The sequence below is a fragment of the Pseudomonas sp. G1002 genome, assembly GCF_013385455.1.
Lineage (GTDB): Bacteria > Pseudomonadota > Gammaproteobacteria > Pseudomonadales > Pseudomonadaceae > Aquipseudomonas.
The window spans coordinates 57,382-113,075 of sequence record NZ_JACAPY010000052.1; the positions used below are offsets into that span (position 1 = coordinate 57,382).

The 55,694-nt window shown below is 61.5% G+C and carries 55 protein-coding genes and 2 pseudogenes (1 of these 57 running past the window's edge); 30 read left to right on the forward strand and 27 right to left on the reverse strand.

Annotated elements, in window-relative coordinates:
* From nuoI to HX801_RS29435, 8 genes are all read left to right on the forward strand, one after another.
* Positions 1-182, forward strand: the end of a protein-coding gene (gene nuoI, locus HX801_RS29400; protein ID WP_003174725.1) for an NADH-quinone oxidoreductase subunit NuoI. Its footprint begins 367 nt before the window's first position; the window shows 182 of its 549 coding nt (coding positions 368-549); the start codon falls outside the window, past its left edge; its stop codon occupies positions 180-182.
* Positions 183-191: 9 nt separating this feature from the next.
* The gene (gene nuoJ, locus HX801_RS29405; RefSeq protein ID WP_017476146.1) at positions 192-695 is read left to right on the forward strand and encodes an NADH-quinone oxidoreductase subunit J; all 504 of its coding nucleotides are present in this window, start codon (positions 192-194) and stop codon (positions 693-695) included.
* A 2-nt stretch (positions 696-697) separates the two neighbouring features.
* Complete coding sequence (nuoK, locus tag HX801_RS29410; RefSeq protein WP_003219560.1) at positions 698-1,006, forward strand: NADH-quinone oxidoreductase subunit NuoK; 309 nt, start codon at positions 698-700, stop codon at positions 1,004-1,006.
* Positions 1,003-2,856, forward strand: coding sequence for an NADH-quinone oxidoreductase subunit L (gene nuoL, locus HX801_RS29415; RefSeq protein WP_003219559.1), 1,854 nt, complete (start codon positions 1,003-1,005; stop codon positions 2,854-2,856). The genes nuoK and nuoL overlap by 4 nt, the downstream gene beginning before the upstream one ends.
* Positions 2,857-2,905: 49 nt before the next feature.
* Complete coding sequence (gene nuoM, locus HX801_RS29420) at positions 2,906-4,438, forward strand: NADH-quinone oxidoreductase subunit M (protein ID WP_003219558.1); 1,533 nt, start codon at positions 2,906-2,908, stop codon at positions 4,436-4,438.
* Positions 4,439-4,445: 7 nt separating this feature from the next.
* A complete protein-coding gene (gene nuoN, locus HX801_RS29425; protein ID WP_003219557.1) occupies positions 4,446-5,909 on the forward strand; it encodes an NADH-quinone oxidoreductase subunit NuoN in 1,464 nt (487 codons plus the stop codon).
* A gap of 238 nt (positions 5,910-6,147) precedes the next feature.
* Positions 6,148-6,498, forward strand: coding sequence for a toxin (locus HX801_RS29430; protein ID WP_032899042.1), 351 nt, complete (start codon positions 6,148-6,150; stop codon positions 6,496-6,498).
* Entirely contained in the window at positions 6,488-6,802 is a 315-nt protein-coding gene (locus HX801_RS29435) for a DNA-binding transcriptional regulator (RefSeq protein ID WP_003219555.1), read from the forward strand. The genes HX801_RS29430 and HX801_RS29435 overlap by 11 nt, the downstream gene beginning before the upstream one ends.
* Before the next feature lie 59 nt (positions 6,803-6,861).
* Here HX801_RS29435 and HX801_RS32350 read toward each other — a convergent pair whose 3' ends face one another.
* From HX801_RS32350 to HX801_RS29445, 3 genes and pseudogenes are all read right to left on the reverse strand, one after another.
* Positions 6,862-7,683 (reverse strand): methyl-accepting chemotaxis protein, encoded by an 822-nt coding sequence (locus tag HX801_RS32350; RefSeq protein ID WP_371316601.1) that lies wholly within the window; start codon positions 7,681-7,683, stop codon positions 6,862-6,864.
* Positions 7,684-7,719: 36 nt separating this feature from the next.
* Positions 7,720-8,541, reverse strand: a pseudogene (locus HX801_RS32355) (cache domain-containing protein); the annotation flags it as partial.
* 70 nt (positions 8,542-8,611) lie between these two features.
* Complete coding sequence (locus HX801_RS29445; protein ID WP_161635727.1) at positions 8,612-9,931, reverse strand: Na+/H+ antiporter family protein; 1,320 nt, start codon at positions 9,929-9,931, stop codon at positions 8,612-8,614.
* Between the two features lie 1,517 nt (positions 9,932-11,448).
* On the opposite strand from HX801_RS29445, the pseudogene HX801_RS32360 reads away from it, so the two are divergent.
* Positions 11,449-11,595 (forward strand): annotated as a pseudogene (locus HX801_RS32360) (HAMP domain-containing protein); the annotation flags it as partial.
* Positions 11,596-11,697: 102 nt separating this feature from the next.
* Positions 11,698-12,453 (forward strand): methyl-accepting chemotaxis protein, encoded by a 756-nt coding sequence (locus tag HX801_RS32365; RefSeq protein ID WP_371132963.1) that lies wholly within the window; start codon positions 11,698-11,700, stop codon positions 12,451-12,453.
* A gap of 89 nt (positions 12,454-12,542) precedes the next feature.
* Here HX801_RS32365 and HX801_RS29455 read toward each other — a convergent pair whose 3' ends face one another.
* From HX801_RS29455 to HX801_RS29470, 4 genes are read right to left on the reverse strand one after another with little or no spacing between them, the layout of a single operon-like run.
* A complete protein-coding gene (locus HX801_RS29455; RefSeq protein WP_008432791.1) occupies positions 12,543-13,859 on the reverse strand; it encodes a sensor histidine kinase in 1,317 nt (438 codons plus the stop codon).
* Complete coding sequence (locus HX801_RS29460) at positions 13,856-14,524, reverse strand: response regulator transcription factor (RefSeq protein WP_177023237.1); 669 nt, start codon at positions 14,522-14,524, stop codon at positions 13,856-13,858. Before HX801_RS29460 ends, HX801_RS29455 begins: the two co-directional genes overlap by 4 nt.
* Positions 14,524-14,847, reverse strand: a complete 324-nt coding sequence (locus tag HX801_RS29465) for a PepSY domain-containing protein (RefSeq protein WP_008432790.1) — start codon at positions 14,845-14,847, stop codon at positions 14,524-14,526. Before HX801_RS29465 ends, HX801_RS29460 begins: the two co-directional genes overlap by 1 nt.
* Positions 14,847-15,155: a PepSY domain-containing protein gene (locus tag HX801_RS29470; RefSeq protein WP_003219548.1), complete on the reverse strand. Its 309-nt coding sequence runs from the start codon at positions 15,153-15,155 to the stop codon at positions 14,847-14,849. The genes HX801_RS29465 and HX801_RS29470 overlap by 1 nt, the downstream gene beginning before the upstream one ends.
* A 159-nt stretch (positions 15,156-15,314) precedes the next feature.
* On the opposite strand from HX801_RS29470, the gene HX801_RS29475 reads away from it, so the two are divergent.
* From HX801_RS29475 to codA, 7 genes are all read left to right on the forward strand, one after another.
* Positions 15,315-16,394 (forward strand): patatin-like phospholipase family protein, encoded by a 1,080-nt coding sequence (locus HX801_RS29475; RefSeq protein ID WP_177023238.1) that lies wholly within the window; start codon positions 15,315-15,317, stop codon positions 16,392-16,394.
* 180 nt (positions 16,395-16,574) lie between these two features.
* Positions 16,575-16,931, forward strand: coding sequence for a 6-carboxytetrahydropterin synthase QueD (queD, locus tag HX801_RS29480; protein WP_003190259.1), 357 nt, complete (start codon positions 16,575-16,577; stop codon positions 16,929-16,931).
* An 89-nt stretch (positions 16,932-17,020) separates the two neighbouring features.
* Positions 17,021-17,473 carry a GNAT family N-acetyltransferase gene (locus tag HX801_RS29485; protein ID WP_177023239.1) on the forward strand — a complete coding sequence of 151 codons (453 nt, stop codon included), beginning with the start codon at positions 17,021-17,023 and terminating at the stop codon, positions 17,471-17,473.
* A gap of 10 nt (positions 17,474-17,483) precedes the next feature.
* Positions 17,484-18,107 (forward strand): NUDIX hydrolase, encoded by a 624-nt coding sequence (locus tag HX801_RS29490; RefSeq protein WP_008432778.1) that lies wholly within the window; start codon positions 17,484-17,486, stop codon positions 18,105-18,107.
* A 201-nt stretch (positions 18,108-18,308) separates the two neighbouring features.
* Complete coding sequence (gene codB / locus HX801_RS29495; RefSeq protein ID WP_003219542.1) at positions 18,309-19,577, forward strand: cytosine permease; 1,269 nt, start codon at positions 18,309-18,311, stop codon at positions 19,575-19,577.
* Positions 19,574-20,791, forward strand: a complete 1,218-nt coding sequence (locus HX801_RS29500; RefSeq protein WP_177023240.1) for a PucR family transcriptional regulator — start codon at positions 19,574-19,576, stop codon at positions 20,789-20,791. Before codB ends, HX801_RS29500 begins: the two co-directional genes overlap by 4 nt.
* Positions 20,792-20,818: 27 nt before the next feature.
* Positions 20,819-22,054 (forward strand): cytosine deaminase, encoded by a 1,236-nt coding sequence (codA, locus tag HX801_RS29505; RefSeq protein ID WP_177023241.1) that lies wholly within the window; start codon positions 20,819-20,821, stop codon positions 22,052-22,054.
* 2 nt (positions 22,055-22,056) lie between these two features.
* Here codA and HX801_RS29510 read toward each other — a convergent pair whose 3' ends face one another.
* From HX801_RS29510 to HX801_RS29535, 6 genes are all read right to left on the reverse strand, one after another.
* Positions 22,057-24,207 carry a lipase family protein gene (locus HX801_RS29510; protein ID WP_177023242.1) on the reverse strand — a complete coding sequence of 717 codons (2,151 nt, stop codon included), beginning with the start codon at positions 24,205-24,207 and terminating at the stop codon, positions 22,057-22,059.
* 48 nt (positions 24,208-24,255) lie between these two features.
* Entirely contained in the window at positions 24,256-24,798 is a 543-nt protein-coding gene (locus tag HX801_RS29515; RefSeq protein ID WP_158660302.1) for a hypothetical protein, read from the reverse strand.
* 67 nt (positions 24,799-24,865) lie between these two features.
* Positions 24,866-25,708 carry a DUF4123 domain-containing protein gene (locus tag HX801_RS29520; RefSeq protein WP_177023243.1) on the reverse strand — a complete coding sequence of 281 codons (843 nt, stop codon included), beginning with the start codon at positions 25,706-25,708 and terminating at the stop codon, positions 24,866-24,868.
* Positions 25,708-27,750, reverse strand: coding sequence for a type VI secretion system tip protein VgrG (locus tag HX801_RS29525; RefSeq protein ID WP_177023244.1), 2,043 nt, complete (start codon positions 27,748-27,750; stop codon positions 25,708-25,710). Before HX801_RS29525 ends, HX801_RS29520 begins: the two co-directional genes overlap by 1 nt.
* A 311-nt stretch (positions 27,751-28,061) precedes the next feature.
* A complete protein-coding gene (locus tag HX801_RS29530; protein WP_177023245.1) occupies positions 28,062-29,051 on the reverse strand; it encodes a diaminopimelate epimerase in 990 nt (329 codons plus the stop codon).
* Positions 29,048-29,809, reverse strand: coding sequence for a FadR/GntR family transcriptional regulator (locus HX801_RS29535; RefSeq protein WP_008432767.1), 762 nt, complete (start codon positions 29,807-29,809; stop codon positions 29,048-29,050). Before HX801_RS29535 ends, HX801_RS29530 begins: the two co-directional genes overlap by 4 nt.
* A gap of 234 nt (positions 29,810-30,043) precedes the next feature.
* On the opposite strand from HX801_RS29535, the gene HX801_RS29540 reads away from it, so the two are divergent.
* Genes HX801_RS29540 through HX801_RS29570 form a run of 7 tightly spaced genes read left to right on the forward strand, consistent with a single transcriptional unit; the run spans position 30,044 to position 36,240 of the window.
* Positions 30,044-30,784: an SDR family oxidoreductase gene (locus HX801_RS29540; RefSeq protein WP_008432765.1), complete on the forward strand. Its 741-nt coding sequence runs from the start codon at positions 30,044-30,046 to the stop codon at positions 30,782-30,784.
* A 28-nt stretch (positions 30,785-30,812) separates the two neighbouring features.
* The gene (locus HX801_RS29545) at positions 30,813-31,658 is read left to right on the forward strand and encodes an ureidoglycolate lyase (RefSeq protein WP_102369452.1); all 846 of its coding nucleotides are present in this window, start codon (positions 30,813-30,815) and stop codon (positions 31,656-31,658) included.
* Positions 31,659-31,678: 20 nt separating this feature from the next.
* Positions 31,679-32,956, forward strand: a complete 1,278-nt coding sequence (locus HX801_RS29550) for an L-fuconate dehydratase (protein WP_177023246.1) — start codon at positions 31,679-31,681, stop codon at positions 32,954-32,956.
* A gap of 37 nt (positions 32,957-32,993) precedes the next feature.
* Complete coding sequence (locus HX801_RS29555) at positions 32,994-33,854, forward strand: amidohydrolase (RefSeq protein WP_177023247.1); 861 nt, start codon at positions 32,994-32,996, stop codon at positions 33,852-33,854.
* Positions 33,851-34,624: an SDR family oxidoreductase gene (locus tag HX801_RS29560; protein WP_003219518.1), complete on the forward strand. Its 774-nt coding sequence runs from the start codon at positions 33,851-33,853 to the stop codon at positions 34,622-34,624. The genes HX801_RS29555 and HX801_RS29560 overlap by 4 nt, the downstream gene beginning before the upstream one ends.
* A complete protein-coding gene (locus tag HX801_RS29565) occupies positions 34,621-34,968 on the forward strand; it encodes an L-rhamnose mutarotase (RefSeq protein ID WP_003219515.1) in 348 nt (115 codons plus the stop codon). The genes HX801_RS29560 and HX801_RS29565 overlap by 4 nt, the downstream gene beginning before the upstream one ends.
* A 51-nt stretch (positions 34,969-35,019) precedes the next feature.
* Positions 35,020-36,240 (forward strand): sugar MFS transporter, encoded by a 1,221-nt coding sequence (locus tag HX801_RS29570; protein WP_177023248.1) that lies wholly within the window; start codon positions 35,020-35,022, stop codon positions 36,238-36,240.
* Here the strand turns inward: HX801_RS29570 and HX801_RS29575 are convergent.
* The gene (locus HX801_RS29575; protein WP_177023249.1) at positions 36,182-37,003 is read right to left on the reverse strand and encodes a helix-turn-helix domain-containing protein; all 822 of its coding nucleotides are present in this window, start codon (positions 37,001-37,003) and stop codon (positions 36,182-36,184) included. The two genes, HX801_RS29570 and HX801_RS29575, sit on opposite strands and share 59 nt — an antisense overlap.
* A gap of 92 nt (positions 37,004-37,095) precedes the next feature.
* On the opposite strand from HX801_RS29575, the gene HX801_RS29580 reads away from it, so the two are divergent.
* Positions 37,096-37,341, forward strand: a complete 246-nt coding sequence (locus HX801_RS29580; RefSeq protein ID WP_008432748.1) for a hypothetical protein — start codon at positions 37,096-37,098, stop codon at positions 37,339-37,341.
* Between the two features lie 278 nt (positions 37,342-37,619).
* Positions 37,620-38,771: an MFS transporter gene (locus HX801_RS29585; protein ID WP_177023250.1), complete on the forward strand. Its 1,152-nt coding sequence runs from the start codon at positions 37,620-37,622 to the stop codon at positions 38,769-38,771.
* 46 nt (positions 38,772-38,817) lie between these two features.
* Here the strand turns inward: HX801_RS29585 and HX801_RS29590 are convergent, their stop codons facing one another.
* The 6 genes from HX801_RS29590 to HX801_RS29615 all read right to left on the reverse strand — a co-directional run bounded on the left by HX801_RS29590 (position 38,818) and on the right by HX801_RS29615 (position 45,562).
* Entirely contained in the window at positions 38,818-39,432 is a 615-nt protein-coding gene (locus HX801_RS29590; RefSeq protein WP_008432744.1) for a hypothetical protein, read from the reverse strand.
* A gap of 497 nt (positions 39,433-39,929) precedes the next feature.
* Complete coding sequence (locus HX801_RS31910) at positions 39,930-40,274, reverse strand: hypothetical protein (RefSeq protein ID WP_256344310.1); 345 nt, start codon at positions 40,272-40,274, stop codon at positions 39,930-39,932.
* An 84-nt stretch (positions 40,275-40,358) separates the two neighbouring features.
* Positions 40,359-41,330 (reverse strand): type III secretion protein, encoded by a 972-nt coding sequence (locus tag HX801_RS29600; protein ID WP_177023251.1) that lies wholly within the window; start codon positions 41,328-41,330, stop codon positions 40,359-40,361.
* A gap of 222 nt (positions 41,331-41,552) precedes the next feature.
* Positions 41,553-43,958 (reverse strand): TonB-dependent receptor, encoded by a 2,406-nt coding sequence (locus HX801_RS29605; protein ID WP_177023252.1) that lies wholly within the window; start codon positions 43,956-43,958, stop codon positions 41,553-41,555.
* Positions 43,959-44,054: 96 nt separating this feature from the next.
* Positions 44,055-45,029, reverse strand: coding sequence for a FecR family protein (locus tag HX801_RS29610; RefSeq protein WP_177023262.1), 975 nt, complete (start codon positions 45,027-45,029; stop codon positions 44,055-44,057).
* A 32-nt stretch (positions 45,030-45,061) separates the two neighbouring features.
* Positions 45,062-45,562: a sigma-70 family RNA polymerase sigma factor gene (locus HX801_RS29615; protein WP_003219490.1), complete on the reverse strand. Its 501-nt coding sequence runs from the start codon at positions 45,560-45,562 to the stop codon at positions 45,062-45,064.
* 147 nt (positions 45,563-45,709) lie between these two features.
* On the opposite strand from HX801_RS29615, the gene HX801_RS29620 reads away from it, so the two are divergent.
* Positions 45,710-46,267, forward strand: coding sequence for a GNAT family N-acetyltransferase (locus HX801_RS29620; RefSeq protein WP_177023253.1), 558 nt, complete (start codon positions 45,710-45,712; stop codon positions 46,265-46,267).
* Here the strand turns inward: HX801_RS29620 and HX801_RS29625 are convergent.
* On the reverse strand, positions 46,245-47,129 hold the full coding sequence (locus HX801_RS29625) for an EamA family transporter (protein ID WP_177023254.1): 885 nt from the start codon (positions 47,127-47,129) through the stop codon (positions 46,245-46,247). The genes HX801_RS29620 and HX801_RS29625 overlap by 23 nt on opposite strands.
* A gap of 115 nt (positions 47,130-47,244) precedes the next feature.
* Here HX801_RS29625 and HX801_RS29630 point away from each other — a divergent pair, with 115 nt between their 5' ends.
* The 3 genes from HX801_RS29630 (at position 47,245) to HX801_RS29640 (ending at position 49,695) form a co-directional block, all read left to right on the forward strand.
* Positions 47,245-48,024 carry a helix-turn-helix transcriptional regulator gene (locus tag HX801_RS29630; protein ID WP_177023255.1) on the forward strand — a complete coding sequence of 260 codons (780 nt, stop codon included), beginning with the start codon at positions 47,245-47,247 and terminating at the stop codon, positions 48,022-48,024.
* A gap of 165 nt (positions 48,025-48,189) precedes the next feature.
* The gene (locus HX801_RS29635; protein ID WP_008432734.1) at positions 48,190-49,161 is read left to right on the forward strand and encodes a GlxA family transcriptional regulator; all 972 of its coding nucleotides are present in this window, start codon (positions 48,190-48,192) and stop codon (positions 49,159-49,161) included.
* 72 nt (positions 49,162-49,233) lie between these two features.
* Positions 49,234-49,695, forward strand: a complete 462-nt coding sequence (locus tag HX801_RS29640) for a DUF4440 domain-containing protein (protein ID WP_008432732.1) — start codon at positions 49,234-49,236, stop codon at positions 49,693-49,695.
* A 124-nt stretch (positions 49,696-49,819) separates the two neighbouring features.
* Here HX801_RS29640 and HX801_RS29645 read toward each other — a convergent pair whose 3' ends face one another.
* The 6 genes from HX801_RS29645 to fmdA are packed head-to-tail and all read right to left on the reverse strand — an operon-like array spanning position 49,820 to position 55,410.
* Positions 49,820-51,175 (reverse strand): MATE family efflux transporter, encoded by a 1,356-nt coding sequence (locus HX801_RS29645; protein ID WP_177023256.1) that lies wholly within the window; start codon positions 51,173-51,175, stop codon positions 49,820-49,822.
* Between the two features lie 22 nt (positions 51,176-51,197).
* The gene (locus tag HX801_RS29650; RefSeq protein WP_177023257.1) at positions 51,198-51,761 is read right to left on the reverse strand and encodes a DUF2239 family protein; all 564 of its coding nucleotides are present in this window, start codon (positions 51,759-51,761) and stop codon (positions 51,198-51,200) included.
* Positions 51,762-51,811: 50 nt separating this feature from the next.
* The gene (locus tag HX801_RS29655) at positions 51,812-52,768 is read right to left on the reverse strand and encodes an AAA family ATPase (RefSeq protein ID WP_177023258.1); all 957 of its coding nucleotides are present in this window, start codon (positions 52,766-52,768) and stop codon (positions 51,812-51,814) included.
* Positions 52,769-52,771: 3 nt separating this feature from the next.
* Positions 52,772-53,815 carry an aliphatic amidase gene (locus HX801_RS29660; RefSeq protein WP_177023259.1) on the reverse strand — a complete coding sequence of 348 codons (1,044 nt, stop codon included), beginning with the start codon at positions 53,813-53,815 and terminating at the stop codon, positions 52,772-52,774.
* A 15-nt stretch (positions 53,816-53,830) separates the two neighbouring features.
* A complete protein-coding gene (locus HX801_RS29665) occupies positions 53,831-54,178 on the reverse strand; it encodes a zinc ribbon domain-containing protein (RefSeq protein ID WP_008432727.1) in 348 nt (115 codons plus the stop codon).
* 2 nt (positions 54,179-54,180) lie between these two features.
* Complete coding sequence (fmdA, locus tag HX801_RS29670) at positions 54,181-55,410, reverse strand: formamidase (protein WP_076016701.1); 1,230 nt, start codon at positions 55,408-55,410, stop codon at positions 54,181-54,183.
* Positions 55,411-55,694: the final 284 nt, after the last annotated feature.

A 55,694-nucleotide genomic window follows, 5' to 3' on the forward strand; every position in this document is an offset into this window, starting at 1 on the left:
AGATGGCCGAGTTCAAACGTCAGGACCTGGTGTACGAGAAAGAAGATCTGCTGATCTCTGGTCCCGGTAAAAACCCTGATTACAACTTCTATCGTGTTGCAGGTATGGCCGTTGCCGGTAAGCCGAAAGGCGCCGCACAAAACGAAGCCGAGCCGATCAACGTGAAGAGCTTGCTGCCTTAAGGAAGAAAGATGGAATTCGCTTTCTATTTCGCATCGGGTATTGCAGTGGTGTCCACGCTTCGCGTGATCACCAACACTAACCCCGTGCACGCCCTGCTCTACCTGATCATTTCGCTGATCGCCGTGGCCATGACCTTCTTCAGCCTCGGCGCACCGTTCGCCGGTGTGCTGGAAGTGATCGCCTACGCCGGCGCCATCATGGTGCTGTTCGTGTTTGTGGTGATGATGCTCAACCTGGGGCCGGCGTCTGTCGCCCAGGAACGCGTCTGGCTCAAGCCCGGCATCTGGCTCGGCCCGGTGATCCTGGCAGCCCTGCTGCTGGCTGAACTGCTGTATGTGCTGTTCGCTCACCAGAGCGGCCAGGCCATCGGCCACACCACCGTAGACGCGAAAGCCGTGGGCATCAGCCTGTTCGGCCCGTACCTGCTGGTGGTCGAACTGGCTTCGATGCTGCTGCTCGCTGCAGCCATCACCGCCTTCCACTTGGGCCGCAACGAAGCCAAGGAGCAATGACGATGCCTGCTATCCCTTTGGAGCATGGTCTGGCGGTCGCCGGCATCCTGTTCTGCCTTGGCCTGGTCGGCCTGATGGTTCGCCGCAACATTCTGTTCGTGTTGATGAGCCTGGAAATCATGATGAACGCCGCGGCACTCGCGTTCATCGTGGCCGGTAGCCGTTGGGGCCAGCCGGATGGACAAGTGATGTTCATCCTGGTGATCAGCCTGGCAGCCGCCGAGGCCAGTATTGGCCTGGCGATCCTGCTGCAACTGTATCGTCGCTTCCACACGCTTGATATCGACGCTGCCAGTGAGATGCGCGGATGAACATGATCTTTCTGACTTTCGTATTTCCCCTGATCGGTTTCCTGCTGCTGTCGTTCTCCCGTGGACGCTGGTCGGAAAACCTCTCGGCCCTGGTCGGTGTGGGTTCCATTGGCCTGTCGGCGATTGTCGCCGCCTACGTCATCTGGCAATTCAACGTCGCACCGCCTGAAGGCGGTCACTACACCCTGGTGTTGTGGCAGTGGATGTCGGTGGAGGGCTTCAAGCCCAACTTCGCCCTCTACGTCGACGGCTTGTCGATCACCATGCTCGGCGTGGTGGTGGGTGTGGGCTTCCTGATCCACCTGTTCGCGTCCTGGTACATGCGCGGTGAAGCCGGTTACTCGCGCTTCTTCGCCTACACCAACCTGTTTATCGCCAGCATGCTGTTCCTGGTGCTGGGCGATAACCTGTTGTTCCTGTACTTCGGCTGGGAAGGCGTGGGCCTGTGCTCGTACCTGTTGATCGGTTTCTACTACAGCAACCGCAACAACGGTAACGCCGCACTCAAAGCCTTTATCGTGACCCGGATCGGTGACGTGTTCATGGCCATCGGCCTGTTCATCCTGTTCCAACAGGTGGGCACGCTGAACATCCAGGAACTGCTGGTGCTGGCACCGCAGAAATTCCAGGTCGGCGACTTCTGGATCACCCTGGCGACCCTGATGCTGCTGGGTGGCGCTGTCGGTAAATCCGCACAACTGCCGCTGCAAACCTGGCTGGCGGATGCGATGGCCGGCCCTACCCCGGTTTCGGCACTGATCCACGCCGCGACCATGGTAACCGCCGGTGTCTACCTGATTGCCCGTACCCACGGCCTGTTCACCCTGGCGCCGGAGATTCTGCACCTCGTGGGCCTGGTGGGTGGCGTGACCCTGGTACTGGCAGGTTTTGCTGCCCTGGTTCAAACCGACATCAAGCGTATCCTCGCCTACTCGACCATGAGCCAGATCGGCTACATGTTCCTGGCCCTGGGCGTTGGCGCCTGGGACGGCGCGATCTTCCACCTGATGACCCACGCCTTCTTCAAGGCCCTGCTGTTCCTTGCTTCCGGTGCGGTGATCGTTGCCTGCCACCACGAGCAGAACATCTTCAAGATGGGCGGCCTGTGGAAGAAACTGCCGTTGGCCTACGCCAGCTTCATCGTCGGCGGCGCGGCCTTGTCGGCCCTGCCACTGGTGACCGCAGGTTTCTACTCGAAAGACGAAATCCTCTGGGAAGCCTTTGCCAGCGGTAACCACGGCCTGCTGTACGCCGGCCTGGTAGGTGCGTTCATGACCTCGCTGTACACCTTCCGCCTGATCTTCATCACGTTCCACGGTGAAGCCAAGACTGAAGCCCACGCAGGCCATGGCATTTCCCACTGGCTGCCACTGTCGGTGCTGATCATCCTGTCGACCTTCGTCGGCGCCATGATCACCCCGCCACTGGCCGGTGTTTTGCCGGAAAGCGCCGGCCATGCCGGTGGTGCAGCCAAGCACAGCCTGGAAATCGCCTCGGGCGCCATCGCCATCGCGGGTATCCTGCTGGCGGCCCTGCTGTTCCTCGGCAAGCGCCGCTTCGTCACCGCCATCGCCAACAGTGGCATTGGCCGCTTCCTTTCGGCCTGGTGGTTCGCTGCCTGGGGCTTCGACTGGATCTACGACAAACTGTTCGTCAAGCCGTACCTTGCGATCAGCCACGTACTGCGCAAAGACCCGCTCGACCAGACCATCGGTTTGATCCCGCGTGCCGCCAAGGCCGGTCACACCGCCCTGAGCCGCAGCGAGACCGGCCAATTGCGCTGGTATGCAGCTTCCATGGCGGCCGGTGCCGTCCTGGTAATCGGCGCCATCATCGTGGTCGCGGTCTGACTATGCACATTGCGAACTTTGCGAACTTGCGAAAGGAAACGAGCCCGTCATGATTCTGCCCTGGCTAATCCTGATCCCCTTTATCGGCGGCCTGCTCTGCTGGATGGGTGAACGCTTCGGCGCCACCCTCCCCCGCTGGATTGCGTTGCTGACCATGTCCCTGGAACTCGCGCTCGGCCTCTGGCTGTGGGCCCACGGTGACTATTCATTTGCTCCGGCACCGGGTGTCGATCCCACCTTCGCGCTTGAATTCAAGCACGTGTGGATCCAGCGCTTCGGCATCAACGTGCACCTGGCCCTCGACGGCCTGTCGCTGTTGATGATCCTGCTGACCGGCCTGCTGGGTATCCTCTCGGTACTCTGCTCCTGGAAAGAGATCCAGCGTCACGTGGGCTTCTTCCACCTGAACCTGATGTGGATCCTGGGCGGCGTTGTCGGCGTGTTCCTCGCCCTCGACCTGTTCATGTTCTTCTTCTTCTGGGAAATGATGCTGGTGCCGATGTACTTCCTCATCGCGCTCTGGGGTCACAGTTCTTCGGACGGCAAGAAAACCCGGATCTACGCGGCGACCAAGTTCTTCATCTTCACCCAGGCTTCCGGCCTGATCATGTTGGTGGCGATCCTGGGCCTGGTACTGGTCAACTTCAACAGCACGGGCGTGATCACGTTCAACTACGCCGACCTGTTGAAAACCAAGATGTCCCTGACCACCGAGTACATCCTGATGCTGGGCTTCTTCATCGCGTTCGCGGTGAAGCTGCCGGTGGTGCCATTCCACTCCTGGTTGCCTGACGCTCACGCACAGGCGCCGACTGCAGGTTCCGTAGACCTGGCCGGTATCCTGTTGAAGACGGCGGCCTACGGCCTGCTGCGTTTCGCCCTGCCGCTGTTCCCGAATGCCTCGGCCGAGTTCGCGCCGATCGCCATGACCCTCGGTCTGATCGGGATCTTCTACGGTGCGTTCCTGGCCTTCGCCCAAACCGACATCAAGCGTCTGATTGCCTTCTCGTCCGTTTCCCACATGGGCTTCGTACTGATCGGCATCTACTCCGGCAGCCAACTGGCGCTGCAAGGCGCAGTGATCCAGATGCTGGCTCACGGTGTGTCGGCTGCGGCACTGTTTATCCTCAGCGGCCAACTGTACGAGCGCCTGCACACTCGTGACATGCGTGAGATGGGTGGCGTGTGGTCACGTATCGCCTACCTGCCGGCCATCAGCCTGTTCTTCGCCGCCGCATCCCTGGGCTTGCCGGGTACCGGCAACTTCATCGGCGAGTTCCTGATCCTGATGGGTGCCTTCGTGCATACGCCGTGGGTCAGTGCGATCGCTACGTCTGGCCTGGTGTTCGGTTCGGTCTACTCGCTGATCATGATCCACCGCGCATACTTCGGTCCGGCCAAGTCCGACACCGTGTTGCACGGCATGGACGGTCGCGAACTGATCATGGTGCTCGGCCTTGCGGTACTGCTGGTGTTTATCGGCGTGTACCCGCAACCGTTCCTGGATACTTCTGCCGCAACGATGCATGGCGTGCAGCAGTGGTTCGGCACCGCCTTCTCTCAACTCGCTTCGGCCCGGTAAGAGCGCTATGGAATTCACGATCCAACACTTTATCGCGCTTGCGCCGCTGCTGATCACCAGCCTCACCATCGTGGTGGTGATGCTGGCGATCGCCTGGCGCCGCAATCACTCGCAAACGTTCCTGCTGTCCTGTGCGGGCTTGAACCTGGCCCTGCTGTCGATTATCCCGGCACTCAAGGTCGCGCCACTGGCCGTGACCCCGCTGATGATGGTCGATGACTTCGCGCTGCTGTATATCGCGCTGATCCTGGTTGCTACCCTGGCCTGCGTCACGCTTGCCCACGCCTACCTCGGCGAAGGCGGCACCGGCTACCCGGGCAACCGCGAAGAGCTGTACCTGCTGATCCTGCTGGCTGCGGCCGGTGGTATCGTGCTGGTCAGCGCGCAGCACCTGGCCGGCTTGTTCATCGGCCTGGAACTGCTGTCGATCCCGGTCTACGGCCTGGTAGCGTATGCCTTCTTCAACAAGCGCTCCCTGGAAGCCGGCATCAAGTACATGGTGCTGTCGGCTGCCGGTTCGGCATTCCTGTTGTTCGGTATGGCCCTGCTCTACGCAGAAGCCGGCAGCCTGAGCTTCAGCGGTATCGGTCACGCCCTGGCAGCCTCCGGCAGCCCAGCGCCAATCGCCCAACTGGGCCTGGCCATGATGCTGATCGGCCTGGCGTTCAAGCTGTCGCTGGTGCCGTTCCACCTGTGGACCCCGGACGTGTACGAAGGCGCCCCGGCGCCGGTGGCTGCTTTCCTGGCTACCGCGTCGAAAGTCGCCGTGTTTGCCGTGATGGTGCGTCTGTTCCAGATCTCCCCTGCGGCCAACACCGGTGTACTCAGCAACGTGCTGACCATCATCGCCATCGCTTCGATCCTGTTCGGCAACCTGCTGGCGCTGACCCAGAACAACCTCAAGCGTCTGCTGGGTTATTCGTCCATCGCGCACTTCGGTTACCTGCTGATCGCCCTGGTGGCGAGCAAGGGCCTGGCGATGGAAGCCATCGGCGTGTACCTGGTCACCTACGTGATCACAAGCCTGGGTGCATTCGGTGTGATCACGCTGATGTCCTCGCCTTACAAAGGCCGCGACGCCGACGCCCTGTACGAATACCGCGGGCTGTTCTGGCGCCGTCCGTACCTGACCGCCGTACTGACCGTGATGATGCTGTCCCTGGCGGGTATCCCGCTGACTGCGGGCTTCATCGGCAAGTTCTACATCGTGGCCACCGGTGTTGAAGCGCACGAATGGTGGTTGGTTGCTTCCCTGGTACTGGGCAGCGCCATCGGCGTTTTCTACTACCTGCGCGTGATGGTGACCTTGTACCTGATCGAGCCAAACCTGCGCCGTGTGGACGCCGAGTTGCACTGGGAACAGAAAGCAGGCGGCGTGATGCTGCTGGCAATCGCCCTGCTGGCGTTCTTCCTGGGTGTGTACCCACAACCGTTGCTCACCCTGGTGCAGCATGCGGTGATGGCGGGTTGATCGCTTAGTTAAACGCAGCAAGCAAAACGGCGCCTTCGGGCGCCGTTTTGCGTTTCTGGCGTATTAATTTGTTGTCTGACACACAAAGGGAATTTTCCTCGTCGAGATGCCTCCCCTTCCGGCATCACCCTGCCTGGGTCGCTCGTATCGTGGTTGCGTTTTAGGAAACATCCCACAGCAGGGTCACTTGACCCACCGCAGATGGGCCACCAAACTATACGCAGGCTACGTACAGAACATGGATGCTCTATTTATCGAATTGCCGGCCTTTGAGCGGCACCGCAGGGATTATCTGAGTGATGAGTTATTTCACGGCTTTCAACAAGAGTTGATGAGAAACCCGCAAGCGGGCAACGTGATAGAGGGAACCGGCGGGTTACGCAAGGTGCGCTTTGTCGACGAGCGACGCAACAAGGGCAAACGGGGTGGCCTGCGAGTCATCTATTACTGGTGGTCGGGCGGTACGCAGTTCTGGCTGTTCACCCTTTATGGCAAACACGAACAGGACGACCTGAGCGCTCAACACAAAACGGCGCTCAAACACCTGCTGGACAGGGAAATCAAAGCGAGAAAATCTTATGAAACGTGACATCTTTTCCGAACTGGTCGAAGGCTTCGACGCGCTGGCAGATGAACGAGAAGGCAAGGTAACGCTGCGCAGCCACAAGGTGCAGTTGAGCAAGCTGGCACCGCTCACTGCCGACGAAGTAGTCGCTGTGCGTCAACAACTCAATCTGTCGCGCTCGGTGTTTGCGATGTACCTGCGCACCAACACCCGGACCCTGGAAAATTGGGAGCAAGGCCGGGCCACACCCAATGCTCAGGCGGCAACCTTGATTCGGCTGGTGTCGAAGTTTCCGGAGACGGTGGAACGTTTGGCGCTGTTGACCTGATCGATCAATCCAGCCAAGCCCGTCGGCAACGGGACGTTGCCGATGGCTCAAGCCTGCAATCAAATCCTGAACTGCCCCACCAACTGACCCAACCGCTGCCCCAGGTCCGCCAGGCTGCGAGAGGTCTCGGCACCCTGTTGGGTTTCATCGGCCACGCTGTCAACCGCCACCGCGATCTGATGCACGCTGCGGTTGATCTCTTCGGCCACGGCGGTTTGTTCTTCCGCCGCGCTGGCGATCTGCGCGTTCATCGAGTTGATGGTGCCGATCAGTTGCGCCATGGTGTCCAGGGACGCTCCGGCTTCGTTGGCCTGGGCGGACGTGCCGTCGCCGGCATCGCTGGAGCGGCGCATGGATTCCACGGCGGCCTCGGTGCCTTTTTGCAGGCGGTCGATCATGCCCTGGATTTCCTGGGTGCTTTGCTGGGTGCGGCTGGCCAGCGCCCGTACTTCGTCGGCGACCACGGCAAACCCACGGCCTGCCTCCCCTGCCCGCGCGGCTTCAATGGCGGCGTTGAGGGCGAGCAAGTTGGTCTGCTCGGCAATCGAGCGGATCACGCCAAGCACGCTGACAATCGACGACACATCCTGCTGCAAGCTGTCCAGGGACACGCCGCTGCTGCGGATGTCGTTCACCAGCGCGTGAATCTGCGCGATGCTGCCATCCACGACTTTTTTCGCGGCCTGGCCTTCGGCGTCGGTTTGCTGCGCAGCGACGGCTGCGCCTTGGGCACTGCGCGCCACTTCATGGGCCGCGGAGGACATTTCGTTGATCGCGGTAGCCACCTGGTCGGTCTCGTGACGCTGGCGCTCCATGGCCTTTTCCGAGCGGTTGGCTTGCTCGGCGACCTGGCTCACCAGGCCGGTAAGCTGGGAGGTCATCTCGGTGATCTGGCGTACCAGGCTGTGGATCTTGTCGACAAAGCGGTTGAAAGAGCCTGCCAGTTCGCCAAGCTCGTCCTGGCTGGTGATGGCCAGGCGGCGGGTCAGGTCACCCTCACCGGCGGCGATGTCGTCGAGGTTGATCTTCATCAGGTGCAACGGCCGCAGGATGGTATTGGCCACCAGCATGCCCACGGCGGCAATCACCAACAGCACCACCACGGCAATGCCGATGATGCTCAGCACCACGCCTTCCATGCGTTTCTCCACCTTGGCCTGAACCTCGGCAACCTGGGCGTCGATGCCATCCAGGTTCACCGAGGTACCGATCACCATGTCCCACTTGGGCAAGTATTCGGTGTAGCCAAGCTTGGGCACCAGCTCGGTCTGGCCGGGCTGCGTCGAGCTGTATTGCAGGTAGTGGGTGCCGTCCTTGCCGACTTTCACCAGGTCGCGGTTGACGTAGACGCCGTTCGGGTCGCGGTTGTCCTTGAAGCTTTTGCCGACGCCGTCCGGGCTGTTGCCCTTGAACAGGCGAATGGTCTCGGAGTCGTAGCCGAAGAAATAACCGTCCTTGCCATAGCTGATGTTGGACAGCAGCTTGACCACTTGCGCCCGTGCGGCCGTATCGCCTTGGGTGGCAGCGTCGTACAGCGGCTTGATGGTGGTCATCGCCACCTCGACGTAGCCGCGCAAGGTGGTCTTGGCGTCGTTGAGCAGGTTCTGACGGGTTTCTTCGACCTCGTTGCGGGCCTGCTCCCGAAGGATCCACACCGTGGTCAGGCTGATGATCACGGCAAACAACAACACGGGCAGGACAGCAAGGGACAGTACTTTGGCCTTTAGACTCAGACGCATGGCTCTTCTCTCTTGAGGGACAACTCAAGAGGTTAACGGCTAGTTACAATAAATCTGTAGGACAATCCCGTCAGAGCGTCATCGCGGCAAACCAGCCAAACGCCAGCAGCGGAATGTTGTAGTGCAGGAAGGTCGGCACCACGGTGTCCCAGATATGGTGGTGCTGGCCATCGATGTTCAAACCGGAAGTCGGGCCCAGGGTGGAGTCCGACGCAGGCGAGCCGGCATCACCCAATGCCCCGGCCGTGCCGACGATGCACACGATCGCCAGCGGGCTGAAGCCCAGCTGCACGCACAGCGGCACAAAGATCGCCGCCAGGATCGGCACCGTGGAAAACGACGAGCCGATGCCCATGGTCACCAGCAAGCCCACCAGCAGCATCAGCAGCGCGCCCACACCGCGGCTATGGCCGATAAACGCCGCGGAGGCTTGCACGAGTGTCTGCACTTCACCGGTGGCCTTGAGCACTTCGGCAAAGCCTGACGAGGCGATCATGATGAAGCCGATCATCGCCATCATCTTCATGCCTTCGGTGAACAGGTCATCGGTGTCGCGCCAGCGCACGATGCCCGACACCGAAAAGATCAGGAACCCGGCCAGGGCGCCAATGATCATCGAGTCCAGCCACAGCTGGATAATGAACGCCGCCGCAATCGCCAGGCCGGCCACCAGCAGGGTCAGCGGGTTGTAGTGCACCGCCACCTGCTCGACTCGCTCGATCTTCTCCAGGTCGTACACACGCTTCTTGCGGTAGCTGACAAACACCGCCACCAGCAAACCGACCACCATGCCCAGCGCTGGGAGGCCCATGGCATGGGTGACATTGACCTGGCTGATGTCGACACCGCTCTTGGCCACGTTGGCCAGCAGGATCTGATTCAGGAAGATGTTGCCGAAGCCCACCGGCAGAAACATGTAGGGCGTGATCAGGCCGAAGGTCATGACGCAGGCGATGAGACGGCGGTCCAGCTGCAGTTTGGTCAGCACGTATAAAAGCGGCGGTACCAGCAGCGGGATAAACGCGATGTGGATCGGCAGGATGTTCTGCGAGGCGATGGCCACCACCCAGAGCAGACCGATCAGCAGCCATTTGACGTGACTGCCGCCCGTGGCTTCCTGGCGATCCACCAGCAGCAGGGCTTTATCGGCCAGCGCATGAGCCAGGCCGGATTTGGCAATCGCCACGGCGAACGCGCCGAGCAGCGCGTAGGACAACGCCACCGTCGCACCGCCACCCAGGCCGCTGTTGAACGCCTTGAGCGTCGCGTCGATACCCAGGCCGCCGGTCAGGCCACCCACCAGGGCGCCGACAATGATCGCGATCACCACATGCACGCGGGACAAGCTGAGCACCAGCATGGTGCCGACCGCGGCGATTACTGCATTAATCATCGTTACCTCAAGACAGAAAACATGAAAACAGCACGCACCTGCCCGGGCTGCTGTCGGGAACGGCTGCCGCAAACCAGGTTTTAAGGGAGTTTTATTAGAGGGCGCGCACTTTGCAGCACCCGGCCTGCCTTGTCAAAAAAGTGGGGAGAAGGTTTGTCAGTGGTTAGGGGATTTGTCTGTGGCGAGGGGGCTTGTCCCCCGTTGGAGTGCGCAGCGCTCCCGCTTTTCTTGGGGCCGCTAAGCAGCCCAACGGGGGACAAGCCCCCTCGCCACACAAACAGCTTTAAATTGATCGTTTGAATAAAGAAAATTTCCGAGCGGCCGATACAGGCAGATCGTCTCTGTCGTATCGAAAGGTTAAGGAAGGCTCCATGTCGCTCAGACAGCTGTCCATTCAATGGAAAATTACCCTGCTGGCCGGTCTTTGCCTGCTGGGCATCGTGACCTTGCTGGTAGGTCTCTCGCTGTACCGCATGGCGCAGAGCTCCGACCTGGTCAAGGCTTCCAGTATGGAAATGCTCGACGAAGCCGCCCAGGCGCGCATCGAAGCCCAGGGTGAGGTCCAGGCCTTGGGCATTCGCCAGCAGTTCATGGACGCCTATCAATACGGCCACGGTTTTTCCCGGCAGGTGTTGTTCCTGCGCGAACAGGCCGAGAAACGCTTCCTGGATGCCTTCGACCTGCGCGAAGACCTGACCCGCCAGGTCAAGGCTGCGCTGCAGGCCAACCCTGACCTGCTGGGCCTGTCCCTGGTATTCGAGGCCAACGCACTGGATGGCAAGGACGAACTGTTCGCCAACCAGCAAGAGCTGGGCAGCAACGACAAGGGCCGCTTTGCGCTGTACTGGTCCCAGCCGACTGCGGGCAAGCTGACTTCAATGTCGCTGCCCGAAAGCGACATGTCCGACACCAGCGTCGGACCCAGCGGCGAAAAAGCCAACGCCTGGTTCACCTGCCCGCGCACCACACTCAAGCCCTGCGTGATCGAGCCGTACTTCTATGTGATCGATGGGCAAAAGGTGCTGATGACCAGCATCGTCTTCCCGCTGATGGTCAACGGCAAAGTCATCGCCTCGCTGTCGGTGGACATCAACCTCAACAGCCTGCAAGCCGTCAGCCAGGGCGCCAGCCAGAAACTCTACGACGGCCAGACCAGCGTCAGCATCATCAGCCCGGTGGGCCTGCTGGCCGGCTACAGTCCGGACGCCGGCAAACTCAGCCAGCGCCTGGATGCCGTCGACACCGCCAACGGCGCGCAATTGATCAGTTCGCTTTCCACCAGCACCCAGACCCGCAGCGTGCGCACCGACCACCAACTCAAGGTGCTCGCGCCGTTCCAGCCGATCCCCGATGGCAAGCCGTGGGGCGTGTTGCTGGATGTTCCGGAAAAAGTCCTGGTGGCTCCGGCTGAAGCCCTGAAGTCCAAACTGGACGCCGATAACGCCAAGGGCACCCTGCTGGAACTGAGCCTGGGCCTGCTGGCAGCAATCGTCGGCCTGTTGCTGGTGTGGCTGATGGCCCGCAGCGTGACCCGGCCGATCCTCGGCGTGGCACGCATGCTGGAAGACATTGCCAGTGGCGAAGGTGACCTGACCCGCCGCCTGGCCTACGACAAACACGACGAACTCGGCGAATTGGCCGGCTGGTTCAACCGCTTCCTCGACAAGCTGCAGCCGATCATTGCCCAGGTCAAACGCTCAGTGCAGGACGCCCGTGGCACCGCCGACCAGTCGGCCGCCATCGCCACTGAAACCAGTGCCGGCATGGAGCAGCAATACCGTCAGGTCGACCAGGTGGCCACCGCCTCCCACGAGATGAGCGCCACCGCCCAGGACGTCGCCCGCAGTGCCGCGCAAGCCGCCCAGGCTGCCCGCGATGCCGATCAGGCGACGCGTGAAGGTTTGACCGTGATCGACCGCACCACCACCAGCATCGGCCACCTGGCGGCGGATATGAGCACCGCGATGACCCAGGTTGAAGGACTGGCGGCCAACAGCGAGAAGATCGGTTCGGTACTGGAAGTGATCCGTGCGATCGCCGAGCAGACCAACCTGCTGGCACTGAACGCCGCCATCGAAGCTGCCCGTGCGGGTGAAGCCGGTCGCGGTTTTGCGGTGGTCGCCGATGAAGTGCGCAACCTGGCCCGACGTACCCAGGAGTCGGTAGAAGAAACCCGCCTGGTGATCGAGCAATTGCAAAGCGGTACCCAGGAGGTGGTCGGTTCCATGAGCAACAGCCATCGCCAGGCCCAGGGCAGCGTCGAACAAGTGGGCCAGGCCGTGACCGCCTTGCGCCAGATCGGCGATGCGGTAACGGTAATCAGCGACATGAACCTGCAGATCGCCAGCGCCGCCGAAGAGCAAAGTGCGGTGGCCGAGGAGATCAACAACAACGTGGCGACGATTCGGGATGTGACGGAGTCGTTGTCCGAACAGGCGAATGAATCGGCGCGGGTCAGCCAGGCGTTGAACAGCCTGGCGAATCAGCAGCAGGGCCTGATGGATCAGTTCAGGGTTTGATGAGTTGCGGGATACTCCGGCAATCAGCCCGAGTATCTCGTAGCAGCTGTCGAGCCTTGGCGAGGCTCGACAGCTGCTACGGTTTGTTTTCAATGGCGGCGTGGCAGGTCGATGATGACCTTTAACCCGCCCAGCTCGCTCTCCTGCAACAGAAGCACCCCGCCCCACACCTCGACAATATCCCGCACGATCCCCAGCCCCAGACCATGCCCGTCAGTCTGCTCATCCAACCGCGTGCCTCGGCTGAACACCTGATCACGCTGGCTCTCGGGAATCCCCGGCCCGTCATCTTCGACAGCCAACCGAAAGCCTTCCGGGGTTTCGCCGATGCTCAACACAATCTCCGCATCCGCCCATTTGCACGCGTTGTCCAGCAGGTTGCCCAACAGTTCCAGCAGGTCTTCGCGGTCCCACGGCAATTGCAAACCGGGCGGCACGCGGTAACTCAAATCCAGGTGTTCGCCATGGATCATGTTCAGGGTCGCAAGCAACCCCGGTAATTCGCCGTCGCAATCGAACAAGGCACCCGGCAGTGTCTCTCCGGCCAGGCGGGCACGATTGAGTTCACGATTAAGCCGTTGCTGCACCTGCTCCAACTGTTCCCGCAGCAGCTTGCTCAGTTGCGGATGGTCCTTGAGCTGTTCACTGGATGCCACGCTCAACAACACCGCCAACGGGGTTTTCAAGGCATGGCCGAGATTGCCCAGGGCATTGCGCGAGCGCTTGAGGCTGTCTTCGGTGTGGGCCAGCAGATGGTTGATCTGCGCCACCAGCGGCTCCAGCTCCACCGGCACCTGGGTGTCCAGTTGCGAGCGCTGGCCCTGCTGCAGTTGGGCGATCTGGTTGCGCGCGGTCTCCAGCGGGCGCAAGGCGCGGCGCACGGTGACCCGTTGCAGAATCAGGATCAGCAACAGCGCCGCCAGCCCCAGCACCAGGCCGATCTGGCGCATCAGCCGAAAGCTTTCTCTGACGGGTGTGTAGTCCTGGGCCACGCTGATGGAAATCGACTGGCCAAACCGTTTGTAGTCCGAACGCAGTACCAGCAACTGCTGGCCTTCCGGCCCCAACTGCAGGTTGCCCTTCAGCCCGGCGTGGGGCAACTGCGGCAGTTCCTGGTCCCACAGCGAGCGGGAACGCCAATGGGTGTCGGCAAAATCGATACGGAAATAGTGCCCGGAAAACGGACGCTGGTACGCAGGAGACAACCGCTGCTCATCCAGTTGCACACCCGCCGGCCCGCGCACCAGCGCCACCAGCAGGTTCTCGCTGTCGTTGCGCAAGCCGGACTCCAAGTAACGTTGCAGGCCCATTTCGAACAGCCACAGGCTGGTCTGCGCCAGCACCAGGCCGACGATCACCATCACACTGATCAGCCCCAGGCTCAGGCGCCGCTGGATCGACTTCATGCCGGGCTGGCGCCAAACCGATAACCCTGGCCGCGCCGGGTCTCGATCACGCTGCGGCCCAACTTGCGGCGCAGGTGGTTGACGTGGACCTCCAACACATTGGAGTCACGCTCGGTCTCGCCATCGTACAAATGTTCGGCCAGGTGACTTTTTGAAAGGATTTGCTCGGGGTGCAGCATGAAGTAACGCAGCAGCCGAAACTCGGCCGCGGTCAGCTGGATCTCCTCGCCATCACGCATCACACACTGGCGACCCTCATCCAGGTGCAAGCCGGCAGCCTGCAAGGTGGGCTGATTGGCGTGGCCATGGGAACGACGCAGCAAGGCCTGGATACGCAGGTGCAGCTCTTCGGGATGGAACGGTTTGCTGAGGTAGTCGTCGGCCCCGGCCTTGAGCCCTTCGATGCGATCGGCCCAGGAGTCGCGGGCAGTGAGGATCAGCACCGGCGTGGCCAGGCCGGCGGCACGCCATTGCGTCAACACCTCAAGCCCGGGCAAACCCGGCAGGCCGAGGTCAAGGATGATCAGGTCGTAGGGTTCGCTGCGCCCCTGATACACCGCATCGCGCCCGTCCGCCAGCCAGTCGACGGCATAGCCCTGGCGATTGAGCCCGGCCATCAACTCATCGGCCAGGGGTACGTGGTCTTCCACCAGCAGCAGGCGCATCAGTCGTCTTCCTTGTCTTTGAGCAGTTGACCGGTGTTGGCATCGAGTTCGATCTCGCGCACTACGCCTTCCACCGTCAATAGTTCGATTTCATAGATATAGCGCACAGGGCGATCCTTGTGCTCTTCAAGCTCGGCGTCCAGCAGCTTGGCGCCCGGGTAGCGCTCGAAAGCCGGGCCCAGCAGATGCTCAAGCGGCGCGATCACACCCTCCTGGCGCAGGCGCAGCGCCTCGTCCTGGCCCAGGTCACGAGCGGCCAGGCCTGAGCAAAATGCCAGGAGCACCAGCGCCACTTGAACGCTGGTGCGTAGATTTACCTTCATTACGTGTCCTGATGATCCTTGAGGACGGCGCCGGTGACAGCGTCCAATTCCAGGTCCCACTCGACGCCCTGGGCGTCGCGCAGTTCAACCTGATAAAGGTACTTGCCGTATTCCTCTTCAAGCTCGGTTTCATGCACGGTGGCGCCGGGATGTTTGGCCAACGCCGTGGCGTTGAGCTTCTCGAAAGACACAATGGTACCAGCGTCGCGCAACTTCAGTGCTTCGTCCGGCCCCAGGTCGCGAGCCTGGGCGACGCCTGCGGTGAGGGCGATGATACTGCTGGCGATCAAGGCTGTGAGGGTTTTCATGGTGAGTCTCCGTTTCGGGATATTTTGCCTACGGGGCTCACGGTACTGGATCCAACTTAACTGAAACTGAATTGCCACCATGGCAATTCTCTGCGAGACCTTTGCCTGCAACCGGGCAAGATTTTCTATACTGCCCTGCTCGCGGTAAATGAGACCGGTATGACTGCTATCCATATGAAGTTCCCCGCCTTGACCCTCAAGGCCGGTAAACGCGCTTTTGCACGCATTCGTGAGCAGGGGCTTGCGCCTGCGGACGTCGGCATCCTTCCCGGCGCTGCCGGCGGGCCCAAGGCGCTGGGCATCCAGGGTCTGGACCTGGCGCTGTTTGGTGACTGGCTGCCCCGGGCGCCCCGCGAGCGTGCGCTGATCGGCGCCTCGATAGGCTCCTGGCGGTTTGCCAGTGCGTGCCTGCCCGACCCGGTGCAAGGCCTGCTCGACCTGGGCCGGCTGTACAACGCACAAAGCTTTGCCAAAGGTGTGACCATGGCCGAAGTCAGCCAGAGCTGCGTGCGCATGCTCGATGACTTGCTGGCCGGCCGCGATGCCCGCGTGCTCGACAACCCGCACTACCGGCTGAACATCATGGTGGTCAAAAGCCATGGCCTGCTCGCCGACGATCATCGCGGTCGGCTTGGTTTGGGGTTGTCCTCGGTGATCGCCGACAACCTGAGGGGCCGCGCGCGGTTGTCCCGGCACTTCGAACGGCTGATCGTCCACGACCCACGCCAGCCGCCACCGCTGCATGCGCTCAAGGATTTCCCGTCGCGCTTCCTTGATCTGGAACTGGGCAACCTGCGCCAGGCCTTGCTGGCGTCGGGCTCGATCCCCATGGTGATGCAAGGCGTACGCGACCTGCCGGGTGCGGGCCAAGGCACTTACCGCGATGGCGGCCTGCTGGACTATCACCTCGACCTGCCCTACCACGGCGATGACATCGTGCTGTACCCGCACTTCACCGACCGGGTCATTCCCGGCTGGTTCGACAAGGGCTTGCCGTGGCGCCGCGCCAATCAACAGGGTTTGCAGGATGTCCTGCTGCTGGCGCCGTCGAAGGAATACCTGGCGCGACTGCCCCACGGCAAACTGCCGGACCGCAGTGACTTCAAGCGCTTCATGGGGGATGACCCGGGCCGCAACAAGTACTGGCAAACCGCAATGAGCGAAAGCCAGCGGCTGGGGGATGAGTTTCTGCAACTGGCCGACAATGGCCAATTGGGCGAACGCCTGCTGGCTCTCTAGCGCCCTCTCCGTAGCAGCTGTCGAGCCCAAGCGAGGCTGCGTCGGCAGCACCTCGGTTTGCCAGACAAATCGCAAACGCAGCCTCGCCATGGCTCGACAGCTGCTACGCGGTATGCGCGCGGCCGCGACAAACTGTTAAACTCGCCGCCTGCCAGACACCTCACCGAGCTGAAAAACCCTGTGGAAATCTTCAAAGAGTTTACCTTCGAGTCCGCCCACCGCCTGCCCCACGTTCCGGAAGGCCACAAATGCGGGCGCCTGCATGGCCATTCGTTCAAGGTGGCGATCCACCTCAGCGGCGACCTCGACCCGCACACCGGCTGGATCCGTGACTTCTCGGAGATCAAGGCGATTTTCAAGCCGCTCTACGAACGCCTCGACCACAACTACCTCAACGACATCCCGGGCCTCGAAAACCCCACCAGCGAAGTGCTGGCCAAGTGGATCTGGAATGAACTGAAACCGCTGTTGCCGGAACTCAGCGCGATTCGCATCCATGAGACCTGCACCAGCGGCTGCATCTATCGCGGCGAATAAGCCGGCGATGTAAAAAACCACCCTTGCGGTGGTTTTTTTATGCCGGTGACTCCCTTACAGTCGTGGCCTCTTGTACAGGAAGCGCTGCGATGCCAACCCATATCCGCCCCGCTACCGTCGACGATATCGCCGCTATTGAAGCGATCGTCCACGCCGCCTACTCCCCTTACATCCAGCGAATCGGGCGCAAGCCAGGGCCGATGCTGGATGACTATCGCCAGCAGGTCGCTGCAGAACGGGTGCATGTGCTGGAGAGTGCGGGCCAGGTCCACGGCTTTGTCGTACTGATTCATCACGATGAGTACCTGCTGCTGGATAACCTGGCCGTCGACCCCGGTGCCCAGGGCTTGGGTTACGGGCGCCTGTTGCTGGGCTTCGCGGAAGGCCAGGCCAGGCATGGCTCCATCCGTCTCTACACCAATGAAGCGATGACCGAAAATATCGCGCTGTACACCCGCAAAGGCTATGTGGAAACCCACCGGGCCGAGGAAAACGGCTTGCGTCGGGTCTACATGCAAAAAGACCTCACCGCCTCGCACTGAAGGAGCTCCCATGGAAAACACCTGGCTGGCCCAGGCCAAGCGCCTGCAAGCATTGGCCTCCACGGGGCTGCACTTCTGCACCGATGACTTCGAGCGCGAGCGCCTTGAGGAAATCGCCCAGATTGCCCACAGCATGCTGGCGCAATTGGGCGAAGTACCGCTGGAGCGCATCACCGGGCTGGTGCCGGATTTTGCCAAACGTTATTCGACGCCCATGATTGATGTGCGGGGCGCAGTGATTGACGGTGACCGGATCCTGTTGGTCCGCGAGCTCACGGATGGCTGCTGGGCATTGCCCGGCGGTTATGCGGATATTGGTTTGTCGGCGGCTGAAAACATCGTCAAGGAAATTCGCGAAGAGGCCGGGCTGACGGTCACGGCCAAGGCGCTGTACAGCGTCACCCACAAGGCCAAAGGCTTGTACCGGCCGGATATCCGGGACTTCTACAAACTCTACTTTCTGTGCGAACGGGTTGATCAACTGGCGCCGGCGGCCGGTTTCGAAACCACCGAAGTTGGCTTCTTCAGCCTGGACGATCTGCCGCCGCTGTCCCGTGGCCGCACCATTGAAAGCGACCTTGAGGCCGCTTTTGCCTTTCATCGCGGGCAGACCACTCACACCCTGTTCGATTGAATCACGGGTGATCCAATTTGTATCACCCTGCACCGCTTTCGCGCCTGAGTGGGCAGAAAGACCAATCCCGCCTGCGTGTTTCCCCTGTTTGGCTATAAATACTGTGCAACCTGCACAGTCCTGACCGTGCGCCCGTCACTGCCTCGCACTTGGCACGACGGGTGCAATAGGCCTGCGTCACTCATTCAGGGAGAACGGCACATGACGCAGAACGAACCGGGCAATGACTACCCTCTCAGCGAGGTGCCCATGCATGCCCGCAAAGGCCTGGCCTCCACCGCCATGGTGCTGCTGGGCTTTACCTTTTTTACCGCGACCATGTTCGCCGGCGGCAAGCTGGGGGTGGCCTTCAGCTTTACCCAGATGCTCGGCGTCGTGGCCCTGGGTAACCTGCTGTTGGGTATCTACGCCGCAGGCCTGGGTTACATCGCGTTCAAGAGCGGTTTGAACTCGGTGCTGATGGGGCGCTTCTGCTTCGGTGAAGTGGGCAGCAAACTCAGCGACTTGATTCTCGGTTTTACCCAGATCGGCTGGTACGCCTGGGGCACCGCCACCGCAGCCGTAGTACTGGGCAAGTATTTCGAGTTGAGCCAGGGCAGCGTACTCGGGCTGATGGTGCTGTTTGGCATGGTGTTCTGCGCGACGGCCTACGTGGGCTATCGCGGGTTGGAGATTCTGTCCTACATCGCCGTGCCGGCCATGGGTATTTTGTTGTTTCTGTCGATGTGGGTCGCCACCGTCAAGGTCGGCGGGCTCGATGGACTGCTGGCGGTGGTGCCGACCGGTGAGCTGGACATGTCCACGGCTATCACGCTGGTGTTCGGCACCTTTGTCAGCGGCGCGACCCAGGCTACCAACTGGACGCGGTTCTCACGCTCGGCCAGGGTCGCGGTGCTGGCCAGCCTGATCGGCTTCTTTATCGGCAACGGCTTGATGGTGTTGATCGGTGCCTATGGCGCCATCGTCTACCAGCAGCCCGACGTGGTCGAAGTGTTGCTGCTGCAAGGCTTCGCCATGGCGGCCATGGCGATGCTGTTGCTGAATATCTGGAGCACCCAGGACAACACCATCTACAACTTCGCCGTCGCCGGCTGCAACCTGCTGCGCACCAAGCGCCGCAAAACGGTGACCCTGGCCGGTGCGGTGATCGGCACCCTGCTGGCGTTGCTGGGCATGTACGACATGCTGGTGCCCTACCTGATCCTGCTGGGCACGGTGATCCCACCGATTGGCGGGGTGATCATGGCGGATTTCTTCTATCGCTATCGCGGCCACTATCCGCGCCTGGCCGATACACGCCTGCCGGCCTTCAACTGGCCAGGGCTGATCGCCTATGCCGTGGGTACGGTGCTGGCCTTTCATTCACCCTGGGTGGCGCCATTGGTGGGGATCGTGGCGGCGTCCCTGACCTACATCGTGCTGACCAGCGTATTGCGGGTGCGGGCACCTTTGGCTGACGTCCAGGCATGAGCCTGACAGTCGCCGATGTGCTGGCCTTGCCCGGCCTTGAATCGATGTGCCTGCGGGCCGGGGAAGCCGGCCTGGAGAACACGGTGCGCTGGCCCTATGTCGCAGAAAACAGCGGCATTGCCGAATGGGTGCTGGGGGGCGAACTGGTGTTCGTCACCGGTATCAATCACCCACGGGACGAGGCCAATCTGTTGGTGCTGCTGGACGAAGCCTGTCAGCGCCAGGTCGCCGGCCTGGTGATCCTCACGGGGCCGGACTATATCCAGGCGATTCCCCAGCGTTTGCTGGAAGCGGCGCAAGCGGCGGGCATGCCGCTGATCGAACAGCCTTACTCGTTGAAGATGGTACTGGTGACCCAGGCCATCGGTTCGGCGTTGATCCAGTCGCAGCAGTTGGGGCGCTCGCGACACGATGTGCTGGAGCGCCTGCTGGCCGGTGATTACCAATCCCTGGATTTGCTGCTGCACCGCGCTGCGCAGTTGGACATGCCGCTGGCCGGCCATTGGCAACTCGTCCAGTTGCAACTGGACGGCAGCGACGCGCTGTTTGCCCAGGGTGAGGCGCCAGTGGTCGAGACGCAGCTTGCCCGACAACACGATGCGATTACCCGCCGTCTGCGCCAGTTTGCTGCGCAGCATCCGTCGCTCCTGCCCGTGCTGGGGCGTGCCGGACAATGGACGTTGCTGCTGCCTGCGATAGACGCGGGTGCGGCATTGGCCAACCGTCAGTTGTTGGCGGGTTGGTTGAAGGCACTGAATCTGCGCCTGGCACCGTTGAAACTGTTTATCGGCCTGAGTGCTGCCGCGCACCCACCCGCGCGCCTGGCCCAGGCCCTGGATGAGGCGCGCCAGGCATTGGCCGCTGCGCGACGGTTCAGTGAACGCGCCGGGCTGTGTGTCTACGATGAGTTGGGCGTGCTCAAGCTGCTCAGTGGCGTACGTGATCGCGCCCTGCTCGATCAGTTCCTCAACGAACGCCTGGGGCCGCTGCTGCGCCACGACCTGCACCATGGCCCAAGCCTGATGCCGACCCTGGAGGCCTGGTTCCACGAGAATGGTAACCTTGTGGCCGCAGCCCAACGGCTGGCGGTTCACCGCAACACCCTGACGCACCGCGTCCAGCGTATCGAAGCCCTGTGCGGGCTGACGCTGGACAATGCTTATGACCGCCTGGACATCGGCATCGCGCTGATGATCTGGCGGCTGTCTGCCTGACTGTTTTTTGCCAAGAGGAACTTGCCCATGCACATCATCAACGCCCGCCTGCGCAACCGTGAAGGCCTGCATGATCTGCACCTGGAACACGGCCGGATCGCCAGCATCACCCAACAAGGCGCGGCCCCTTTGGTAGGCCCCGACGACCTGGACGCCGCCGGCAACCTGGTGGTCCCGCCTTTCGTCGAGCCGCACATTCACCTCGATGCCACCCTGACCGCCGGCGAGCCGCGCTGGAACATGAGCGGCACCCTGTTTGAAGGCATCGAGTGCTGGGGCGAGCGCAAGGCCACCATCACCCTGGAAGACACCAAGACCCGCTCCAAAAAAACCATCCAGACCCTGGCCGCCCATGGCATCCAGCATGTGCGCACCCATGTCGACGTCACCGACCCGGACCTCACCGCGCTCAAGGCCATGCTTGAAGTACGCGAGGAAAGCGGCCACCTGATCGACCTGCAAATCGTCGCGTTCCCCCAGGAAGGCATCGAGTCCTACCGCAATGGCCGCGAGCTGATGGAAGAGGCCATTCGCCTGGGCGCCGACGTGATCGGCGGCATCCCGCACTTTGAATACACCCGTGACCAAGGGGTGAGTTCGGTGAAGTTCCTGATGGACCTGGCCGAACGCACCGGTTGCCTGGTCGATGTGCATTGCGACGAAACCGACGACCCACACTCGCGCTTTCTTGAAGTGCTGGCCGAAGAAGCCCGCAGCCGTGACATGGGCGCCCGCGTGACTGCCAGCCACACCACGGCCATGGGCTCCTACGACAATGCTTACTGCGCCAAACTCTTCCGCCTGCTGGGGCATTCGGGCATCAGCTTTGTCTCCTGCCCTACCGAAAGCATCCACTTGCAGGGCCGCTTCGACACTTTCCCCAAACGCCGCGGCGTGACCCGGGTCAACGAACTGCTGGAGGCTGGCATGAACGTCTGCTTCGGCCAGGACTCCATCGTCGACCCTTGGTATCCCTTGGGTAACGGCAACATTTTGCGGGTGCTGGAAGCCGGGTTGCATATCTGCCACATGCTTGGCTACCGCAACCTGCAAAGTGCCCTCGACCTGGTCACCGACAACAGCGCCCGGGCGATGGCTCTGGGGGATCGTTATGGCCTGGAACCGGGACGCCCGGCGAACCTGTTGATCCTGTCTGCAGACAGCGACTATGAAGTGATTCGCAGCCAGGGCTTGCCGTTGTATTCGATTCGCGCGGGCAAAGTGTTGATGAAACGCCGGCCGGCGCAGGTGGAGTTTTTGTAGGCTCATACGATTGAATCTATATCGAGGGTTTGTGGCTTTCCCCAGCCATCATCCGATTGTGGCGGGATGCTCGCCACTTGGGTGAGTACGCGATTTTGCGGGTGAGCGAACCAGCGTTTCAGGCTGGATTGCAGGGATGGGGATGAAGCGTGGCTGCCGTAGACGTCGCGGGCCTGGAGGCGGCGCCAGCGGAGGGTTGCCAGGCGGTCGCGACTACTTTGCAGACGATCAGCTTCGATGCTCAAGGCCTGGATATCTTCATAACCACGCTGATTGGTCGGTCGATAGCGGTCCAGTTCTCGTTTTTTCTCCCGCAGTTGTTGCCGCATGCTGATCAGCGCTTTTTCGATCAGCTCAAATTCACTCGCAGTCACCAGTGTTCCGTCGGCGTCCACGGTTTGCTGCCAGCGGCGTAACGTCGCCCAGGCTGCCGGGATGTAGCTTGCGGTCATAAAGTGCTGCTTGTATTGGACTAGCTGCTTGATCAGGTTGGCCCGGTCCGGCATATCACCGCTGAGTTGAATCGCGCGATTGCATGCAGCTTCTTCGATCGACTCACACCCGGGGTTCCACAATATTGAAGACTGTGTGCCGTCGGGCAAGGCAATCGGCATGAAATGCTGCTGGGAGCCGTGATGCTGATAGGCGTTCCCGCCCACCCGCACCAACCCAAGTGCGAACAGCAGGCCAGCAGGTGCAGGATTGCTGAACAGGGTAACAAGCCCGGGAATCCAGAGTTTGGCAGTTGTGTTCATCCAGGGTGCCGGGACGCTGGGTACCGGGTCGTTATGATTGACGATGCGGTGATGCACCAAAGATGAAGCACCGTCAGTGAACTCAGAGTCGGCAGCGCGGGGAGCGCCATAGGTGTAAAGAAGGATGTTGCGGTCGTAACCTGGAATTCGCCTAAGAGACTCTGCCAGCAGCAGTGCTATGGCGCCGCCGAGACTATGGCCACAAATTATGATGCGCTGGCCTATGTAGAACCGGTCGAGGTAATGCAGCGCAAAATCACGCATCGCCCGATACGCGCCATAAAAGCCCTCATGAACCTTACCAACACCCTCGACAAAAGCGACCTGGTGAGCATTGGCATCCCTCAGCCCATCGGAACGGCTTGCAGTGCCCCGCACTGCGATCAGGATCACATGGTCGTGATGGCTGATAAACGCCTGAGTATCAGTGCCATTCTCCTCGTCATCAAAAAAATGCAGCTTCGCTGGGTGGGCCGGGGACTCTCCTTGCTCCGATCGATTTTGCTCATACAACTCAGGATCAAAAGGCAACACCTCGAATCGTTGCGAGTACGGCACGTCTTCATACACGGGATAAAAGTGTTCCACCTGGTCGGAATCGAACTTCCAAGCCTCCTGATAGCCCGACAGTTGTTCGGAAAAAAAATTGCCCACACTGGGCTCTATGGGAAAGCTGACCTGGTCCATCGGCGGAGTCGATGGTTCCTGCCCAAAATCGCAATAACTCAAGGTAGCCATAAGCGCCAACTGATAAAGGTTCAAGGCACAGAACTGGTCTTCAATCGACAACAACGGGCGTAACGCACGCAGCGGCCTTACCTCCAGCACAGTGTGCAGGTCAGGAAATAAAACCAGCCCTGTCAGCTTGGGCTGAGGGGGGCCAAACCCAAGTTCAGCCAGCATGCGGAGCGCATGCCGCGGTGGTCGATGGGTTCTGGGCGCCAAGGGAGGCAAATGAGCAGTGTGCAAGACCAAGTCACTGACCTCGACTTGATAGAATTTGCCTGTTTCCCGCCCTGCCGGGTTTCGCTCGACGCGCTCCCCGTCTACACGTGAAAACCGCGTCTGTTCGGCTCGTACCTGAAGCTCGGTGATAGGCAGTGGATAACAACCACGCGTTTGCAACGTTGCGTAGTAATCCCCGCTCATTTCATATGGCGCATCGAAGATCAGAACCACAGGCCCTCGATATGGGTTGTCCAACTTTGCGAAACCGTTTCCATCCAAACGACCTGCATATTGTTGACCTGTGCTGTCAAAAACCTTGTACGCAAGACCCCCATAAGCGTTTCCGTCACCTGATTCGTCCACAAGACAAAAACTCAGCCAACATCCACGCACTGCACAAGCCGGCATTTTCCCGCTGAAAAAGGGTTGTTTCCATTCTGTAAGCGCCATCGCTGAATATCCTTATTCAGTAAAAGTTAAAGATAAGTACGCTCCCCATCAGATTTCCCCAAACACGAGCCTCACCGTTTTGCCGTTCAACTCATCACGCTGCACACGACCACCCGTTGCTGTCGTTGGCGGCAGTCCTCTTGCATCCACCAGGTTGCATTGAAATACGTTATCAGTCGCCTGCGTTGGCCCTGCCGGCCTGAGTAACCACTGACAGGCCCCCGGCACCTCCAAGGTACCTTCCCCCGGCATTCGAGACATATGGGGTTCAACCCAATCATGCACACCGATAAACGCAAAATCCCCCCCACTGTCCGACAAGTGCTCAGCCGACTTCGCATAGACATCAAACGTCATGTAACGCAGCACTAACGGACACCCGTTCACCGTCTCCGTCAGAGGCAACTCGAAGCTCGCCCGATTCGCCACCGACTTCTCAAGAGCGTCGAATATCTTGATCTCTGGCAGATCACCTGGACGCCATCGTAAAGTGCAAGTCTCACCTGTTCCGGGGACGTAAGTTGCATCGCCTCTGAGTCTGTAATTCGCCGGCAAATCGACCTCCAAAGTGAAACTATCAGCAGGCTTCATCACACAACCGGAAACACCCAGCACACTGCAAACGAATACCCCTCGCCACACGCCCGACATAAATCCCCTACGCATCCTGCTGCTCCCGCTCCACCCGACGCCACTCCCCAACCACCCGCTGAAAATGATCCTCTGCCACTTCCCCCTGCATCGGTTGCCATCGAACAAGCACGTCCCCAGTGGCCTCCACCAAGCGCCGCACCACCAAAAACTCCAGCTGTTCCGGCCTGTCCCATTGCCAGGCCCGCGCTTGCTCCAGCACCTGCGCCAACCATATTCTCGGGTCTTGAAATTCAACCAGTGCGCTCAACGCCTCGCTGTACTCGGCCAGCAGGTAACGCAGGATATTGGCTTGCAGAATCACTCCCGCCTGGGGATTCGGCACCTCCAGCCACGGCGCAGGATCGGGTACCGGATACGCCCCCGGAGCCGGGTTATCGACACAACTCCAACGCTCACCCTGCCAGTAACACACGCCGATCAGCGGCCCGAGAAAAACAGGCCAGTCCCGAGCAGGCAGGTGAACCAAGGCCCGCGCCAAGGTGCGGTTATCGTGGAAGCGGTACAGCGCCTGACTGCCCGCCGTTCCCACCACCAACCTGTCGCGCCAGTGCCGGGTAACACCCGATAAATCATCACCAGGCAGGCTGCCCAACCAGCCCCAATTACGCTGGGGGTTTTGCAGCAAACCCACCAATGCGGGCTCGCTGACATGGTCGAGCAACAGGAGCATCGGCCCATCCGCTGCCATTTCCGATGCGACGGTTTCACCATAGAGGCAGCGATACTCAGCGACCGTGCGTGTCGCCAGCAGTACCCCACGCGCATCGCTTTCACCCTGTAGAACCAGGCACAGCCGGCGCCCTGCCTGCTGCTGTTCAGCCATCCACTGGCCAGGCGCGATCTCCATCAAGCCGCCCTCCCCGTGGATTCGCACAGGCCTTCACGGCAGCGCTCGCACACTGGACAGAAGTCCGCATCCAGTCTTCTGGCCAGCTCCATGACTGCGCCTTGGATAACCGAAACCTTCGGCCCATCCGCTGCAAATGCGGGCGAAGCAGCCACGTCACCCGGTCCAACTGGGTTGGCTGTGCGAATCACGGCAGGCGCACCGCCCAACGTGATCGGCCGACTGCTGAAAATCCCGCCGGCCTGAATCAGCAAATGCTCACCACCGGCCTTGAAGCTCAACTGCGCACCGGCATCGATAACCAGATTGGCCCCCGCCTTCAGATGGACCTGTTGCCCCGCTTCGATCACCAGGGTCTGGCCGACAAGGGTCTGGCTGTTGCCCTGCACGTGCAAGTGATCATCAGCCCCAAGCCGAACCTTGCGGTCGCCGGCGATGCTGCGGTGTTCCTCGCCTCCCAGAGTGGTGGCACTCAAGCCGTGGATGGTTTCCCGACGTTCGCCCACCACCTCCAGCCGACTGTCGTGGCCGACCTGCTGCTCCAGATCGCGTTGGGCGCGCAGGTAGATGAGTTCCTGGCCGCTGCGGTCCTCGAGGTGCAGCTCGTTGGCCCCCGCCCCGCCCGGCGAACTGCGGCTGCGTAGCACACTGCGGGTTTTGTGTTGGGGCAACGGATAGGCAACAGGCTGCAAGGTATTGGGCAGGCAACCATTGATCACGGGCCGGTCTGGATCACCTTCCAGGAACGTCACCAGTACCTCCATGCCCACACGCGGGATCATCACCGCGCCATAGCTGTCACCCGCCCATCCGGACGCCACACGCACCCAGCAGCTGCTCTTGTCGTCGTGCTGGTCCAGGCGGTCCCAATGAAAGCGAATTTTCACCCGGCCGTGAGCGTCGCAATGCACGTCTTCACCCTCGGGCCCGGTGACGGTTGCGGTCTGGCTGCCACTGATACGCGGTTTGACGTGCTTGAGCGGCGGGCGGTAAGCGGCGCGCCAGGGCGTTGCGGTAAATCGATTGCGGTAGCCGTGGAATGCCTCGACATCCACCACCGCCTCCTCCAGCACCTGCGGTTGATAGCCTTCGTGACGCACGCCGGTGATCAGCCACAAGTCATTACAGGTGCGGTCCGGATGGCCGCGCAGTTCCAGGAAATGCCCGCTGCGCAAAGCCGGCTGGTCACTGCGGCCCAGGGCCCGATGGCGGTCGCGTTGATGACGTTCCAGGCCACGCCGGGCCAACTGCGAACCTCGCAGATGCCCCGTGAATCCCGCGGGGTATTGATAGTCTTCAAGTGCCGGGAAAGACCCGGCCTGCTCCTGCAAGCGCAGCGACGGATGTTCGAAGTCGTAGTCACGCCGAACAACCTGAGCACTGCGCGTGGCCAGGCGCACATCGAAACGCTGGATCACCAGCGTTTCGGCAGCCGGGCCTCCGGCCGGGCAGTAGCGTTGCGCCGCCAAACGACGAAACACCGTCTGGTCATCACCCAACACCAGTACATGGGCGTCTGCACTGTGGCGAAAGTGGTAGTGAATGCCCTCTTCCTCGCACAGCCGCTGGATAAAGTGCAGGTCGGTTTCCGCGTATTGCACACAGAACGTACGCGGTGGGTAAACCACCGGCCCCAGTTCGAAGGTATAGGCATCAGCAAGGATGCCGTGCTGCTCAAGCACTGCCGCGATGATTTGCGGCACGCTGCGCTGCTGGAAAATCCGCTGGTCGCAACGATGGGCCAGGTACGCCACGCGCGGCGCAAGGGTGAGGTGGTAGCGGGTCAGCCGCTGCCCCGGGCCTTCCCGGCCAATGCTGTAGATTTGCCCGTGCAGGCCTTCACCGGGCTCGCCAAAATCCAGATAGGCCGGTTGGTGAAGTAACTTCTCCAGATCCAGGCTGGGGTTTTCACTGACCCACTGCACTTCAATGAAAAAAGGCTGGTCAATCGTTTCGCTGCCTTTAAAAGCCAGCACCTGAAATGCCTGGTTCATTCCTGCAACGACCAGTTTGAAACGTGACGAAACAAGCGTATTGAACATCCGTTGTTACCCGCCATTCATTGTCGAGCTGAAATAACTTCTCCCGTAAAACGCAGATAAAGCCACTCAATTCGAAGCCGATAAAAAGTGCCTGAACCCCAGGAATACTAGCGATTTCAGGCGAAATTCGGCCGCTTCAAAATAAAAAAGAAGATTCGCACACCGATATTGGAAGGGTCTTTTATAAATACAGAAATGCAGTTAAACAGCCAGTACTGACTAACGGGAATACTCTTACACCACCATTCACCAGAGCTGCTTATTTATAGAGAAACAGCTGACAAAGATGATTAAGCCCGCTACTGCCTTTTTCAAACTTCCTGCAGCCGCGCAGTCCCGAACAGGCTAACGCTCGGCAACTCACCCGGCTCTGCTTGCAACCGTACGGGTGCGGTACCGCCCGGCATCACCACCGCCACCTGACCCGCCGTCACCCATCCTACAGACCAGGCGGCGCATGCCACCGCACTGGCGCTGGTCCCGGAGGACGCCGTGGGCCCCTCACCACGCTCAAACACCCGCGCGATCACGCGATTGCCTGAATCCCGGGCGACCCATTGCAGGTTGACCCCGGAAATACAAGGTTGGCCGGCCCCGGCAGGTGGTGCGAAAGCAATCGCCCTCAGCGGATCGAACCAGGCTGATCGATGCAGCTGGGCGTTGTCCGGCAACGCTGACGCGTCCTGTACCAGCGTCACACAATGCGGGTTGCCCACACGCACAAACTGGCTGTGATTCCACTCGGGGTTGAGCGCAGCCAGTGGCGAAACATGGCTCACCTCAGTTCCCTCAAGCGAGACCGCGCCCACACCAACAGCCCCTACCGCCAAAGGCCCGAACTCGGGACGCCCCAGCGCCAGCCAAAACCCCTGGACCTGTTCGTACTCCGCCGGCTCAACCCGCGTAACCACCGGCGACAGTGCGTCTGTCTTGTCGTGATGCACCCGCAACTCACAGCCTTGCGCCATCAATCCCTGGTCGGTCAACGACTGGGCAAAGATCGTCAGGCCATTGCCACTGCGTTCGGCCAGGGAACCGTCGGTGTTGACGATCAACAGGTCAAAAGGCGGCGCGGCCTGGAACGGCCCCACCAACAAACCGTCACAACGATGCGCCTTGGCCTCTGCCGGGCGCGGCAACTCATCCCAACCGCACTCGGCGGCAATCGCCGCCAATGCCCAAACACCTCGGGTGCCAGCGGCCAAGTCGGCACGGTCCGGCACGTCGATACCCTTGCTGCCTAACTGCGCCGGGCTTACCACCCCGTAGATATTCCCGCGGGCGTCGTAGAACAGGGTCATTGCGCAGTCCGCATAAAGATTCGTACCACCTCTTCCAGGTGCTTGCGCATCGCCTGTCGCGCACCCTCCACGTCTCGCAATTCCAGTGCATCGAGGATCTTGCGGTGCTCGTCTTCCGAGCGATGGGGCATGTCGTCCGAGGTGTAATGCGCCTGCAACCGCTGGAACATGCTGCCGTAACGATGCCCCAGCAAGTGCGCAATCATCAACGCATACGCCGGATTGCCCGAGGCCTGGGCGATGCGAATGTGAAACAGGCGATCGCCCGGATGGGTATGGGAGCCGTCGCGGTTGTCCTGCACATTACGCTCGAAGGCCTCGCGGATCCCCGCCAGCTCTTCGTCGGTGGCATGTTTGGCGGCCAGGGCGGCGGCTTCCGGCTCAATCAGGCGACGGGCCTGGAGCAGGGAAAACGGTGGAATCTCGGCATTGAAGTCGACGTGCAGGTTGAGTTCCGGATCGAACTCTTTCCATTGATCCCGGGTGGCCTGGGCCATCACCGGTTCCTGGCTGACTGTCGGTTGCACGGGTTCACACACCAGCACGCCGTTGCCCACCCGCACGTCTACCAGGCCGATCACCTCCAGGGCAATCATCGCCTCACGCACGGAAGCGCGACTCACGCCCAGCAGTTTGGCGAGTTCACGCTCAGCGGGAAGTCGACTGCCCGGCGGAAATTCTCCGCTGTCGATCAACGCTCGCAACTGGTCGGCAATCTGTCGATAAAGACGTTGGTTATCAATCACTTGAAATGGCATCTAGGCTCAGCTCGATTCATGCACAGCACGGTCAAAGCGATCAACCCGCAAAAAAGCCGCTTGTTGACCGGGATGACCCATGCTAAAAATTGGATCAATGGCCTGACCATTGGATCGTTTCCAGTGTGCTGATCATAGCAAACCCACCAGGGTTCGCTATGCCGCAGATGCAGGTGTTTGACGCCCTCAATGGCCTGACCATTGAGCCAATAATAACAATCAAGGGAGTCTGTCATGGACCTCACCGGTAAACGCGTGCTGATCACCGCCGCCGCCCAGGGCATTGGCCGCGCCAGCGTCGAAGCCTATCTGGCGGCAGGGGCCGAAGTGATTGCAGCCGACATCAATCAACAGGCGCTCGCTGACTTGTCGGGCGCGCAAACGGTCTTGCTCGACGTCACCGACGCCAGCGCTATTCAACGCCTTGCTGCCGAGATCGGCCCGCTCGATGTGCTGTTCAACTGCGCAGGCGTGGTGCACGCCGGCAATATTCTCGAATGCCCGGAAAGCGACTGGACGTTTGCCCTGGACCTGAACGTCACCGCCATGTACCGCATGATCCGCGCGTTTCTGCCGGGGATGCTGGCGGCGGGCGGTGGCTCGATCATCAACATGTCGTCGGTGGCCTCCAGCCTCAAGGGCGTGCCCAACCGCTTTGCCTATTGCGCCAGCAAGGCGGCCGTCATCGGCCTGACCAAATCCGTCGCGGCCGACTTTGTCACCCAGCGCATCCGCTGCAACGCTATCTGCCCGGGCACCGTGGAGTCGCCTTCGCTGCAGCAACGCATCGTCGAACAAGCCCGCCATGAAGGCCGTCAACAGGACGAGGTGTACGCCGCCTTCACTGCGCGCCAGCCGATGGGACGCCTGGGCACGCCCCAGGAAATTGCCCAGTTGGCGCTGTACCTTGGCTCCGATGCCAGCGCGTTTACCACCGGCACCACCCAGATCATTGACGGCGGCTGGAGCAACTGACCGCCCACTTCCAATAAGAGGATTGCTCATGAAATTGCTGCGCTATGGTGAAAAAGGTCAGGAACGCCCGGCCCTGCTGGACGCTGATGGACGTCTGCGTGACCTGTCCGCCCACATCAGTGATATCGCCGGTGACGCCCTGCTCCCGCAAAACCTCGCTCGCCTGCAAGAACTCGACCCCGCGAGCCTGCCCCTGGTACCGGGCAATCCGCGTTTGGGCGCCTGTGTCGGCCAGGTAGGCAAATTCATCTGCATCGGCCTGAACTACGCCGATCACGCTGCCGAAACCGGCGCCCCCATCCCTGACGAACCGATCATCTTCAACAAGTGGACCAGCGCCATCGTCGGCCCCAACGACACCATCGAAATCCCCCGCCACTCCACCAAGACCGACTGGGAAGTGGAGTTGGGCGTGGTGATCGGCCAGGGTGGCCGCTACATCGAGGAAAGCCAGGCCATGCAGCACGTGGCCGGCTACTGCGTGATCAACGATGTCTCCGAGCGCGAGTTCCAGCTGGAACGCGGCGGCACCTGGGACAAGGGCAAGGGCTGCGACACCTTCGGCCCGCTCGGCCCCTGGCTGGTCAGCCGCGACGAGATCGCCGACCCGCACCAACTGTCGATCTGGCTGGAAGTCGACGGCCACCGCTACCAGAACGGCAACACCCGCACGATGATTTTCCAGATTCCCAAACTGATCAGCTACCTCAGCCAGTTCATGAGCCTGCAACCGGGGGATGTGATTTCCACCGGCACCCCGCCCGGTGTCGGCCTGGGGATCAAGCCAGTGCCGGTCTACCTCAAGCCCGGGCAAAAAATCCGCCTGGGTATCGAAGGCCTCGGCGAACAGAACCAGACCACGGTCGACGCCTGACCAGAGACTAGGAGCCGTTCATGACTACCATTACCGCGATTCGCGTCGAAGATATCCGCTTTCCTACGTCCCAGTCCCTGGACGGTTCCGACGCCATGAACCCGGACCCGGACTACTCGGCCGCCTATGTGATTTTGCAGACCGACAACCCGGCCCTTGAAGGCCATGGCCTGACCTTCACCATCGGCCGTGGCAACGAGATTTGCTGCGCGGCGATCCAGGCCATGCAGCCGCTGCTGGTGGGCTTGACCCTGGAATGGATCGCCGAAGACATGGGCCGCTTCTGGCGGCATGTCACCAGTGACAGCCAGTTGCGCTGGATCGGCCCGGACAAGGGCGCAATCCACCTGGCCACCGGCGCGATCGTCAATGCCGCGTGGGACTTGTGGGCCAAGGCCGAAGGCAAACCCCTGTGGCGCCTGGTCGCCGACATGAGCCCGGAACAGCTGGTGCGCTGCATCGATTTCCGCTACATCACCGACTGCATCACCTCCAGCGAAGCCCTGGCCTTGCTGCACCAACGCGCCGAAGGCAAGGCTGAACGCCTGGCCGACCTGCAAGCCAACGGCTACCCCTGCTACACCACCTCCGCCGGCTGGCTCGGTTACGGCGACGAAAAGCTGCGCAGGCTGTGCCAGGAAGCGGTGGATGCCGGCTTCAACCACGTCAAGCTCAAGGTCGGCCACGACTTGCAGGATGACCTGCGGCGCGTACGCATCGCCCGCGAAGTATTGGGCCCGGACCGCCAATTGATGATTGACGCCAACCAGGTGTGGGAAGTCGACACCGCCATCGATTGGGTGCGCGAATTGGCGTTTGCCAAGCCGTGGTTCATCGAGGAACCCACCAGCCCCGACGATATCGAAGGCCATCGCAAGATTCGCCTGGGCGTGGCGCCGGTCAAGGTCGCCACCGGCGAGATGTGCCAGAACCGGATCATCTTCAAGCAATTGATCATGCGCGAAGCCATCGACGTGGTGCAGATTGACGCCTGCCGCCTGGGCGGGGTCAACGAGGTGCTGGCGGTGATGCTGATGGCGGCCAAATATGGCCTGCCCGTGTGCCCGCATGCCGGCGGTGTCGGGCTTTGCGAGTACGTGCAGCACCTGTCGATGATCGACTACCTGTGCATCGCCGGCACCCACGAAGGCCGGGTGATCGAGTATGTCGACCACTTGCACGAGCATTTCGAGGAACCTTGCGTGGTGCGCGGTGCGGCCTATCTGCCGCCGAAGGCGCCGGGCTTTTCGATCCAGATGAAAGCCGCGTCCCGGGAGCAATACCGCCACCGGCCGTGAGCTGAACCGCAATTTGAATGGACGGAGCACAATAACAATGTCGTCCCCATCACCTTTGAGGCTCGATGCGCACCAGCATTTCTGGCGCTACCGGGCCGCTGATTATCCGTGGATCGGTACGGCTGAGGCTGACCTGCGGCGGGACTTTCTCCCACAGGACTTGCGGCCGTTGCTCGACGCTGCCGACCTGGATGGCTGCATTGCCGTGCAAGCCCGCGCCGGTGAGCAGGAAACCGACGCGCTGCTGGAAATGGCGCGGCAGCACCCATGGATACTCGGCGTCGTCGGCTGGGTCGACCTGTGCGACCCACGCCTGGAACAGCACCTGGAACAGTGGCGCGACGCACCGGGACTCAAGGGCTTTCGGCATCAGATTCAGGATGAGCCTACGCCTGCCAGCTTTATGGCTGACGCGAAGTTCTCCCGTGGCCTGCAACACCTGCAGCAACAAGGCTACGTCTACGAAGTGCTGATCCGCTGCGCCGACCTCGACGCCGCGACAGCCCTGTGCCAGCGCCACGACCGGCATCATCTGGTGCTGGACCACCTGGGCAAACCGGACATCGCCAACGGCCCCGTCGGTTGGGCCGAACACCTGGCGCCACTGGCCGCCCTGCCCCACGTCAGTTGCAAGCTGTCGGGCCTGCTCACCGAAGCCGGGCCCGAGCAACGCAACGCCCGAGCCCTGCGCCCCTACATCGAACTGGCGCTGGAATTGTTCGGCGCCGAGCGCCTGATGTTCGGTTCGGACTGGCCGGTGTGCCTGCTGGCCGGGGAATACCAGGGCACCTGCCAATTGCTGCAACAGACCCTCGGCCCACTGTCGCCCGATGAACAGCAAGCCATCTGGGGCGGCACGGCCCAGCGGGTCTATCACCTTGAAGGAAACTGCCCATGAATCTGCATTTGCAGGACCGCGTGATCATCGTCACCGGCGGCGGCTCGGGGATTGGCGCCGCCATTTCCCTGGGGTTGATTGCCGAAGGCGCAATCCCGGTAATTTTCGGCCATCAACCGTTGTCGCCGGCCTTCGCGGCCGAGCTTGAGCAGCACGGTCAAAGCCACTTCATCCGTGTCGAGTTGCGCGATGAGGACGCCTGCCGCGCAGCCGTCAACGAAGTGTTGCGACGTTTCGGACGCATCGACGGCTTGGTGAACAACGCCGGGGTCAACGACGGCGTGGGCCTGGATGCGGGCCGTGCAGCGTTCGTCGAATCCCTGGAAAAGAACCTGATTCATTACTACTTGATGACCCACTTGTGCCTCGATGCCCTCAAGGCCAGCCGCGGGGCAATCGTGAATATCAGCTCCAAGACGGCCCTCACCGGCCAGGGCGGTACCAGCGGTTATACCGCCGCAAAAGGTGCGCAGCTGTCACTGACCCGGGAATGGGCCGCCTCCTTGCTGGAGTTCGGCATCCGGGTCAATGCCGTGGTGCCCGCCGAGGTGCTGACGCCGCTGTATCAACGCTGGATCGACGGCTTCGACAACCCCGAGGCCAAGCTCGCCGCCATCGTCGAAAAAATCCCCTTGGGCAAACGGATGACCACTCCCGAGGAAATTGCCGACAGCGTGCTGTTCCTGCTCTCACCCCGCGCCTCCCACACCACCGGACAGTGGCTGGTGGTGGATGGAGGCTACACCCACCTCGACCGGGCGCTGACATGAGCGGCCAACGTTACTGCCTGGCGCTGGACCTGATCGACGATGCGGCATTGATCGCCGAGTACCAGCAGCTGCATCGACGCATCTGGCCTGCCGTGGCAGAGCATCTGCGCAGCCAGCAAATCCTGGAAATGCAGATCTGGCGCCTGGGCACGCGGCTGTTCATGGTCATGGACACCGCGGCCGGGTTCAGCTTCGAAGGGCTGGACCACGCTGCACGCGCCAACCCCGACGTGCAAGCCTGGGAAACCCTGATGTGGCGCTTCCAGGCCCCCACGCCGTGGACTGACCCCGGCGGCAAATGGCAGCCCCTGGAGCAGATTTTCTGCCTTACCGACCAACCCTGATACCCGCTGCATCGCACGCCTTGATCCCATAAAAACAACAGGAGAAGCGTCATGTTAAGCAAAGATACACACCTGCCAGGCACCCGTGCCGTGCCGACCTATCGCTGGGCGCTGATGCTGGTGACCAGTCTGTTTTTCCTCTGGGGCTTGTCCTACGGTTTGCTCGACGTACTGAACAAGCACTTCCAGGAAGTCCTGCACGTCAGCAAGGCCCAGTCCGGGCTGTTGCAAAGCGCCTATTTCGGCGCGTACTTCCTGATTGCCCTGCCGGCAGGGTTGTTGATGGACCGCCACGGCTACAAGGCCGGGATCCTGCTGGGCCTGTGCCTGTATGCGACGGGCGCGCTGCTATTCATGCCGGCGGCTGCGGCGGCGAGCTTTCCGTTTTTCCTGTTCGCGCTGTTTGTCATCGCCTGCGGCCTGGGCTGCCTGGAGACCGCTGCCAACCCCTATGCCACCGTGCTGGGCGAACCCCAGGGCGCCGAGCGGCGGTTGAACCTGGCGCAATCATTCAATGGCCTTGGCCAGTTCTTCGGCCCGCTGATTGGCGGCGCGATGTTCTTCAGCGCCGGCAGCACACCGGCCTCGGACATGAGTTCGTTGCAGACCACCTACGTGGTGATCGCGGTCCTGGTACTGCTGGTGGCGCTGCTGATCGCCCGCACGCCGCTGCCGGATTTGCGCGCGCAGGAACAGGCACTGCAACCGACGGTCGGCAAGGGTCTGTGGCAGCACCGGGAGTTCGTCGGTGGGGTGATCACGCAGTTTTTCTATGTGGCGGCCCAGGTCGGAGTCGGCGCATTTTTCATCAACTACGTCACCGAGCATTGGGCACAGATGGGCAATCAGCAAGCCGCCTACCTGCTGTCGATCGCAATGCTGGCCTTCATGTTCGGGCGCTTTTTCAGTACCTGGCTGATGGGCCGGGTCAGCGCGCAGAAGCTGCTGCTGATTTATGCGCTGATCAATATCGCGTTGTGCGGCCTGGTGGTGATCGGCCTGGAAGGTATCTCGGTGATCGCGCTGATCGCAGTGTTCTTCTTCATGTCGATCATGTTCCCGACGCTGTTCGCCATGGGCGTGAAGAACCTCGGGCCGCACACCAAGCGCGGCAGTTCGTTCATGATCATGGCGATCGTCGGCGGCGCCCTGATGCCCTACTTGATGGGCAAGGTGGCGGACAACAGCACAGTGGCGCTGGCTTACCTGTTGCCTATGGGGTGTTTCGTGATTGTGGCGGTATATGCCCGTAGTCGCTTGCGCCATCCGTGAAGTACCGCCCCGGCGTCGTCCCGAATGTACGCCGGAACATCGCAATAAAGGCACTGACGTTTTCATAACCCAGGTCCAGCGCAACCCGGGTCACGGGTGCATGCGCCGCCAGCAACTCCAGGGCGCGCAACAATCGCGCGCGCTGGCGCCACTGGCTGAAGGTGAACCCGGTCTCGGCAACAAACCGCCGGGCCAGGGTACGCGGCGAGACACCGGCCCACTGCGCCCAGTGTTCCAGAAGGCGGTTGTCGTCGGGACTGTCGGCCAGCGCCTGGGCGATGCGCAACAGGCGCGGGTCCCGGGGCAGCGGCAAGCCGAATGGTTCCTGGGGCAACCCGGCGATTTCATCAAGGATCACCTGGGCGATCCGTGACTGAGGCGGCTCGAGCAGCGCCTGGCTCCAGGTTGCCGCGCGCCTGACGGCTTCCAGCAACAAGGCCGACGTGGCGATAACGCACGTCTGTCGGGGCAGCCCTGCGCATGCCTGGGGTTCGACATACACACTCCAGCCATCAAACGGCCCGTGGGAACGCAAGGCGTGGGAACAATCGGGGGCAATCCACACCGCGTGGGTGGCCGGTACTACCCAATGCTGGTGCGCCGCCTGCACCGACAACAACCCGCGCTGGGCTCCGAGCAATTGCCCGCGGGCATGCTGATGAAGGGCCGTGGTGCGTGCTACCGGACTGCTGCGCAACGTCGCCACCAGCAACGGACCGCCGGTCGCATTGGCGAGCTGGGCTGAAACGAGTGTTGACGGCATATGGCAGCTTTACCGTATTGAATGACCTGGATAAGGCAGTGTAGCCATTTGCGCACGCCCAGACTGCGGATTCATTCATTGAGGGCTCCGCCATGCGTGCAGAAGACGTGCTTCCCGACCATCTCGACCAAGGCCAATTCAATGGCGTGACCGTGCGCAAGGGCACGGTGGGCGCATTCCTCGCCAACGCCAGAACCTGGTGCGATCCGGCCACCCCGGACGAGCAGCGCTTGCTGGCCGAACAGGACATCCTGCAAGCCCTCCCCGCCCTGCAGGCCCTGGGCCTGTTTGAAGTGTTGCAGGTGCGGGATGGCAAACTGGCGCGGCTGCTGAAGTGAGAGGATCGGCCTGGAAGGTGGTAATCCGTCGCTGGAAGCCCGGGGTTCACCAGTTCTCGCGGGGATTACGCACCTTCCAGGCCACCTCGCACCTCAAGTGGTTACTTGTCCTACGAACTGATAGTGGTTGGAAAGGCCCGTCGCGTTCCATGATCCTGGAAAAAATGTTTGGCCCTGTGTTCAGGCATGCCAAGGGAACCCGGCTCGCTCGATACGGCCTGATGTGCAAGGATGTTGCGCTGCACATCGTTCGTTGAACGCAAAACCAAGGATTTTTCATGACCGCCATCAGCACCCCAGCGCCCGTGGTACCCGGGCGGCTGGAACAAATGTCGACCCGCATCGCGTTTTTCATCGCCGGCTTCGGCATCGCCGCCTGGGCACCACTGGTGCCTTATGCCAAGGCCCGCGCCCAACTCAATGAGGGCACCCTCGGCCTTTTGCTGTTGTGCCTGGGGGTGGGCTCGATGATCGCAATGCCGGTCGCCGGGGCCCTGGCGTCGCGCTACGGTATCCGGCGAGTGGCCACCGGCGGCACCCTCCTGATCTGCCTGGGCCTGCCGATGCTGGCCACCGTCACCTCGATTCCCTTGCTGATGGCCGCGCTGTTTGTGTTTGGTGCCGGCCTGGGCACGGTGGACTCCACGGTCAACCTGCAAGCGGTGATGGTCGAACGGGCCAGCGGCAAGACCATGATGTCGGGCTTCCACGGGCTGTTCAGCCTGGGCGGGATCGTCGGGGCGGCAGGTGTCAGCGGGCTGCTGGGGTTGGGCTGGTCGCCGTTGCAGGCCACCCTCGCCGTGATCGTCGTCATCGTAGTGGCCTTGCTCAAGGCCGGGCCACACCTGCTGCCTTACGGCAGTGAAAGCTCCGGGCCGGCCTTTGCCGTGCCCCACGGCGTGGTGCTGTTTATCGGCTGCCTGTGCTGCATCGTGTTTCTTGCCGAAGGCGCCGTACTGGACTGGAGCGCGGTGTTCCTGAGCGCCGAGCGCGGCCTTGACGAGGCCTATGCGGGCCTTGGCTACGCAGCCTTTGCCTTGACCATGACGGTCGGGCGCCTTACCGGCGACAGGATAGTTCGCCGCCTGGGCGCAACCCGGGTGATTGTATTCGGCGGCGCGGTCGCCGCCGGCGGCATGCTGTTGGCGACGCTATTCCCTGCGTGGGAAACCGCCCTGCTGGGGTATGCATTGGTCGGTGCCGGGTGTTCGAACATCGTACCGGTGCTGTACACCGCCGTCGGCAAGCAGACCGTCATGCCGGAACACATTGCGGTGCCCGCCATCACCACCCTGGGCTACACCGGCATTCTCGCCGGCCCTGCGGTGATCGGCTTCATCGCCCATGGCAGCAGCTTGAGCACTGCCTTTGTGCTGATTGCCGTACTGCTGATCGGTGTGGCGATCAGCGGGAAAATACTGCGGGTCTGACCACCCAGCCCCATCACGCCTCGTACATTGAGGCGTCAACCCGGGGTCATTTGGCTTTCTGGAGTTCCAGCCAGCGATCAAGGGTTTTGTTGCTGAGCCAGCCCGCCTGGTGATGGCTGCCGAAAATTCGCCGACCGCTGTCGGCGGTGTTTTCCAGCGACCGCAACAAGCCCGGCCGGTCCACAAGGTTTTTCGCCATATACACCTGCTGTTCGTCGTATTTCTTCTTCGGTAGCCCCGTGGCCGGGTCCAGTACAACTTGGCCATGGCTGTCGAGCTCATCCGGGTCTTTGCTCATCATCGCCAGCACCTCGATGTTGACGTAGCAGATCTGCTCGAAAAACCCCATGCGGTCCCGCGACCGGTCCCGTAACTCGGTGAACATTTCCTTGAACAGACGGACGAGATCGGCATTGTTTTTTGTGTGGAAAGGGTCCGGGCTGAAGGCACTGGGATCGCTGTTGCCGAACACGACGTTCTCGGCCTGTGCCAGGCTTTCGCGGGTGATGTAGCCGTCCTGGTCGAGGATCGCATCGATCAGGCGCGGACGCTGGATGATCGCCTTGGCAAGCAGGATAGCGCTGTCGGCCTCTCGGCTGGCACCGAGCTTTTTACTGGCGATTCGTTGCAGTGAAGACAGCTTCAGTCCGTCAGTTCTCATGGAGTTTTTTCAGCATGGCAAATTGGGCGTTCGCCGCGCTCACCAAATCGCTGTCCGGCAAACGAATGTAGGGATTGGGCCCGCGGAGGCGGCTGGCCACTTCGTTCTGAAGCCCCAGGTGTTGCAGCAGACTCCTGCAGTGACTCTCCCCCCGCAAAGGAGGCCGATAGCCTGATGAGCGGACAGGCGCCCCGCCGGATTGATGGCTGTGCTTTCGCGCAGCCTCACCGGGTTCACTTGAAGCGGCGTGAATTGCCCGTGTACCGCCGTCCAGTGCCGGGGCAATACAGGGTGTAGCACCGAGGTGCTGGCAGACCGACCCGCCGTTGATTGTCATGATTCATCTCCACCATTTTCCGGTTCCACATTGACCTGGTCATCATCCCGGCAATCGCCGTATCGCTCAGGTGAAAACAGGCCAAAGGTGTGTGGTGTGCCGGTGGCAATGGTTCCGAGATAGAGCAGCGTTCCAATGACAACATGTAAAAACCGAAGAATCAGTCGGCTTTTCGAGACCCTGGCCAGGTCGGTTTCGTCTCCTGCCAAAGGCCTTTGATCGCTGCGACCATAGCGCCCATCACCGCGCGCAACGGGCGTAACCCAGGCGCGTGGGAGGCAGGCAACTGCCCGTGCGGCAACATGCCTTTGATGAAGTCGTCAGCCGCCGGCGCCTGGAACGTGTGCTGCCCGGTGAAGTTCTTCACTCGCCGGGCTTCGGCGCCCTCTTCGCACCGTTTGCCCGGTGCGGCAACGGGGGGCGGTTGCAGGGTATCGCTGCCCGTCGGCGCAAGACAGGCTGGCTGATAGCCAGGATTGTGCGATCCACACGAAGGTGTAGCCATGTCTGAGCCCTGGCTGAGAGTTTGAAAGCAGCGGATTGATCAAGGCAGGTCATCACGCCGCGAGAGGGTCGCGGCGTGATCGAGCTAAAACAGGTTCAGAGAGAGGTGGCGCAGGGCGGCTCTGCCGATCTTGCCGTCATACCGGTCAAGAGAGTCCATCAGCGTTAACAGGCTTGAGCGCTGAGTGACTTCCTTGGCCAACTCGATGAGCCGCTGTTGCTTTGGGTCGCTCGACGACGATGCGGCCAATTTTTTCAAATCTTTGATACTGATGGAGCGGCTCCAGATACCCTTCAGGGCGTCGAAGTCCTTCAACATCTGTTCGGCGAGCTGTTTGTCGGTCTTGTACTTCAAGGCGTTGCCGGAGTCGAGCACGGCGTTGAGGTCCCGCCGGGAGATTCGACCATCCAGATCACCGGTCCTGCCGGCTCGGTCAAAGGCTTGTATTACGTCTGGGCGTCGCAGCAGTTCCCGGGCCAACAGAATGTTCTCATTACGGTCCTGGTCGTTGGTCAACCGTCTGCCCGCCATCTCCTCCAGGCTTTGTTTTGTGATGAAGGGCTGGCCCGGCACCGTGAACGCATCAAATTTGTTCTTGAGGAGGTTCCCCAGTTGATCGGGGGTTTGCCTCGAAAAGTGTGGGTCCGGGCGACCGTATCCCGGGTCAGGCTTGCAGGGGGTCGGACGGCAGTGTCCGGGAAGAGGCCTGAGTGGAATGGAAGGATCAGGACGACCATAACCGGGGTGAGGCCGGAACGGATTGAACAGCTTGTGCAGAAAGTCCTGAAGCTGTCCGATCAGCCCGCCCAGGAACGAGTTTGCATAGGACGCCCGGAATGAGTTGTTGGCGGCACCATGGCGATCCATCGTGCTCTGCGTCGTCGTCCAATTCGAATATCCCGGGCCGATCCCATTCTGTGGCAAGTTGAAGCTGATGTGGATCGACCCCTGCCCGGAGCGTGAGCGTGACTGCGTCGATGTGGCGGCATCAGTATGCGGCTGCGCGGCGTTATCAGAGGGGTTGGCAACAGTTGAGTTGGATAAGGTTACCGACATAGGCATCTCCAGTTCGGCGTATTGACACGATTCACTCCCGGCTCAAAGACACCTCGGCGATACAAGGTATCCCATGGAAAGTGGGCACCTCCTTGTGTGGTAGACCTGTCGGATTCAGTTCCTGCGGACGCAGAAAATCGTTAGAAAAAGAGTAGGAAGAAGGGCTATGGCGAGGGGGCTTGCGCCCCCTCGTCACTGTCGATACCTGGGATCAGGCACGCATCAGAAGCCGACGCTGGCCTGCACGAAGAACGTGCGCGGTTCACCCAGGTAGATCCCGGAGTTGTTGTCGCTGGAGCGGGTGTAGTGTTCCTGGTTGAACACGTTTTTTACCCCGACGCCCAGCTTCAGGTTCGACAGTTGCGCACCGAAGTCATAACCGCTGCGCACGTTCACCGAGACGTAGCCGGGAATATCCCCGTACTGGCCATCAGCAGTCGGCTGGGTGATGTAGGTGGTACCGGTGCCCGGCGCACGCTGGCCGGACTGGGCATAGACGTCCAGGTTGTGGGTCCAGTGGTTGATGTCGTAACGCAGCCCCAGGGTGGCCACTTCACGGGAGTACAGCGGCAAGTCGCGGCCCTTGAAGGCAACGTCGCCTTCGGAGGTGGCCCTGGTGTAGGTGAAGCCGGCGTTGGCGGTCAGGCCGTCCAGGCGCGGGTCGAGGTTCGACAGGTCGTAATGGGCCGACGCTTCGATGCCCTCGTGCTTGGTAGCGCCGAGGTTGGTCCAGCCCACATCGTTGCTGACGTATTGCAACTCGTCCGAGAAGTCGATGTAGAACAACGTCACTTCGCCGCCCCAGACGCTGTCGTTGTAGCGGGTACCGATTTCGTAGGTCTTGGCTTTTTCCGGGTTCAGGCCGTTCGCGGTCTGGTCGCCGTTACCGCCCTGGCCCAGCTGGAAGTATTGCAGGCTGCCGAAGGAGGTTTCGTAGTTGGCAAACAGCTTCCAGGCATCGGAGACGTGGTACATCACGCTCAAGGCCGGCAGCGGTTCGTTGTTGTGGATCTCGCGACGTTTCTCCTGAACCGTGGCGCCATTGAGGCCTACCACCGGACGGTCGTGCCATTCGGTGCGAATCTGCTCAAAGCGAATGCCCGGGGTGACGGTCCATTTGCCGATATCAATCTTGTTGTCGATATAGAACGAGTTGGCCTCGGTGCCACCGGTACGGTCCTGGTACACGTGGCCGTCACTCTGGCCCACGGGCGTCGGCACGTTGTTGACCAGCGCCAGGCTGGTGGCCTGTTCGTGCATGCCTTCCTTGAGGTAGCGATAACCGACGCTGACTTCCTGGGTGCTCGGCCCCAGGTCAAATACATGGGACACACGCGGCTCGATGCCGAAGGTGTAGTAGGTGCGAGGGTAGGAACCCAGGGTCTTCAGGTCGCGGTTGGCGATGTTGCTGCCGCGGAAACTGTCGGAGTAGTAGGTCAGCACTTCAGCCTGGGTGCGGTCGTCGATCTGCCGGATGTACTTGAAGGACATATCCTTGCGCCGGCCATTGAAGTTGTCCCAGTCACGTACCGATTGATACGGGTTGGCGTCGTACTGCTTCTGGGTCAGGCCGCCGGGCATGTCGGCGCTGGCGTCGTAGTAGTGGAAATTCAGCGAGAAATCATCTTGATCGGTCGGCGCCCAGTGGGTCTTGAAGATCACGTCGTCGATGTCGTTGGAGTTGTTGCGGTCGCGGTAGCCATCGCCCTTGGTCCCGGAATACAGCAACGCAGCACCGATACCGTTGTCGGCGGTGCCGCCGATGAAGGCGTTTTCAATGTGTTTCCAGCCGCCGTGGGCCGCGGTTTCCAGGGTGGTGCCGACTTCGCCGGAGAATTTTTCCGGGATGGCGCGGGTCACGAAGTTGATCACGCCGCCGACGTTCTGTGGTCCATAACGTACGGAGCCTGCGCCACGCACCACGTCGATGCTGTCCAGGTTGCCGGAGGAAATCGGCGCCATCGATAACTGCGGCTGGCCGTAAGGTGCAAACGCTGCCGGTACGCCGTCGATCAAAACCGTGGAGCGTGGCGACAGACGCGAGGTCAGGCCACGTACCCCGACGTTGAGGGAAATATCACTGCCACCGGTGCCGTTGGCCTCCTGCACCTGCACCCCGGGAATGCGCCGCAGCACGTCACCGACGTTCATCGCGCCCTGCTCCACCATGGCTTCACGGCGCACCACGGTGCGCGCCCCCGGGTGGTTCTGCACCACTTCGGCATTCGCGTCGCCGAGCCAGTCGCCAACCACCTTGATGTCGGTGGCACCCAACTCCAGCGGCGAACCTGCTTCGCCGGTGCCCTTGCCCAGCGGGCGCAGAGTCACGGAGCCCGCATCGATCTGGTAATCCAGGCCGCTGCCCTGCAGCAACTGGCGCAGCGCTTGCTCGGGCGACAGGTTGCCGTCGACGGCCGGGGCTTGCTTGCCAGCCACCATATCGGGGCTGAAGAACACTTGCAGTGACGTCTGCTGACCCAATTGGCTCAAGGCCGAACCCAGGGATTGGGCCTGGATATGAATTCCATCGTCAGCATAGGCCGCCGGCAGTGCGGCGCTGACGGCCAGCGCCAGGGCGAGGGGTGCCCAGCGGGATGATTTATTGTTTTTCATGGCGAGTTTTTTCACGTCGAACGTAGTCCTGTGATCGCAAGAGAGTGCGGCTGTTAATGCAAACCAGTTGCAGTTGCACAAGAAGACGAAGAACTCGAAAAAAACCTGAATCTATCGCGAAATTATTTCCTGGCTACCGTCCGGCAAGGTGCGCAAGGCCACCGGAAGAATGTGCGGCAAGGCCTTGAGCAAAGCGTCGGTGTCGGTGGATTTGAACACGCTGGTCAAACGCAGGTTGCTCACCGCGGGCGCGCTGATCCGCAAAGGTTGCTCGCGGTAACGTGAGACCTCCCGAGCCACTTCGCCGAGGGTGGCGTTGTTGAACACCAGCTTGCCGGTGCGCCAGGCCGTCAGCTCTTCAGGGTTGACGGCGTAGGCAGCCGCCACCTGGCCCCGGGCATCCACATGGGTGCCCCGACCGGCCGTGAGCATCACGATGTCATCGGATGAGCGCCCTTGCACTTTGACCGTACCGGCCTCGACCACCACGCGGGTCTGGTCGTCATCGCGGCGCACGTCGAAACGCGTACCGGTGACCGTCACCTGCCCTGCCCCGGCGTCCACCACGAAGGGCCGGCTGGTGTCGTGCTCGACGCTGAACATGGCCTCGCCCTGTTTGAGCTCGATGCCGCGCTGGCCTTTTACATAGTGCACGGCCACCACGCTGCGGCTGTTCAAGTCCATCAGCGAGCCGTCGGGCAACGCCACCTGCCGGTGCTCCCCCAGTGCGGTGCGGAACTCGGCGTTATACGTCGCCGGATGATCCAGGCCACTGAACAACCCCAGGCCCAGGGCCACCGCCAGCACACTTGCAGCCACTGCATAACGTAGCACGGGCCGGCGCTTCGCACGCGGCTGCGGGGCATCGCACAACGCCTGCAAGCGCGCCTTGGGCACCAGGTCGGTGGCACTCCACAAACCTTGCAGCACATCAAATTCGTACTGGTGCTCGGCATGCTCTGCACGCCAGGCATCAAAACGCTCGCGTTCTTCTGCGCTCAATGGGCTGTCCTGCACACGCACAAACCATTGCGCCGCCTCGTCGCGGGCCGTCGCACTGCCGCAGGCACACTCACGGGTATCCATCATGGAAGATCCTGTTTCAAAGCGGGCATTGGTCATGGTGCCATCGCATCCAGGCGGTCACGTAGATGCCGCAGGGTGCGGATCATATACTTTTCCACCATGTTTTTAGACAGGCCCAGGCGTTCGGCGATTTCCTGCTGGGTCAGGCCCTCGATTTTCTGCCAGATGAAAATCTTGCGGCAATTGAGCGGCAGCTCGGCCAGGGCTCGCTCGATGGAATCCGCCAGCTGGATCGCGTGCATGAAATGCTCCGGGTCGCCACTGTGGGGCGAACTCTGATCAAAGGCTTCCAGGGCCATCGCCTCCCGCCGGTCCTCGCGGCGATAGGCGTCAACGGCGATATTGCGCGCCGTTTGATGCAGATAGGCGCGAGGTTGCTCAACCTTGGTGGCGCTGGACTCAAGCACCCGCACAAAAGTGTCGTGGGCCAGGTCTTCGGCCTGCTGACGGTTTCTCAGGCGGCGCGTCCAGGTCCCGATCAACTCTTCGTAGTGCTCGAAAAAGCCTGTTCTGCGGGGCGGCTGAGGAGTCATCAAGGAAGCACTGGGGAGGCGGGGCGTGAATAGTAATGCTTCCTATTAAGCAGGGCAATTGCTTGCCGTCGTCCTCTTTCCTTGACCCTTGTACAACCCGCCCAATCCCGGCAGCATTCGCCCGTGACTTTCACGGACGAGCACCTTATGACCCTGCCCTTTTTCGCCCCCGTACTTCTCACCACCGAACGCCTGGGCCTGCGCCCTCCCCATCAGGATGACTGGCGCGCGCTGTTTGCCATTTGGTCCGACCCCGAGGCCATGCGCTACTTTTCCTTTCCCACCATGACCCGCGCCGAGCAAGCCGTTGAACGCTTCGGCCAACTGATGGAGGCATCGATTGCCGGTGAAGACCTGGTGTGCATGGTGGAGTTGCTGGCCACCGGCGAGGTGATCGGCAGTTGCGACCTGTTCAATGTCGACGAGCAATGCCGCCGCGCTGAAATCGGCTTTACCCTGGGCCGCCAGCATTGGGGCAAGGGCTACATGAGCGAAGCCGCCCGCGCCGTGATCGACCATGGGTTCAACACCGCCGGGCTGCGCCGCCTTGAAGCCGACATTGACCCACGCAACCTGGGCTCCGCGAAGCTGCTTGAGCGCCTGGGTTTCGTCCGCGAAGGCTTGCTGCGCGAGCGCTGGGTGGTCGGCGGCGAGATCTCGGACAGCGCGCTGTATGGCCTGCTCAAGCGTGACCGTCCTGCCTGACCCACAACGGGCGCCCCTTCTTCAGGCCGACGATCAGGGCCAAGAGGATCAAGCCCATGGCCTGCCACTGCGAAACCCCGGGGCGCTCACCCAGGATCAGCATTGAGCTGACGATGCCGAACACCGGGATCAGCAGTGACAGGGGCGCCACCCGGGAAACCGGGTACTCGCGCAACAGCAGGTTCCAGCCCCAGTAACAAAAGTGCGTCGCGCCATACACCTGAAACGCCAGCGAGAACAACGCCACGCCGTTCAGTTGAGCAGGCAAAGCGATAAAGGCTTGCGAGCCATCCAGCAGCCACGTCAACAGCACCAGCGGCAACGGCGCAAACAGGCTGGCCCAGACTACGAAGGCAAAGATCTCCCGCACCCCGGAGACCTTGATGATGATATTGCCGATGCTCCAGGCCAGGGCACTGAACAGCACCAGGGCAAACCCCAGCAGCGTGGCCGTCCCCACCACGCCCAGCAGCATGCCTGCCAACCCCATGGCCGCCAGCAGCACACTGATCAATTGCGCCAGGGAAAGGCTTTCCCGAAACAGCAGCACGCCCCAGCCCAGGGTGAAAAATGCGCTGAACTGGATCAGCAACGACGCGCTGCCGGGCGGCACGCCCATGGCGATCCCGAGGTTGATCAAGGCCCACATCGCCACCCCGAATATCAAGCCATAGGCCGCCAGCCACTTCACCGCGACCTGGGGCCGGCGCACCAGAAACACCCAGGGCAACGCCGCCAGGGTGAACCGCAGGGCCGTCAGCAACAGCGGGTTGATCTCGGCCAGGCCGAGTTTGGTAATGGGGAAATTGAGTCCCCACACAGCCGTCACCAGGACGGCCAGTAACAGGTGTTTTTGCTTCATCGTGACGGGTCCATTGACTCGGTGGCACGACAGGAGGCCGTGCATCCGACAGATTTTTTCGTAAACCGCGATGGCCCGCCTGCGATTGTGGGTCAACAAAGGCTAGAATCAGGCCATGCCCGATATTCATCCCTACGAAAACACCCCGCGCGACGTGGTCGTGACCGCCATCGACTATGCCGACGGCGAGCTGTTCCCCGCCCACGCGCACCCGCGAGGCCAGTTGGCCTATGCCAGCCAGGGTGTCATTACCGTCTACAGCGCCACCGGTAACTGGGTGGTGCCGCCCTGCCGCGCGATCTGGGTGCCGCCGCATGTGTCCCACGCCATGCTGATGCGCGGGCCGGTGACGATGCTCAACACCTACATTCGCCCGCAGGCGGCGCGGCGGCTGGAGTTGCCGCAACAGTGCCAGGTGCTGGATGTGTCGCCGCTGCTTGGGCAGTTGCTGGAGAAGGCCGTCGAGGTACCTGCGCGTTACGCGATGGGTGGCCGCGACAGCTATTTGATGGGCTTGCTGCTGCACGAGATCGCCCGGATGCCGGTGCTGCCGCTGTGTGCGCCGTTGCCGGCCGAGCCTCGATTGGCGAAGGCCTGCGAAGAGTTTCTGGCTGGGCCTTCGTTGGAGGTCAGCATTGATGCCATGGCCTTCGGCGCGGGGATGAGCCGCCGGACGTTTACCCGGCAGTTTCGTCAAGCCACGGGTATCAGTTACCTGCAGTGGCGCCAGCAAGCCTGCCTGCTGGCGGGGATTGTGCGGCTGGGCAATGGGGAACCGGTGACCAGGGTGGCGCTGGATTTGGGGTATAGCAGCCCGAGTGCGTTTGCGACGGTGTTCAAGCGTGTGTTGGGTGAGGTGCCGAGTCGTTATTTCAGCAACGAGTTGCGACGCTGATTGAGACCGGTGGGGGGATTTGTGGATGGATTGGTCCGGGGTATTTACCCGTTGCTGCGGTAACGGCGTCAATGACTTTACCGACGCGGTACTACGGGAAAAAATCCGCTTCAGGTAATCTGTCTGTCACCTTGATTGACAGATCAGACGGTTTTGGAGCGCCTCATGCAACGCATTGGTTTCATCACCTTTTCCGGTTTCGGCGTCATGAGTTTCTCTGCACTGTCAGTTTTCGAGAGTGCCAATAATGCATTGGGTAAAACCCATTACGACGTACGTCTGATCTCGGAGCACGGCGGGCCGGTACGCAGTTCACTCGGCGTGGTGGTGCAGACTGAAGCCTTCGGCAAGACTGCATTCGACACGGTGATCATCGGTGGCGGCAATGACCGCGAATTCACGCCCGGCTTGCTGGATTACCTGCGTCAGGCTGCCAGAAATAGCCGACGCCTGGCCGCCACCTGCTCCGGAACCTTCTTCCTGGCCCAAGCAGGTTTGCTTGACGGTATGCGAGCGACCACCCACTGGTTTTTCGCGGCAGAATTCCGCAAACGCTACCCCAAGGTGCGGCTGGAAGAGGAGCGTTTGTTTATCGTCGACGGTTCGCTATGGACAAGCGCCGGCATGACCGCTGGCATCGACCAAGCCCTGGCGATGGTCGAAGCCGATCTTGGCGCGACGGTAGCGCGGGCGGTATCGAAAACCTTCATCCTGCAAAACCGCCGTGCCGGGGGGCAGCCACAGTCCTCGGCACTGCTGGACATGGAACAGAAGACCGACCGTATCCAGACTGCCATAGCCTATGCGCGCAATAACCTGCATCGCAGCCTGAGCCTCGACGAACTGGCCGAAGCAGCCCATTTAAGCCTGCGCCAATTCAGCAGGGCGTTTCGAGCACAGACCGGCGTATCCCCAGCCAAAGCCATTGAAAAGCTGCGGATCGAAACAGCCTTGGTGCTGATCCAGGACGGCCGTCATCCTATCGAAGGCATTGCCCGCCAGACCGGCTTTGGCGACAGCGAACGCATGCGAAGGGCATTTATCCGCGAATTCGGCAAACCGCCGCAGGTGATGCGGCGCACGGCAAGAAGCCGGTCGGAAACGGCGGCATCGGGAATGTCCAGAAACGAGGGTTAAATGGCCTTTGCTTCGCCCTGCCCGAGCCTAGGCTAAACCTCAGGTCACTCAACCCGATTCCCGAGGAACTCCATGAAACCTTATGCCCTGGCCTTCGGCGCCTTGCTCAGCCTGCTTAGCGCCACCACAAGCTTCGCCGCAGCCAAAGAGGATGACGCTCGCGCCTTCTTCACCCGGTTTGTCGCCGCTCAAAACGCCCACGACCTCACCCAGATCAAGGCAATGCTCTGGGACTCGCCAAAAATGCTCTGGTACGCCCGAGGTGGCGAAAACTGGGGGCCGGATGCGGTGGTCAGCAAGCTCAAGGTGTACTACCAGGGCGCCTGGCAACTTAAGCCCGACATGAGCCACTTCAGCGTGGTGCTGGTGGCCGATAACGTTGCGCAACTGATGGTGCCGATCACCTTCACCCGTAGCCACGCCGGTGAAACACCTACCGACAGCACCTTCCTGATCAGCCAGACGCTGGTCATGGGCAAGGATGGCTGGCGTGTAGCGAGCATCATGCCGATCGCCGATACCAACTTCAAATAAGCCGATGTCCGAAAACGAGACCTTGGCGCAAACGCTTACGCGTCTTAGCGTTGCGTCATCAATTTGATAGTCCTGGATGGCCGGTACCTATATGACGAATAGGTACCCGCGCCACCCCACACACTCACACCAACCGCTTGATCTGCTTATGCCGCCAAACCAACCGGTAATACGCCGTCTGCAACCCCAACATCGCCAGATACGTCACCGGAAACGCCATCCACACCCCTTCCAGCCCAAACCGCGCATTCAGCAGATACGCCACCGGCAACTCCACCCCCAACACGCAAACGATCGAGATCCCCACCGGCACCAGCACCACCCCGCTGGCCCGCATGATCCCGCCCACCACGGCCTGAAAACCGAACACCAGGATGCTCCAAAGCATGATATGCAGCAGGTGCTCGGCCTTGACCCGCGCATCCACGTCGGTAATGAACACCCCCAACAGCCAGTGCGACAACACATACCCCAGCACTATCAACCCACCCGTCAGGCACAGGTTGATCAAAATCCCCGTACGCAGGATCGGCCCGATCCGCTCCAGGCGCCCCGCCCCGATCGCCTGCGCCCCCAGAATCGACGCGGTGATCGCAATCGACAATGCCGGAAACTGCACATAGTTGACGATCTGCGTCACCGCCCCATACGCCGCCGTCGCCTGGGAACCATGGCTGTTGACCAGCGCCAGAATCACCAGCTCCGACAACGACAGCACCACCATCTGCAACCCAGTGGGCAACCCGATACGCAGGACCTTGCCCAGGATCACCCGATCCAGCCGCAGCGCCGCCATCAACTGGCGATCCGGCGCCATCACGTGGTTTTTATGGCGCAGGCGCAGCACCAGGAACGTCATCGCCAGGGCATTACCCACCAACCCCGCCACCACCGCGCTCTGGATACCCATCGGCGGCAGGCCCAGCCAGCCCTTGATCAGCGCAGGGGTCAGCACCAGGCCCACGGTGGTCGACACCATCAGCGCCAATAAGGGCGACACCGTGTCACTCACGCCCCGCAGCAGTTGGGTGAACAGGATGAACACCAGCAACAACGGCATGATCAGCATCATCATCTGCGCATAACCCACCGCGTCATCCAGCACATCCACCGGTGTGCCCAGGGCCTGCATTGCCGGGCGCGCAAACACGCTGCCCAGCACCGCCGCGATCACCCCGATCAGGGCGCCGAGGGTCAGGGTGGCGCCGGTGATCGACTTGACCATCGAGGTTTCCTGCGCGCCCCACGCCTGGCCGATCAGCACCGAAGCGCCCGCCCCCAGGCCGATCACCAGGGCGATAAAGAAAAACACGATGGGGAACATCCCCGACACCGCCGCCAACGCCTGGGTGCCGAGCATCTGCCCGACATAGATCCCGTTCAGCGTGCCGGAAAAGCTCTGGAGGAAATTGGACAGCACCATGGGTGCCAGAAAGATCAGGTAGATCTGCCACAACGGTCGTTGCTGGGTGACTTCCATGAAGGTTCGGATCTCAATGCAATTAGGCAGGGAAAGCGTTGCGTGACAACCAGGCCAGGTACAACTTCACATCCACCGGCCAGTGCGCAATCTTGTTGGAAAAGTCGGCGCCGTCCTGGGCAAACAACGCCCGCGAGGCCTCTTCGAAACCCGGCAGGTCGCCGCCCAGGGCGCTCATGAAACGATAGCTGGATTCCTTGGCCTGGCGCCGCTCATCGTGCTCGGCATGGGCGTTGCGCGCTTCGTCCACCAACCGGCGCAAGGCCGCCGAGGCGCCGCCGCGTTGTTGTCCGAGCCACTCCCAGTGCCTCGGCAGCAAGGTCACTTCACGGGCGACCACCCCCAGCTTCGGACGGCCTACCGCAGGTGACGCCGGCACGTCGGCCTCCGTCACCGCGAGGGTCGGTTGCTGCGGTGCGTAACCGGCGGGCCAGGGATAGTCGACTTGAACACCGCTGGCGTCATCAAACACCAGCAAGCTGCCCGTCGCCAGGTCGAGGTTTTTCAGGTTTTTGGCGACGTCGGCATAAGAGCCGGCGGCCACGCGTTGGTGGCCAAGGAAGGCGGTGCACTGTGATGCGCTCATGACTTTTACCCGGATTATTTTGTTTTACCCGGGTTATATTAGTCTGAAATTTATTGGATGCAAGCCGCTTGTTGCGAAACCACCAAACGATCACTGTCGACAGTCGCGCCCATGGGGCCCACACCCGGGTCGCGCAATACGCATTCGGCAATCGCCGGCTCCAGCTCCACCCGCAATCGGCGGCCCAAGGCGCGGGCGCCGAACCGTACGTCATGGTCGCGGCACAGCCAGGCACGTGCCGATTCATCCAGCACCAATGATCGGTGCTGCGCCGCCAGGCGTTGATTGAGTTTGCCGAGTTCCACCTTGAGCAGCGCCTCAAGCCACTGATGGTCGATGGGCTCGAACATCAGGATACGATCGATGCGATTGAGAAATTCCGGCTCGAAGTGGCGGTGCAAGGCGTCCTCCAACACCCCCGCTTCACCGCGCGCCCACCAGCGCAACGGGGCAAAGCGTTGCCGGTGCCGACGCGCCTGCTGGGCGCCGATATTGCTGGTCATGAAGATCAGGCTGTTGCGAAAGTCCAGCGTACGAGCGCCGCCCGCCAGCGTCAGCTGGCCGTTTTCAAGGATGCCCAGCAGGCTGCGCACCACTTCCTGGCTGGCTTTCTCCAACTCGTCGAACAGAACGATACCAGGGCGGCTGTAGCTACCCTGGATCAGTTCGCTGTTGAACAGGCTGATGCCCTCCTTGCTGCCGACATAACCCGGCGGTGCACCGGTGAGTGCGGCGGCATAATGCTCCTGGGCCAGGGTGTGCATGTCGATACGGCAGAACCCGTCGGCACGCCCGTGCAACGCCTGGGCCAGCAGCCGGACGATTTCCGTCTTGCCGACCCCGGTAGGCCCCATGAACAGGTTGACGCTCAACGGCCGCTCACGCTCACCGATATCGGCCTTGACCACCTTGAGCAACCCTTCCATTTGGGCCAGGGCTGCGTCCTGGCCAACGATACGGCTGCGCAGCAAGGCCATGACCTGGGCCGGTTCAAAAGTAAACCGCATGCCTCAACCCGCCGTTTTTTCTTTACCACCATGGGGCAACTGCCCCACCGGGCATTCGGCGACACCGACGGTGCTACGGGTGAAGGCCTCGACATTCTCTTGGGCCTTTTGCGCGTCCAGCACCCAGGTGCGATAGAACTCGAATGGGCAATCCGCCATGCCCTTGTCCCCATCGCCCGAGGCATGCATGCCGGTGTAGCCACGGTGCAGCAGCTTGAACAGATGGTTCTGCGACTGGTCGTTGGCCCGCGCATCGCGGATCTGCGACACCGACAGCTGGGCGTACTGAATGCCCATCTCTTCTTCGCCGCACTCGCCCAGGGTACGGCCATCGAAGCCGATGATCGCCGAGTGCCCGAAGTACGAATACACCCCGTCGAACCCCGCCGCATTCGCCACCGCCACGTAGCAGTTATTGGCCCAGGCCATGCTCTTGGACATCTGCACCTGCTGCTCCTTGGCCGGGTACATATAGCCCTGGCAGCGCACGATCAGCTCGGCGCCTTTCATCGCACAGTCACGCCAGATCTCCGGGTAGTTGCCGTCGTCGCAGATGATCAGGCTGACCTTCATGCCCTTGGGCCCGTCGCACACGTAGGTGCGATCGCCCGGGTACCAGCCCTCGATCGGGCACCACGGAATGCACTTGCGATAACGCTGGACGATCTCGCCGAGGTTATTGATCAGCACCAGCGTGTTGTACGGCGCCTTGTACGGGTGCTCCTCGTGGCGTTCACCGGTCAGGGAAAACACGCCCCAGGTATTGGCCTGGCGGCAGGCCGCGGAGAAAATCGCCGTCTCCTCGCCGGGAATACTCGCGGCGGTCGCCATCATCTCGTCGTGGTCGTACATGATCCCCATGGTGCTGTATTCGGGGAACACCACCAGGTCCATGCCGGGCAAACCCTGCTTCATGCCGACAATAATCTCGGCAATCTTCTTCGCGTTATCGATGACTTCGGCCTTGCTGTGCAGGCGCGGCATCTTGTAGTTCACGACAGCAACGCCGACCGTGTCCGGGCTGCTGGAAATGTCGCCATGGCGCATTGCAAATCTCCTCGGTCAATGACTGATCATCCAGGGCCGTGGCCCGGTCCTGGTCTTGAGCCCCAGCGGGTTGGCCTTGCTCGGCACCACCGGCTTGCTGGTGCCACAGCAACTGCAGCCCGCCGGGTGCTTGCGCGCTGCCTGATATTCGCCGACGGTTTGCGGCGCATGGGCGCTGCGCTCGTTACCGGCTATGGCCTTGCGCTGATTGGCCGACAGCGTGGTCAGCGCCGGCGCCGACAGCAGCAACTGCCCGCCCGGGCCGTCGCAATACGGACATTGGCTGGGTTCGTGACGCTGGGCCATGGGCCGCAGCATCGTGAAGGTGCCGCAGGACTCACAGGCATATTCGTAGGTCGGCATGGCTACAGGTCCGGTGCGATGGGCAGGTCAATGCTGCCGTCGAGGAATTGGGTCGGGCCGTTGGCGTTGGGGTTGATGTCGAACTCGAAGATTTCAGTCGGCAGCCACAACGTCGCGCAGGCGTTGGGGATGTCCACCACGCCGCTGATATGCCCCTGCACCGGCGCCGAGCCGAGCAACGCATACCCCTGGGCCGGCGAGTAGCCGAACTTGGTCAGGTAGTTGATCGCATTCAGGCAGGCCTGGCGGTAAGCGACATTGACGTCCAGGTAATGCTGCTGGCCCTGTTCGTCGACGGAGATGCCTTCGAAGATCAGGTAGTTCTTGTAGTTCGGGGTGATCGGGCTTGGCTTGAACACCGGGTTCTTGATCCCGTATTTGGCCATGCCGCCCTTGATCAGCTCGACCTTCATGTGCACCCAGCCGGCCATTTCGATGGCGCCGCAAAAGGTGATTTCGCCGTCGCCCTGGCTGAAGTGCAAGTCGCCCACCGACAGGCCGGCGCCGTTGACGTACACCGGGAAATAGATCTTCGAGCCGCGGGACAAATCCTTGATATCGCAGTTGCCGCCATGCTCACGGGGCGGCACGGTGCGGGCACCGGTGGCGGCGGCATCGTCACGGGCCGAGCCCTTGAGTTTGCCCATGTGCGCGGTGGCGGCCAGCGGGGCGTTGGCCAGGGGTGGGACGCGGGTCGGGTTGGTGTCGATCAGCTCCTGCTCGCGACGATTCCAGTCGGCGAGCATCACCGGGTCGGGCAGGCAGCCGATCAGGCCGGGGTGGATCAGGCCCGCAAAATTGACGCCCGGGATGTGCCGGGAGCTGGTGAACATACCCTTGAAATCCCAGATGGCTTTTTGCGCGCTGGGGAAGTGATCGGTGAGAAAGCCGCCGCCGTTCTGGCGGGAGAAGAAGCCGTTGAAACCCCACTGGGAGTCGGCCTTGGCGCCGATGTCGAGCAGGTCGACCACCAGCAAGTCGCCGGGTTCGGCGCCGTGTACGCCCACCGGGCCGGAGAGGTAATGCACGGTGGAGAGGTCGACGTCGCGCACGTCGCTGGCGTCGTCGTTGTTCTTGATGGCGCCGGCGGTCCAGTCGTAGGTTTCGAGGATGAAGTCATCGCCGGGTTTGACCCAGCAAGCCATCGGGATGTCCGGGTGCCAACGGTTGTGGATCTGTTCGTTTTCGGTGACGGGTTGGTTGAGGTCGACTTTGATCAGGGTGTCGGTCATCGAGGTGCTCCCGGAGGGTGGGTTGGCTGTCGGGAGCAGTCTCACGGGGATGGGGTTGGGCGGGGAATACGTTGGATGACGTATGCGTCTTTGGGGTTGGGGGGCATATCCGTTTTTTGGGTGATGGCTGATATCGGTTCCGCTCTTACAGCGGCTCACTTTTGAACAGCGCAAAAGTAAGCAAAACGCTCTTGCCCCACCACTCGGCACCTCGCCTAGGCTCGGTGTGCCCTCACTCCGGCTTTGGACCGTGGGCCGCCGTCATGGGCCATCCTTGGCCCAGG

What these genes read in the sequence shown, in the direction of transcription:
- HX801_RS29460 (WP_177023237.1), bottom strand. Translation starts at nt 14,524, where the DNA reads ATGCGCCTGCTGCTGGTGGAAGACCACGTACCCCTGGCCGATGAGTTG.
- HX801_RS29655 (WP_177023258.1), bottom strand. Translation starts at nt 52,768, where the DNA reads ATGCGGTTTACTTTTGAACCGGCCCAGGTCATGGCCTTGCTGCGCAGC.
- HX801_RS29530 (WP_177023245.1), bottom strand. Translation starts at nt 29,051, where the DNA reads ATGACCCTGTTCTACGACGCCCGCGGGAATATCTACGGGGTGGTAAGC.
- codA (WP_177023241.1), top strand. Translation starts at nt 20,819, where the DNA reads ATGCACATCATCAACGCCCGCCTGCGCAACCGTGAAGGCCTGCATGAT.
- nuoL (WP_003219559.1), top strand. Translation starts at nt 1,003, where the DNA reads ATGAACATGATCTTTCTGACTTTCGTATTTCCCCTGATCGGTTTCCTG.
- HX801_RS29640 (WP_008432732.1), top strand. Translation starts at nt 49,234, where the DNA reads ATGAAACCTTATGCCCTGGCCTTCGGCGCCTTGCTCAGCCTGCTTAGC.
- HX801_RS29545 (WP_102369452.1), top strand. Translation starts at nt 30,813, where the DNA reads ATGAAATTGCTGCGCTATGGTGAAAAAGGTCAGGAACGCCCGGCCCTG.
- nuoJ (WP_017476146.1), top strand. Translation starts at nt 192, where the DNA reads ATGGAATTCGCTTTCTATTTCGCATCGGGTATTGCAGTGGTGTCCACG.
- HX801_RS29630 (WP_177023255.1), top strand. Translation starts at nt 47,245, where the DNA reads ATGCCCGATATTCATCCCTACGAAAACACCCCGCGCGACGTGGTCGTG.
- HX801_RS29540 (WP_008432765.1), top strand. Translation starts at nt 30,044, where the DNA reads ATGGACCTCACCGGTAAACGCGTGCTGATCACCGCCGCCGCCCAGGGC.
- HX801_RS29475 (WP_177023238.1), top strand. Translation starts at nt 15,315, where the DNA reads ATGACTGCTATCCATATGAAGTTCCCCGCCTTGACCCTCAAGGCCGGT.
- HX801_RS29570 (WP_177023248.1), top strand. Translation starts at nt 35,020, where the DNA reads ATGTTAAGCAAAGATACACACCTGCCAGGCACCCGTGCCGTGCCGACC.
- HX801_RS29625 (WP_177023254.1), bottom strand. Translation starts at nt 47,129, where the DNA reads ATGAAGCAAAAACACCTGTTACTGGCCGTCCTGGTGACGGCTGTGTGG.
- nuoK (WP_003219560.1), top strand. Translation starts at nt 698, where the DNA reads ATGCCTGCTATCCCTTTGGAGCATGGTCTGGCGGTCGCCGGCATCCTG.
- nuoM (WP_003219558.1), top strand. Translation starts at nt 2,906, where the DNA reads ATGATTCTGCCCTGGCTAATCCTGATCCCCTTTATCGGCGGCCTGCTC.
- HX801_RS29650 (WP_177023257.1), bottom strand. Translation starts at nt 51,761, where the DNA reads ATGAGCGCATCACAGTGCACCGCCTTCCTTGGCCACCAACGCGTGGCC.
- HX801_RS29510 (WP_177023242.1), bottom strand. Translation starts at nt 24,207, where the DNA reads ATGGCGCTTACAGAATGGAAACAACCCTTTTTCAGCGGGAAAATGCCG.
- HX801_RS31910 (WP_256344310.1), bottom strand. Translation starts at nt 40,274, where the DNA reads ATGGCTACACCTTCGTGTGGATCGCACAATCCTGGCTATCAGCCAGCC.
- HX801_RS29560 (WP_003219518.1), top strand. Translation starts at nt 33,851, where the DNA reads ATGAATCTGCATTTGCAGGACCGCGTGATCATCGTCACCGGCGGCGGC.
- HX801_RS29490 (WP_008432778.1), top strand. Translation starts at nt 17,484, where the DNA reads ATGGAAAACACCTGGCTGGCCCAGGCCAAGCGCCTGCAAGCATTGGCC.
- HX801_RS29525 (WP_177023244.1), bottom strand. Translation starts at nt 27,750, where the DNA reads ATGTTCAATACGCTTGTTTCGTCACGTTTCAAACTGGTCGTTGCAGGA.
- HX801_RS29465 (WP_008432790.1), bottom strand. Translation starts at nt 14,847, where the DNA reads ATGAAGGTAAATCTACGCACCAGCGTTCAAGTGGCGCTGGTGCTCCTG.
- HX801_RS29590 (WP_008432744.1), bottom strand. Translation starts at nt 39,432, where the DNA reads ATGAGAACTGACGGACTGAAGCTGTCTTCACTGCAACGAATCGCCAGT.
- HX801_RS29535 (WP_008432767.1), bottom strand. Translation starts at nt 29,809, where the DNA reads ATGCCATTTCAAGTGATTGATAACCAACGTCTTTATCGACAGATTGCC.
- HX801_RS32350 (WP_371316601.1), bottom strand. Translation starts at nt 7,683, where the DNA reads ATGACCTCCCAGCTTACCGGCCTGGTGAGCCAGGTCGCCGAGCAAGCC.
- HX801_RS29665 (WP_008432727.1), bottom strand. Translation starts at nt 54,178, where the DNA reads ATGCCGACCTACGAATATGCCTGTGAGTCCTGCGGCACCTTCACGATG.
- HX801_RS29645 (WP_177023256.1), bottom strand. Translation starts at nt 51,175, where the DNA reads ATGGAAGTCACCCAGCAACGACCGTTGTGGCAGATCTACCTGATCTTT.
- HX801_RS29580 (WP_008432748.1), top strand. Translation starts at nt 37,096, where the DNA reads ATGCGTGCAGAAGACGTGCTTCCCGACCATCTCGACCAAGGCCAATTC.
- HX801_RS29660 (WP_177023259.1), bottom strand. Translation starts at nt 53,815, where the DNA reads ATGCGCCATGGCGACATTTCCAGCAGCCCGGACACGGTCGGCGTTGCT.
- HX801_RS29610 (WP_177023262.1), bottom strand. Translation starts at nt 45,029, where the DNA reads ATGGATACCCGTGAGTGTGCCTGCGGCAGTGCGACGGCCCGCGACGAG.
- HX801_RS29435 (WP_003219555.1), top strand. Translation starts at nt 6,488, where the DNA reads ATGAAACGTGACATCTTTTCCGAACTGGTCGAAGGCTTCGACGCGCTG.
- HX801_RS29550 (WP_177023246.1), top strand. Translation starts at nt 31,679, where the DNA reads ATGACTACCATTACCGCGATTCGCGTCGAAGATATCCGCTTTCCTACG.
- HX801_RS29470 (WP_003219548.1), bottom strand. Translation starts at nt 15,155, where the DNA reads ATGAAAACCCTCACAGCCTTGATCGCCAGCAGTATCATCGCCCTCACC.
- fmdA (WP_076016701.1), bottom strand. Translation starts at nt 55,410, where the DNA reads ATGACCGACACCCTGATCAAAGTCGACCTCAACCAACCCGTCACCGAA.
- HX801_RS29485 (WP_177023239.1), top strand. Translation starts at nt 17,021, where the DNA reads ATGCCAACCCATATCCGCCCCGCTACCGTCGACGATATCGCCGCTATT.
- HX801_RS29600 (WP_177023251.1), bottom strand. Translation starts at nt 41,330, where the DNA reads ATGTCGGTAACCTTATCCAACTCAACTGTTGCCAACCCCTCTGATAAC.
- HX801_RS29635 (WP_008432734.1), top strand. Translation starts at nt 48,190, where the DNA reads ATGCAACGCATTGGTTTCATCACCTTTTCCGGTTTCGGCGTCATGAGT.
- HX801_RS29615 (WP_003219490.1), bottom strand. Translation starts at nt 45,562, where the DNA reads ATGACTCCTCAGCCGCCCCGCAGAACAGGCTTTTTCGAGCACTACGAA.
- codB (WP_003219542.1), top strand. Translation starts at nt 18,309, where the DNA reads ATGACGCAGAACGAACCGGGCAATGACTACCCTCTCAGCGAGGTGCCC.
- HX801_RS29620 (WP_177023253.1), top strand. Translation starts at nt 45,710, where the DNA reads ATGACCCTGCCCTTTTTCGCCCCCGTACTTCTCACCACCGAACGCCTG.
- HX801_RS29520 (WP_177023243.1), bottom strand. Translation starts at nt 25,708, where the DNA reads ATGGAGATCGCGCCTGGCCAGTGGATGGCTGAACAGCAGCAGGCAGGG.
- HX801_RS32365 (WP_371132963.1), top strand. Translation starts at nt 11,698, where the DNA reads ATGGAGCAGCAATACCGTCAGGTCGACCAGGTGGCCACCGCCTCCCAC.
- HX801_RS29500 (WP_177023240.1), top strand. Translation starts at nt 19,574, where the DNA reads ATGAGCCTGACAGTCGCCGATGTGCTGGCCTTGCCCGGCCTTGAATCG.
- HX801_RS29430 (WP_032899042.1), top strand. Translation starts at nt 6,148, where the DNA reads ATGGATGCTCTATTTATCGAATTGCCGGCCTTTGAGCGGCACCGCAGG.
- nuoN (WP_003219557.1), top strand. Translation starts at nt 4,446, where the DNA reads ATGGAATTCACGATCCAACACTTTATCGCGCTTGCGCCGCTGCTGATC.
- HX801_RS29585 (WP_177023250.1), top strand. Translation starts at nt 37,620, where the DNA reads ATGACCGCCATCAGCACCCCAGCGCCCGTGGTACCCGGGCGGCTGGAA.
- HX801_RS29555 (WP_177023247.1), top strand. Translation starts at nt 32,994, where the DNA reads ATGTCGTCCCCATCACCTTTGAGGCTCGATGCGCACCAGCATTTCTGG.
- HX801_RS29455 (WP_008432791.1), bottom strand. Translation starts at nt 13,859, where the DNA reads ATGAAGTCGATCCAGCGGCGCCTGAGCCTGGGGCTGATCAGTGTGATG.
- HX801_RS29515 (WP_158660302.1), bottom strand. Translation starts at nt 24,798, where the DNA reads ATGAAGCCTGCTGATAGTTTCACTTTGGAGGTCGATTTGCCGGCGAAT.
- HX801_RS29575 (WP_177023249.1), bottom strand. Translation starts at nt 37,003, where the DNA reads ATGCCGTCAACACTCGTTTCAGCCCAGCTCGCCAATGCGACCGGCGGT.
- HX801_RS29565 (WP_003219515.1), top strand. Translation starts at nt 34,621, where the DNA reads ATGAGCGGCCAACGTTACTGCCTGGCGCTGGACCTGATCGACGATGCG.